General features: G+C 60.3%; 47 protein-coding genes (1 of these 47 running past the window's edge). 32 read left to right on the top strand and 15 right to left on the bottom strand.

Features of this window, described 5'->3' with window-relative positions; genetic code table 11:
• From CO671_RS20880 to glpK, 9 genes are all read left to right on the top strand, one after another.
• Positions 1-440, top strand: the 3' portion of a protein-coding gene (locus tag CO671_RS20880) for a DeoR/GlpR family DNA-binding transcription regulator (protein ID WP_097607530.1). The gene continues 334 nt to the left of window position 1, outside the view; 440 of the gene's 774 nt are visible here — the last part of the coding sequence; the start codon falls outside the window, past its left edge; the stop codon is at positions 438-440.
• A gap of 121 nt (positions 441-561) precedes the next feature.
• Positions 562-2076, top strand: coding sequence for a glycerol-3-phosphate dehydrogenase (gene glpD / locus CO671_RS20875; protein ID WP_097607529.1), 1515 nt, complete (start codon positions 562-564; stop codon positions 2074-2076).
• A gap of 42 nt (positions 2077-2118) precedes the next feature.
• A complete protein-coding gene (locus CO671_RS20870; RefSeq protein ID WP_097607528.1) occupies positions 2119-3216 on the top strand; it encodes an ABC transporter ATP-binding protein in 1098 nt (365 codons plus the stop codon).
• Positions 3217-3225: 9 nt separating this feature from the next.
• Positions 3226-4296: an ABC transporter ATP-binding protein gene (locus CO671_RS20865; protein ID WP_097607527.1), complete on the top strand. Its 1071-nt coding sequence runs from the start codon at positions 3226-3228 to the stop codon at positions 4294-4296.
• 3 nt (positions 4297-4299) lie between these two features.
• Complete coding sequence (locus tag CO671_RS20860; protein WP_088678084.1) at positions 4300-5163, top strand: sugar ABC transporter permease; 864 nt, start codon at positions 4300-4302, stop codon at positions 5161-5163.
• Between the two features lie 13 nt (positions 5164-5176).
• Positions 5177-5998 (top strand): carbohydrate ABC transporter permease, encoded by an 822-nt coding sequence (locus CO671_RS20855; protein WP_010027958.1) that lies wholly within the window; start codon positions 5177-5179, stop codon positions 5996-5998.
• Between the two features lie 13 nt (positions 5999-6011).
• Entirely contained in the window at positions 6012-6293 is a 282-nt protein-coding gene (locus CO671_RS20850; protein ID WP_097607526.1) for a DUF2160 domain-containing protein, read from the top strand.
• A 79-nt stretch (positions 6294-6372) separates the two neighbouring features.
• Positions 6373-8097: an ABC transporter substrate-binding protein gene (locus CO671_RS20845; RefSeq protein WP_097607525.1), complete on the top strand. Its 1725-nt coding sequence runs from the start codon at positions 6373-6375 to the stop codon at positions 8095-8097.
• A 151-nt stretch (positions 8098-8248) separates the two neighbouring features.
• A complete protein-coding gene (gene glpK, locus CO671_RS20840; RefSeq protein ID WP_097607524.1) occupies positions 8249-9751 on the top strand; it encodes a glycerol kinase GlpK in 1503 nt (500 codons plus the stop codon).
• Between the two features lie 1234 nt (positions 9752-10985).
• On the opposite strand, the gene pdxA is transcribed toward glpK, so the two are convergent.
• The 4 genes from pdxA to CO671_RS20815 form a co-directional block, all read right to left on the bottom strand.
• Positions 10986-11972, bottom strand: a complete 987-nt coding sequence (gene pdxA / locus CO671_RS20830; RefSeq protein WP_097607646.1) for a 4-hydroxythreonine-4-phosphate dehydrogenase PdxA — start codon at positions 11970-11972, stop codon at positions 10986-10988.
• Between the two features lie 30 nt (positions 11973-12002).
• Positions 12003-13136, bottom strand: a complete 1134-nt coding sequence (locus CO671_RS20825) for an iron-containing alcohol dehydrogenase (protein WP_097607522.1) — start codon at positions 13134-13136, stop codon at positions 12003-12005.
• Between the two features lie 347 nt (positions 13137-13483).
• Complete coding sequence (locus CO671_RS20820) at positions 13484-14671, bottom strand: exo-alpha-sialidase (protein WP_097607521.1); 1188 nt, start codon at positions 14669-14671, stop codon at positions 13484-13486.
• A gap of 11 nt (positions 14672-14682) precedes the next feature.
• Complete coding sequence (locus CO671_RS20815; RefSeq protein WP_097607520.1) at positions 14683-15588, bottom strand: dihydrodipicolinate synthase family protein; 906 nt, start codon at positions 15586-15588, stop codon at positions 14683-14685.
• A gap of 323 nt (positions 15589-15911) precedes the next feature.
• On the opposite strand from CO671_RS20815, the gene CO671_RS20810 reads away from it, so the two are divergent.
• The 7 genes from CO671_RS20810 to CO671_RS20780 all read left to right on the top strand — a co-directional run bounded on the left by CO671_RS20810 (position 15912) and on the right by CO671_RS20780 (position 23548).
• A complete protein-coding gene (locus CO671_RS20810; RefSeq protein WP_097607519.1) occupies positions 15912-17549 on the top strand; it encodes an ABC transporter substrate-binding protein in 1638 nt (545 codons plus the stop codon).
• Between the two features lie 128 nt (positions 17550-17677).
• A complete protein-coding gene (locus tag CO671_RS20805) occupies positions 17678-18634 on the top strand; it encodes an ABC transporter permease (RefSeq protein ID WP_097607518.1) in 957 nt (318 codons plus the stop codon).
• A 2-nt stretch (positions 18635-18636) separates the two neighbouring features.
• The gene (locus CO671_RS20800) at positions 18637-19596 is read left to right on the top strand and encodes an ABC transporter permease (RefSeq protein WP_097607517.1); all 960 of its coding nucleotides are present in this window, start codon (positions 18637-18639) and stop codon (positions 19594-19596) included.
• Complete coding sequence (locus CO671_RS20795) at positions 19593-20600, top strand: ABC transporter ATP-binding protein (RefSeq protein ID WP_097607516.1); 1008 nt, start codon at positions 19593-19595, stop codon at positions 20598-20600. Before CO671_RS20800 ends, CO671_RS20795 begins: the two co-directional genes overlap by 4 nt.
• Entirely contained in the window at positions 20600-21592 is a 993-nt protein-coding gene (locus CO671_RS20790) for an oligopeptide/dipeptide ABC transporter ATP-binding protein (protein WP_097607515.1), read from the top strand. The genes CO671_RS20795 and CO671_RS20790 overlap by 1 nt, the downstream gene beginning before the upstream one ends.
• Complete coding sequence (locus CO671_RS20785) at positions 21589-22653, top strand: four-carbon acid sugar kinase family protein (RefSeq protein WP_097607514.1); 1065 nt, start codon at positions 21589-21591, stop codon at positions 22651-22653. Before CO671_RS20790 ends, CO671_RS20785 begins: the two co-directional genes overlap by 4 nt.
• A 130-nt stretch (positions 22654-22783) precedes the next feature.
• Positions 22784-23548, top strand: a complete 765-nt coding sequence (locus CO671_RS20780; RefSeq protein WP_064696735.1) for a FadR/GntR family transcriptional regulator — start codon at positions 22784-22786, stop codon at positions 23546-23548.
• Between the two features lie 133 nt (positions 23549-23681).
• Here CO671_RS20780 and CO671_RS20775 read toward each other — a convergent pair whose 3' ends face one another.
• Positions 23682-23951, bottom strand: coding sequence for a hypothetical protein (locus CO671_RS20775; protein WP_097607513.1), 270 nt, complete (start codon positions 23949-23951; stop codon positions 23682-23684).
• Positions 23952-24126: 175 nt separating this feature from the next.
• Positions 24127-26109, bottom strand: coding sequence for a protein-L-isoaspartate(D-aspartate) O-methyltransferase (locus tag CO671_RS20770; RefSeq protein ID WP_097607512.1), 1983 nt, complete (start codon positions 26107-26109; stop codon positions 24127-24129).
• Between the two features lie 273 nt (positions 26110-26382).
• On the opposite strand from CO671_RS20770, the gene CO671_RS20765 reads away from it, so the two are divergent.
• A complete protein-coding gene (locus CO671_RS20765; protein ID WP_064685191.1) occupies positions 26383-26631 on the top strand; it encodes a hypothetical protein in 249 nt (82 codons plus the stop codon).
• A 48-nt stretch (positions 26632-26679) separates the two neighbouring features.
• A complete protein-coding gene (locus CO671_RS20760) occupies positions 26680-26943 on the top strand; it encodes a hypothetical protein (RefSeq protein WP_097607511.1) in 264 nt (87 codons plus the stop codon).
• Between the two features lie 85 nt (positions 26944-27028).
• On the opposite strand, the gene gmd is transcribed toward CO671_RS20760, so the two are convergent.
• From gmd to CO671_RS20735, 5 genes are all read right to left on the bottom strand, one after another.
• Positions 27029-28132 (bottom strand): GDP-mannose 4,6-dehydratase, encoded by a 1104-nt coding sequence (gene gmd, locus CO671_RS20755; RefSeq protein ID WP_097607510.1) that lies wholly within the window; start codon positions 28130-28132, stop codon positions 27029-27031.
• Between the two features lie 99 nt (positions 28133-28231).
• Complete coding sequence (locus CO671_RS20750; RefSeq protein ID WP_097607509.1) at positions 28232-30436, bottom strand: polysaccharide biosynthesis tyrosine autokinase; 2205 nt, start codon at positions 30434-30436, stop codon at positions 28232-28234.
• The gene (locus CO671_RS20745) at positions 30433-31575 is read right to left on the bottom strand and encodes a glycosyltransferase family 4 protein (protein ID WP_097607508.1); all 1143 of its coding nucleotides are present in this window, start codon (positions 31573-31575) and stop codon (positions 30433-30435) included. Before CO671_RS20745 ends, CO671_RS20750 begins: the two co-directional genes overlap by 4 nt.
• Complete coding sequence (locus CO671_RS20740) at positions 31569-32669, bottom strand: glycosyltransferase family 4 protein (protein WP_097607507.1); 1101 nt, start codon at positions 32667-32669, stop codon at positions 31569-31571. Before CO671_RS20740 ends, CO671_RS20745 begins: the two co-directional genes overlap by 7 nt.
• The gene (locus CO671_RS20735) at positions 32666-33616 is read right to left on the bottom strand and encodes a glycosyltransferase (protein ID WP_097607506.1); all 951 of its coding nucleotides are present in this window, start codon (positions 33614-33616) and stop codon (positions 32666-32668) included. The genes CO671_RS20740 and CO671_RS20735 overlap by 4 nt, the downstream gene beginning before the upstream one ends.
• 518 nt (positions 33617-34134) lie before the next feature.
• Here CO671_RS20735 and CO671_RS20730 point away from each other — a divergent pair.
• From CO671_RS20730 to CO671_RS20700, 7 genes are all read left to right on the top strand, one after another.
• Positions 34135-35454: an O-antigen ligase family protein gene (locus tag CO671_RS20730; protein ID WP_097607505.1), complete on the top strand. Its 1320-nt coding sequence runs from the start codon at positions 34135-34137 to the stop codon at positions 35452-35454.
• Positions 35451-37574, top strand: coding sequence for a right-handed parallel beta-helix repeat-containing protein (locus CO671_RS20725; protein ID WP_097607504.1), 2124 nt, complete (start codon positions 35451-35453; stop codon positions 37572-37574). The genes CO671_RS20730 and CO671_RS20725 overlap by 4 nt, the downstream gene beginning before the upstream one ends.
• Before the next feature lie 467 nt (positions 37575-38041).
• Positions 38042-38908, top strand: coding sequence for a WecB/TagA/CpsF family glycosyltransferase (locus CO671_RS20720; protein WP_097607645.1), 867 nt, complete (start codon positions 38042-38044; stop codon positions 38906-38908).
• Positions 38909-38915: 7 nt separating this feature from the next.
• On the top strand, positions 38916-40406 hold the full coding sequence (locus CO671_RS20715) for a sugar transferase (protein ID WP_170965021.1): 1491 nt from the start codon (positions 38916-38918) through the stop codon (positions 40404-40406).
• A 45-nt stretch (positions 40407-40451) separates the two neighbouring features.
• The gene (locus CO671_RS20710) at positions 40452-41504 is read left to right on the top strand and encodes a UDP-glucuronic acid decarboxylase family protein (protein WP_097607502.1); all 1053 of its coding nucleotides are present in this window, start codon (positions 40452-40454) and stop codon (positions 41502-41504) included.
• A 57-nt stretch (positions 41505-41561) separates the two neighbouring features.
• Entirely contained in the window at positions 41562-42551 is a 990-nt protein-coding gene (locus CO671_RS20705; protein ID WP_097607644.1) for a glycosyltransferase family 8 protein, read from the top strand.
• A gap of 30 nt (positions 42552-42581) precedes the next feature.
• Positions 42582-43574, top strand: a complete 993-nt coding sequence (locus CO671_RS20700) for a glycosyltransferase (RefSeq protein WP_097607501.1) — start codon at positions 42582-42584, stop codon at positions 43572-43574.
• Positions 43575-43684: 110 nt separating this feature from the next.
• Here the strand turns inward: CO671_RS20700 and CO671_RS20695 are convergent, their stop codons facing one another.
• Positions 43685-44461 carry a response regulator transcription factor gene (locus tag CO671_RS20695; protein WP_097607500.1) on the bottom strand — a complete coding sequence of 259 codons (777 nt, stop codon included), beginning with the start codon at positions 44459-44461 and terminating at the stop codon, positions 43685-43687.
• 556 nt (positions 44462-45017) lie between these two features.
• On the opposite strand from CO671_RS20695, the gene CO671_RS20690 reads away from it, so the two are divergent.
• The 6 genes from CO671_RS20690 to CO671_RS20665 are packed head-to-tail and all read left to right on the top strand — an operon-like array spanning position 45018 to position 50552.
• Positions 45018-45524, top strand: coding sequence for an acyltransferase (locus tag CO671_RS20690; RefSeq protein WP_010028549.1), 507 nt, complete (start codon positions 45018-45020; stop codon positions 45522-45524).
• Positions 45521-46558 (top strand): Gfo/Idh/MocA family oxidoreductase, encoded by a 1038-nt coding sequence (locus tag CO671_RS20685; protein WP_064685173.1) that lies wholly within the window; start codon positions 45521-45523, stop codon positions 46556-46558. The genes CO671_RS20690 and CO671_RS20685 overlap by 4 nt, the downstream gene beginning before the upstream one ends.
• Positions 46555-47658 (top strand): DegT/DnrJ/EryC1/StrS family aminotransferase, encoded by a 1104-nt coding sequence (locus CO671_RS20680; protein WP_010029995.1) that lies wholly within the window; start codon positions 46555-46557, stop codon positions 47656-47658. Before CO671_RS20685 ends, CO671_RS20680 begins: the two co-directional genes overlap by 4 nt.
• The gene (locus tag CO671_RS20675) at positions 47648-48367 is read left to right on the top strand and encodes an acyltransferase (protein WP_097607499.1); all 720 of its coding nucleotides are present in this window, start codon (positions 47648-47650) and stop codon (positions 48365-48367) included. Before CO671_RS20680 ends, CO671_RS20675 begins: the two co-directional genes overlap by 11 nt.
• Entirely contained in the window at positions 48364-49338 is a 975-nt protein-coding gene (locus tag CO671_RS20670) for an NAD-dependent epimerase/dehydratase family protein (protein WP_064685170.1), read from the top strand. Before CO671_RS20675 ends, CO671_RS20670 begins: the two co-directional genes overlap by 4 nt.
• A complete protein-coding gene (locus CO671_RS20665) occupies positions 49335-50552 on the top strand; it encodes a DegT/DnrJ/EryC1/StrS family aminotransferase (protein WP_097607498.1) in 1218 nt (405 codons plus the stop codon). Before CO671_RS20670 ends, CO671_RS20665 begins: the two co-directional genes overlap by 4 nt.
• A gap of 72 nt (positions 50553-50624) precedes the next feature.
• Here CO671_RS20665 and CO671_RS20660 read toward each other — a convergent pair whose 3' ends face one another.
• The 3 genes from CO671_RS20660 to CO671_RS34270 all read right to left on the bottom strand — a co-directional run bounded on the left by CO671_RS20660 (position 50625) and on the right by CO671_RS34270 (position 54376).
• The gene (locus tag CO671_RS20660) at positions 50625-52133 is read right to left on the bottom strand and encodes an O-antigen translocase (protein WP_097607497.1); all 1509 of its coding nucleotides are present in this window, start codon (positions 52131-52133) and stop codon (positions 50625-50627) included.
• A gap of 79 nt (positions 52134-52212) precedes the next feature.
• Positions 52213-53529, bottom strand: a complete 1317-nt coding sequence (locus CO671_RS20655; protein WP_097607496.1) for an exopolysaccharide biosynthesis protein — start codon at positions 53527-53529, stop codon at positions 52213-52215.
• A 601-nt stretch (positions 53530-54130) separates the two neighbouring features.
• On the bottom strand, positions 54131-54376 hold the full coding sequence (locus CO671_RS34270) for a hypothetical protein (protein WP_245425012.1): 246 nt from the start codon (positions 54374-54376) through the stop codon (positions 54131-54133).
• Positions 54377-54634: 258 nt separating this feature from the next.
• On the opposite strand from CO671_RS34270, the gene CO671_RS20650 reads away from it, so the two are divergent.
• A partial coding sequence (locus tag CO671_RS20650) for a N,N-dimethylformamidase beta subunit family domain-containing protein (protein WP_245425011.1) occupies positions 54635-57671 on the top strand: 3037 nt, incomplete at its 3' end.

Raw genomic sequence — 57671 nt, 5'->3', positions numbered from 1 at the left:
ATCATCATGAACTGATGGTGATCACCAATAATATCAACGTCGCCAACAGGTTGCGTCTCTTTCCGGCAATCGAGGTGGTGATCGCCGGCGGGGTCGTGCGCGGTTCGGACGGCGGCATCGTCGGTGAAGCGGCGGTCGATTTCATCCGCCAGTTCAAGGTCGATTATGCTGTGATCGGCGCCTCGGCGATCGATGTCGACGGCGCGCTTCTCGACTATGATTTTCGCGAGGTGAAGGTCGCGCAGGCGATCATCGCCAATGCCCGCCACGTCATTCTCGTTGCCGATTCGACGAAGTTCGAACGCACCGCGCCGGTTCGAATCGGCCAGTTGACCCAGGTTCATACCTTCATCACCGACCACTGTCCGGTGCCATCGATCCGAAATCTCTGCCTGGAAAACAATGTGAAGCTGATCGAAACGAGCAGCAGATCACGTTAGGCCGACCGGCCCACGCAAACATTCGTTTGACATTCGTATTTCTTTCGTTTTAACTGATGTCACTTTCGCAATCGCGCAAGTTTTGTGCGATGCGAAATCAGCAGCAGGCTCGGAGGGGCAATTGGGCCGGGAGATATACGACATTTTCGTCATTGGCGGCGGCATCAACGGCTGCGGCATCGCACGCGATGCCGTCGGGCGCGGCTATTCCGTGGCGCTGGCGGAAATGAACGATTTCGCTTCCGGCACCTCATCCGGCGCCACCAAGCTGATCCATGGCGGCCTGCGTTATCTCGAGCACTACGAATTCCGCCTGGTGCGTGAATCGCTGATGGAGCGCGAGATCCTCTGGGCGATGGCGCCGCACATCATCTGGCCCCTGCGCTTCGTATTGCCTTATCACAAGGGCGGTATTCGCCCGGCCTGGCTGATCCGGCTCGGCCTCTTCCTCTACGACCATCTCGGCGGCCGCAAGCTGCTGCCGGCGACGTCGGTGCTCGATATGCGCCGCGATCCGGCCGGCAAGCCGCTGAAGGCGCTGTTCACCAAGGCTTTCGAATATTCCGACGGCTGGGTCGACGATGCCCGCATGGTCGTGCTGAATGCCCGCGACGCCGCCGACAAGGGTGCGACCATCCTGCCGCGCACCAAAGTGGTCTCGGCAACGCGTGAGAACGGCCTGTGGCATATCGAGACGACCGATACCGTCACCGGCAGCAGCGACAGCCATCAGGCCCGCATGCTGGTCAATGCCGCCGGCCCATGGGTCGATCACGTCATCCGTTCCGCGTTCGGCCAGAACGAAGCCCACAATGTCCGCCTGGTCCAAGGCAGCCATATCGTCGTCAAGAAGAAGTTCGACGACCCCCGCGCCTATTTCTTCCAGAACCCGGACAATCGCATCATCTTCGCCATTCCCTATGAGGGCGACTACACCCTGATCGGCACAACCGACCGCGATTTCACCGCCGATCCCAGGGATATCAGGATCTCCGAGGAGGAGACGGTCTATCTCTGCAATGCGGCCTCGGAATATTTCAAGGAGCCGGTCAAGCCGGATGATATCGTCTGGACCTATTCGGCGGTGCGGCCGCTTTATGACGACGGCGCCTCGAAGGCGCAGGAGGCGACGCGCGATTATGTGCTGAAGCTGGATGGCGAAGGGGCTGCCGCGCCGCTGCTCAACGTCTTCGGCGGCAAGCTCACCACCTATCGCCGGCTGTCCGAACATGCGTTGGAAAAGATCGGTGCGGCGATCGGCGTCAAAGGCGCCCCCTGGACGGCCAAGAGCCATCTGCCGGGCGGCAATTTCGCCGTCAAGGGCTATGAGACCGAGGTCGCCAAGCTGAAACGCCGTTACCCCTTCCTTGCCGATCCGCATGCGCGCCGGCTGGTGCGCCGCTACGGCACCCGGGCCGAGACGCTTCTCGGCGACGCCCGCGGCATCGAGGATCTCGGGCGGCTGTTCGGCGGCGATCTTTACGAGGCCGAAGTCAGATATCTCGTCGAACATGAATGGGCCCGGCGCGCCGAAGACGTGCTGTGGAGGAGAACAAAGGATGGTCTGCGCCTTTCGAAGGAGCAGGCTCAGTCACTGGAGGAGTACATGGCTGCCATACCGGCGATGGCCGGATAAGGCGGCGTGTGATCCCCGCTGCGTGGAGGCACGGGAACAGGAATGCTGGAACTGCGGAACGCCGCCAAAATGGTGGGCGCGGACTATCACATCTATCCGACCGATCTGGTCCTCGAGCGCGGCACGCTGAACGTCCTGCTCGGGCCGACGCTGTCGGGCAAGACCTCGCTGATGCGGCTGATGGCCGGGCTCGACCGCCCGACCGCAGGCTCCGTCCATTTCGACGGCACTGATGTCACCGGCATGCCGGTGCAGAAGCGCAACGTCGCCATGGTCTACCAGCAGTTCATCAACTACCCGGCGCTGACCGTCTACGAGAACATCGCCTCACCGATGCGCATCTCGGGCAAGGATGCCGCCACGATCGACCGCGACGTGCGCAAGGCCGCCGAGCTTCTGAAGCTCACGCCCTATCTCGACCGCACGCCGCTCCACCTCTCCGGCGGCCAGCAGCAGCGCACCGCACTTGCCCGCGCCCTCGTCAAGAATGCCAGCCTGGTGCTGATGGACGAGCCGCTCGCCAATCTCGATTACAAGCTGCGCGAGGAACTGCGCGAGGAACTGCCGAAGATCTTTGCCCAGTCGGGCGCGATCTTCGTTTATGCCACCACCGAACCGTCCGAGGCGCTGCTGCTTGGCGGCAACACGGCAACGCTGAACGAAGGTCGGGTCACCCAGTTCGGGCCGACCATCGACGTCTATCGCCGCCCCGTCGATCTCGATAGCGCCGGCATCTTCGCCGATCCGCCGCTGAACACGCTCGACGTGATGAAATCGGGCGATATCTTCACGCGCCCGAGCGGGGCCACGCTTGCCGTCCCCTCGCATCTGGCCGCTGTGCCGGACGGTCCTGTCACCATCGCCTTTCACCCGCATCATCTCGGCCTCCAAGCCCAGACCGGCAATGCGGCCCGCCTGCAGGCGCGCACGCTGGTTTCCGAGATCACCGGTTCGGAGAGCTTCGTTCACCTGGAATATGACGGTGTGCGCTGGGTGATGTTGGCGCACGGCATTCACGACATCGATCCCGACATGGAGATCGAGGCCTTTCTGGACACGCGCCACCTTTTGGCCTTCGGCGCCGATGGCCGCGCCATCGCCACGGTCGGCCACGCTGCCGCTGCAGCGGCAAAGGCATAGGAGAGCACAATGGCACGCATTACGCTCGACCATATCCGCCACGCCTACGGAGCCAATCCGCAGACGGAGAAGGATTATTCGCTGAAAGAAGTCGACCACGAATGGAACGACGGCGGCGCCTATGCGCTGCTCGGTCCTTCCGGCTGCGGCAAGACCACGCTGCTCAACATCATCTCGGGTCTGCTGCAGCCGTCGCACGGCCGCATCCTCTTCGACGGCAAGGATGTGACGAATCTCTCGACGCAGAGCCGCAACATTGCCCAGGTCTTCCAGTTTCCCGTCATCTACGACACGATGACCGTCTACGACAATCTCGCCTTCCCGTTGCGCAATCGCGGTGTGGCCGAGCCCGATGTCGACCGGCGCGTACGCGACATTCTCGAAATGATCGACCTTGCCGGCTGGGCCAAGCGCAAGGCGCAGGGGCTGACCGCCGACCAGAAGCAGAAGATCTCGCTCGGCCGCGGGCTGGTGCGCAACGACGTCAACGCCATCCTGTTCGACGAGCCGCTGACCGTCATCGATCCGCACATGAAATGGGTGCTGCGCTCGCAGCTGAAACGGCTGCACAAGCAGTTCGGCTTCACCATGGTCTATGTCACCCACGACCAGACCGAGGCGCTGACTTTCGCCGAGAAGGTCGTCGTCATGTATGACGGCCAGATCGTCCAGATCGGCACGCCGGCCGAACTCTTCGAGCGGCCGAGCCACACTTTCGTCGGTTATTTCATCGGTTCGCCGGGCATGAACGTCATGCCGGCAAAGATCGACGGGAGCGCCGTCAAGGTCGGAGACGAGGTGCTGACGCTGGATTATGCGCCGAATACCAATGGCGCGGTGAAGACCGAACTTGGCATTCGCCCCGAATTCATCCGCCTCGGGCGGGAGGGCATGCCTGTTACAATCAATAAGATCGAGGATATCGGCCGGCAGAAGATCGTGCGCGCCCGTTTCGCCGGCCAGCCGATCGCGATCGTTGTCTCTGAAGACGACGATATTCCCGCGGATGCCCGCGTCACCTTCGATCCGTCCGCCATCAGCATCTACGCCGACAGCTGGCGTGTCGGCAGGGAGGCCTGAGCCATGCAGAAGACTTGGAATAACAAAGCCTGGTTTCTGGTGCTGCCGGTGCTGCTGCTCGTGGCGTTTTCGGCCGTCATCCCGCTGATGACCGTCGTCAACTACTCGGTCCAGGATACGTTCGGCAACAACGAATTCTTCTGGGCCGGCACCGACTGGTTCATCCAGACGCTGCATTCCGACCGCTTCTGGGAAGCGCTGCAGCGCAATCTGCTGTTCTCCTTCATCATCCTGGCGCTGGAAATTCCGCTCGGGATCTTCATTGCGCTCAACATGCCGAAATCAGGGCCGGGCGTTCCCGTCTGCCTGGTGCTGATGGCGCTGCCGCTGCTCATTCCGTGGAATGTCGTCGGTACCATCTGGCAAGTTTTCGGGCGCGTCGATATCGGCCTGCTCGGCCATACCCTCGAAGCGATCGGCCTCGACTACAACTATGTCCGCGATCCGATCGATGCCTGGGTCACCGTCATCGTCATGGACGTCTGGCACTGGACGAGCCTCGTCGTGCTGCTCTGCTATGCCGGCCTCGTCTCGATTCCCGATGCCTATTATCAGGCGGCCAAGATCGACGGCGCCTCGCGCTGGTCCGTCTTCCGCTATATCCAGCTGCCGAAGATGAAGCGCGTGCTGCTGATCGCCGTGCTGCTGCGTTTCATGGACAGCTTCATGATCTATACCGAGCCCTTCGTCGTCACCGGCGGCGGCCCCGGCAACTCGACCACCTTCCTCTCCATCGACCTCGTGAAGATGGCGGTCGGCCAGTTCGATCTCGGCCCGGCAGCGGCAATGTCGATCATCTATTTCCTCATCATCCTGCTGCTTTCATGGGTGTTCTACACCGTGATGACCAGCAGCGACGCGAGCTAAGGGGAGGGCAATCATGACCAATAAATTCAAACCTGCAGGCAGCCTCTCCTGGCTCGTCCCGACGATCTACATCATCTTCTTGATCCTGCCGATCTACTGGCTCGTCAATATGAGCTTCAAGGAGAACGCCGAGATCACCGGCGCCTTCTCGCTCTGGCCGACGAACCCGACACTGCGCAACTACACGGTGATCTTCACCGATCCATCCTGGTATAACGGTTACATCAACTCGATCATCTACGTGGTGATGAACACGGTGATCTCGGTGGCTGCGGCGCTGCCGGCGGCTTACGCCTTCTCGCGCTACCGCTTCCTCGGCGACAAGCATCTGTTCTTCTGGCTGCTGACCAACCGCATGGCGCCGCCGGCGGTCTTCGCGCTGCCGTTCTTCCAGCTCTATTCGGCCTTTGGCCTGATCGATACGCATATCGCCGTGGCGCTTGCCCACTGCCTGTTCAACGTGCCGCTCGCCGTCTGGATCCTCGAAGGTTTCATGTCCGGCGTGCCGAAGGAGATCGACGAGACCGCCTATATCGACGGATATTCCTTCCCGCGCTTCTTCATCAGGATCTTCATTCCGCTGATCGCAAGCGGCGTCGGCGTGGCGGCATTCTTCTGCTTCATGTTTTCCTGGGTCGAACTGCTGCTTGCCCGCACGCTGACGACGACGGCGGCAAAGCCGATCTCGGCGATCATGACGCGAACGGTTTCCGCCTCCGGCATGGACTGGGGCGTGCTGGCGGCGGCCGGCGTGCTCACCATCATTCCGGGCGCGCTCGTCATCTATTTCGTCCGCAACTACATCGCCAAGGGCTTCGCGCTCGGGCGCGTTTGAGGAGGAGACGGTCATGAATTTTTCCTGGATGGCCTGGACGCTGCCGACGGCGCTGTTCTTCCTGACGATCCTGGCGCTTCTGATCGCCATGAGCGTCTGGGAATATTTTTCGCCGGGCGGGTCGCCGCGCACAGGCGTGCTGCGGTTCGAGACGACGCGCGGCGACCGGCTCTTCGTTTCGCTGCTGGGCAGCGCTTTCATTCATCTTGCATGGCTTGGGCTCGCTGGGCCCAACCTGTGGTGGGCTCTTGCCATCTCCGTGGTCTACGCCATCGGCGTGTTCCGTTACGTGTGACGGCAAAGTGAAGACAGATGGCCGGGGGTTCTTGGCCGCCTGAGTATGTGACTGCAATCGCAAACCCTGGGAGGATATTATGCGACGGCACTTATTGACGACGACAGCAGGCTTGCTGCTGGCGATGACCGCATCGGCCTATGCCGGCATGGACGAGGCGAAGACCTTCCTCGACAAGGAAGTCGGCGATCTCTCGACGCTTCCCCGCGCTGACCAGGAAAAGGAAATGCAGTGGTTCGTCGATGCAGCGAAACCCTTCGCCGGCATGGACATCAAGGTCGTTTCCGAAACGATCGCGACACACGAATATGAATCCAAGGTGCTGGCCCCGGCCTTCACCGCCATCACCGGCATCAAGATCACCCACGACCTGATCGGCGAAGGCGACGTCGTCGAAAAGCTGCAGACGCAGATGCAGTCGGGCGAAAACATCTATGACGCCTATATCAACGATAGCGACCTGATCGGCACCCATTGGCGCTATCAGCAGGCCCGCTCGCTGACCGACTGGATGGCCAACGAAGGCAAGGATGTCACCAACCCGGGCATCGACATCGACGACTTCATCGGCAAGTCCTTCACCACGGCGCCTGACGGCAAGCTCTACCAGCTGCCCGACCAGCAGTTCGCGAACCTCTACTGGTTCCGTTACGACTGGTTCAACGACGAGAAGAACAAGGCCGACTTCAAGGCGAAGTACGGCTACGATCTCGGCGTGCCGGTCAACTGGTCGGCCTATGAGGACATCGCCGAGTTCTTCACCGGCCGCGAAGTCGACGGTAAGAAGGTCTATGGCCACATGGACTACGGCAAGAAGGATCCGTCGCTCGGCTGGCGCTTCACCGACGCCTGGCTGTCGATGGCCGGTAACGGCGACAAGGGCATCCCGAACGGCAAGCCCGTCGATGAATGGGGTATCAAGGTCGACGAGAACTCACGTCCCGTCGGTTCGTGCGTCGCGCGCGGCGGCGATACCAACGGCCCTGCAGCAGTCTATTCCATCCAGAAATATCTGGACTGGATGAAGGCCTATGCACCGGCTGCCGCCCAGGGCATGACCTTCTCCGAATCCGGCCCGGTCCCCTCGCAGGGCGAAGTCGCCCAGCAGATGTTCACCTACACGGCCTTCACCGCCGACTTCGTCAAGGAAGGCCTGCCGGTCGTCAATGCGGACGGCACGCCGAAATGGCGTTTCGCGCCGAGCCCGCATGGCGTCTACTGGAAGGACGGCATGAAGCTCGGCTATCAGGACGCCGGCTCGTGGACGCTGATGAAGTCCACGCCCGACGATCGCGCCAAGGCGGCCTGGCTCTATGCCCAGTTCGTGACGTCGAAGACCGTCGACGTGAAGAAGAGCCATGTCGGCTTGACCTTCATCCGCCAGTCGACGCTTGATCATAAGTCCTTCACCGACCGCGCGCCGAAGCTCGGCGGCCTCGTCGAATTCTACCGTTCGCCGGCCCGCCTGCAGTGGTCGCCGACCGGTACGAACGTTCCCGACTATCCGAAGCTCGCACAGCTTTGGTGGCAGGCGATCGGCGACGCCTCTTCCGGCGCCAAGACGGCGCAGGAGGCGATGGACTCGCTGTGCTCAGAGCAGGAAAAGGTGCTCCAGCGCCTCGAACGCGCCAAGGTCCAGGGCGACATCGGCCCGAAGCTCGCCGAAGAGCATGATCTCGCTTATTGGAACGCCGATGCGGTGAAGAAGGGCAACCTCGCTCCGCAGCTGAAGATCGAGAACGAGAAGGACAAGCCGCTCACCGTCAACTACGACGAACTCGTCAAGAGCTGGCAGAAGAAGTAGGGCGGACCAGGCCGGAGGCAACGAGGCCTCCGGCCATCCCTTCCTGCCACCGGCGACAAGCCGGTGGCACCCACAATCTATCTCTCATGAAACATCCGCGTCCTGCCGATCGCCGGCAGGCGGAGCGATCTCGTGCGAGCCGGAGACGGATATGAGCGGCTATATTCTTTCGATCGATCAGGGCACGACGTCCTCGCGTGCGATCATCTTCGACGGCGACATGAAAATGGCAGGCTCCGCTCAGGCGGAGATCACGCAATATTATCCGCAGCCTGGTTGGGTGGAGCACGATGCCGCGGAAATCTGGCGCTCCGTCGTCGACACAGCGCGCAAGGCGATCGCCGATGCCGGTCTTAAGGCTGTCGACATAGCCGCGATCGGTATCACCAATCAGCGCGAGACGGTGGTTGTCTGGGATCGACGGTCGGGCGCTCCACTTCACCGCGCGATCGTCTGGCAGGACCGGCGCACCGCCGAAATGTGCGAGAGCCTGAAAGCCGATGGGTATGAGAAGCTGTTTTCCGCCAAAACCGGCCTGTTGCTCGACCCCTATTTCTCCGGCACCAAGCTGCGCTGGCTGCTCGACAATGTCGGCGGCTTGCGGGAGAAGGCGGAAGCGGGCGATGTCTGCTTCGGCACGATCGACAGCTGGCTGATCTACAATCTGACGGGCGGCCGTGTGCACGCCACCGATGCGACCAACGCGTCGCGAACGCTGCTCTACAATATCGATGACGGCGCATGGGACGAGGAGCTTCTCGGCATTCTCCGTATTCCCACAGCGATGCTGCCGGAGGTCAGGGAATGCGCCGATGATTTCGGCCGTGTCGACAAGGCTCTGTTCGGCGCCGAGCTTCCGATCCTCGGGGTCGCCGGCGACCAGCAGGCGGCGGCCGTGGGCAATGCCTGCTTCGAGCCCGGCATGATGAAATCCACATATGGCACCGGCTGTTTCGCTCTGCTCAACACCGGCCGGGACCGCGTTTCCTCCTCCAACCGGATGCTGACGACCATCGCCTGCCGGCTCGACGGCGAGACGTCCTATGCGCTCGAGGGCTCGATTTTTATCGCCGGTGCGGCCGTGCAATGGCTGCGTGACGGCCTCGGCATCATCGAGCAGGCGTCAGAGGCGGGGGTGCTTGCCGCCAAGGCCGATCCCGGACAGCAGGTCTATATCGTTCCGGCCTTCACCGGTCTCGGCGCCCCCTATTGGGATCCGGCCGCGCGCGGCGCGATTTTCGGCCTGACGCGAAACAGCGGACCGGCGGAATTTGCCCGCGCCGTGCTCGAATCCGTCGCCTATCAGACGCTCGACCTGCTGGTGGCGATGAAGAAGGACTGGGGTGTCAACCAGCTGGAAACCGTGCTGCGCGTCGACGGCGGCATGGCGGCTTCGGACTGGACGATGCAGTGCCTGGCCGACATGACCGGAAATCCGGTCGACCGTTCGGCAATACGCGAGACGACGGCACTTGGTGCCGCCTGGCTTGCCGGCTCGAAGGCCGGCATCTGGCCCGGCCGGCGGGAGTTTGCGCAAGCCTGGGCCTGCGACCGCCGCTTCAGCCCTTCGATGGAGGAGGGCGAGCGTCAGGCCAAGATCATCGGCTGGAAGAATGCCGTATCGCGGATGATTTCGGATACCGCTGCGGGGTAACGACGGAGCGATCTGGCGGGTCGTTAGGCAATCCTGCGCCTCGAAATGCTGAACCGCTTCCACTGTTCCCCGACATGCTTTTAGGATCTTTCGGGCGGCCCTTCTGAGCGGATTGGACGATGTTGCCGAGCTCGACGTCATCCTTGTACTCGGTACAGCATCCACTGACGCTGCCATTGCTCCAGCTGCATTGCAGATCGGCAATGACGGGCACGCACCCGCCATAGAGAGAGTGGCGTCTATTTGATCAGGTGATCGGGATGGATCGTCACCCGAACTTCCCATCGATTACGGCAAGCCTTCACCAGCCGATTTTCTGAGATCGCCGATTGTTTGGCATGTGATGGGATGGGGCCTTTAATCATCCTGCATTCCCGCTCGGGATCACGCACTGGAGGCTGGCCTTCGAGCTGCTGTGCATCCGGCTCCGGAATCGCGCCGGACACGACCCCGGCAATCTTACCGTTGAGGATGCCAGGTACTTAATAAATGGGGGATTGAGACACTGACTCTGGCTTACCTTCCCGAATCTGAAATGCCAAATCTCACCCAGTTAGATAAAAACGAAATCTACTTCGATAAAATAATCGCCGCACACGGAATCAGGAATATTGCGACTAAAGAAATCATGAATGGGGTTCCGTAGCAAACCCTGGATTTGTTGGTTATAAGATCTCTCTCATCCGTTGAGTCACCCTTATACATCTTCCATCCGGTGCTGCTGTCCAAATCAAAATTCCAATTATTTTTCTTGTAAAATATAATTTCTCGTACTTCCTGAAGAATTAAATATACTAACAACAATGATAATATTATCGTGCCTCCAACGATGCCGCTGCCATCAAGGTATTTCTCTGCCGGAAGCATATCTTCCCTCGTGCCGTCAACTCGCAATGATGTATCGCGGCTCGCGCCACGCATGTCGAAGAATACCTTTCCACATGGAAGGGGCGGATAGCAAGTCTCGGGCTAGGATCATCCTACAAAGCCCCGCCTCAGCCCTAGCCCGAAAACGCCGCGACGCCATGACTTCCCTCCGAGACACACGTCGCTGGAACGCAGTAATCGCTCCGCTTGGTTGATCGCCGTTGGGACATGCTCGGTCAGCTCGAGGCGGCCGGCTATGGTCGTGCTCTATTCTTGTCGCGTTAAGATTCACCGTCACGAATGCCAAATAATCATGCAGTCGCATCGTGGGCTGTTTCTGCATCCGCGCCCTTCCGGATTGCTATCGTCACCCGCCGCGCCGCGGTGAGCGCGCCATCAGCCGGGCATAGGCGATGGCCGAGAGCATGTTGACGTGATTGGCCTTGCCGGTGCCGGCGATGTCGAAAGCGGTGCCGTGATCGACCGAGACGCGGTCGATCGGCAGGCCGAGCGAGACGTTGACCGCCGTTTCGAAGGCAACGAGCTTGATCGGGATGTGGCCCTGATCGTGATATTGGGCGATGACGAGGTCGAAGGCGCCATTATAGGCGCGGGCGAAGACCGTATCGGCGGAGATCGGGCCGACGACGTCGATGCCCTTGGCCTGGGCCTGCTCGACCGCCGGCGCCAGGAATTCCATGTCCTCGGTGCCGAACAGGCCGTTTTCGCCGCAATGCGGATTGAGGCCGGCAACCGCGATGCGCGCCTTTTTGCCGAGACGCAGGAAATGATTGTGGCCGGCTTCGATGGTGGCGAGTACCCGCTCGGTCTTGGCGCGCTCGATCGCGCCCTTCAGCGAGATATGGGTCGAGACATGGATGGTGTTCAGCCGCTCGGAAGCAAGCAACATGAAGGAGCTTTTCGAACCGGTGAGATGGGCGAGAAGCCCGGTATGGCCGTCATGGTGATGGCCGGCAAGGTTCATCGCCTCCTTGTTGATCGGCGCGGTGACAATGACATCGGCTTGTCCTGATATGGCGAGATCGACGGCACGGGTGATGTAGCGCACCGAGGCATCGCCGGCGATGGGGCTGACCTTGCCGATCTCGGGCAGGGCCGCGCCGAGCGGAACTTCATCGACGGCGATCCTGTCATCGCCGGGGGCATCGGCAGGCCCGAATTTCAGGCCGGTGCCGCTGACGCGGTCGGCGCGTTCCAGCGCTTCGACATTGCCGATGATGACGAAATCGCGGCGCTCTTCGCTCGGAAGAGCCGCCAGGGCCTTGACGATCACCTCGGGGCCGACGCCGGCGGGATCACCGAGCGTGACGGCGACTTTCGCATTCCTGTCCATCATCAAAGTCCCTTCTGAAAACCGTGCCGCCTAAAAGGCGGCTGCGTAAATCGAGCGAATGTCGGCGCGGGTGAGGTCGCGCGGATTGTTGTCGAGCAGGCGCCGGATGGCAAAAGCGTCGTCGGCCATGGCGTCGAGATCGCTTTCCGGCACGCCGAGCCCTGACAGTTTCATCTCGATGCCGAGCTCGGCGCAGAAAGCATAGGCCGCATCGAACACGGATGTCGTGTTGTCCGAGGTTTGACGCCCAAGCGCTGCCATCACCGCTTTCGTCTTCTCCGGTGCGGCCGGCGTGTTGAAGGCGAGAACATGCGGGAAGATCAGTGCATTGGCCGCGCCATGCGCGACATGCCAGCGCGTGCCGAGCGGATAGGCGAGCGCGTGGCCGCCTGCGGTGTTGACCGGACCGAGGCAGAAGCCACCATAAAGCGAGGCGAGCGACAGGCCGGCGCGCGCCTCGGCGTCGTTGCCGTCCCTGACGGCGCGGGCGAGATATTTGCCGACCAGCCGCGTTCCCTCGATCGCGTAGATATCGATCATCGGATGAGCCTTGCGATTGGTGAAGGCCTCGACGCAATGGGCCATGGCGTCGACGCCGGTAGCGGCCGTGGTGCGGGCCGGCACGCTGAAGGTCAGGGCCGGATCGATGACGGCGATGTCGGCCAGCATATGCAGGCTCTCCACTGCGAGCTTGGCCATCGTCCTGGGGTCGGTGACGAGCGCGCGGATGCCGGCCTCGCTGCCGGTGCCCGATGTCGTCGGCACCTGGGCAAGCGCTGCCTTGCGCGGTCCATGTACCTTGTTCGGGCCGACGACGTCATGCAGCGTCTGCGCCGAGCCGGCAAGAACGGCGGCAAGCTTTGCCAGATCCATGGCGCTGCCGCCGCCGAAGCCGACGATCAGCTCGGCGTCGGCGCCGTTCGCCGCCGCCAGGACTTTTTCGAGGTTGGCCGTATCCGGCTCGGGCGTCACCTCGGCAAAGACCGTCACCTCGCCCTTTAATTCCAGCAGGTCGATGCGCGAGGCATTGAAAGCGTCGGAGATGACAAGCGTGCGCCTGTAGCCCTTTTCGGCGGCCCATTTGCCGAGCTTTGCCGCCGTGCCGATGCCGAATTCGATCAGATGCGGCCGAATGATCGTGATTGGCGAATCCAAGCTGGCCATGAACCAGTCCTCCTGCAAGATCTTGCGGCAATAGTGTTAACCCATTTATTGTAAAGTTGTAAGATCAATGTCAAGCCAGCATTCCCGGCTAGGGGATATTTTATTGCCGACCGTGCCGAAAAACAGATTTCAGCGGATCGAAATGTGCCAGTATAAGCTTAAAAATCAAATATTTATGATGTTGTTGGATGGGGTGGGCAGTGAAAGGGCCAGCCGCCATCATGTCGGTGGCGGAGAGCCCAAATCTGTTGTCAAATCCTCGGCGTGACCGGCCAATCTCTCTGTGTCCCGCATCCTCTCACGCCGGATCGGACAAGCAGATTTACAATTTCAGGCCGGCATCTTGCTTACGGCAGCGCTTGCGGGGCGAGCCGCACATATTTGATGGCGCGCCGGTAATAGGTGTAGGCGACATGGAGCGTGCCATCGCTGCCCTCAATGACCGAGGGGTAGGAGAATTCGCGGTTCAGCGAATCCTTGGAATTGTTGCTGAGGCAGAAGCCGTCGCCCGTATCGAGATCCATGCGATGCGGGAAGGTCCTGCCGCCATCCCTCGAGATCGCCAGGCTGAGCGGCGCGCGCGGAACACCCCAGACCGCCTTGCGGCCGGTATCGGCAACGATAGCAGCGCTCTCTCCAGCCTCGTCCCCCTCGATTTCGTCGTAGAGAGACTGGCGTCGCGCATCCGACATCGTCGCATTCGAATGGTTGTAAACCATTGCAATCCCTCCATCATCCAGAACGGTGGCCTGGATCGAGGAATTGTTGTTCGGCAGTTCGGTCGGCTCTGGCGGGCTCCACGTTTCGCCGCCATCCGCCGATCGGCTCGAAAGTATGGTTTCGGCGAAACGATTGCGGTAGAAGGCGATCATCTCGTCGCCGCCAAGCGACAGGATGTTCATGTGCACGGCGCCGATGCTGTCCGAAATATCGACCATTTGCCAGTTCGCGCCGCCGTCGCGCGAGATCAGCACCGCTGCCGTATCGGCATCGCCGCTCCAGCGTTGGCCCGCAAGGCCGACGCAGCGGAAGATCGGCAGCAGCCAGTCGCCCCGGTCGTTGACGACGATCTGTTGGCGAACGAAGGTACCGGGGCTGTCGCAGAGGATTCGGACCGGGCCGAATGTCTTGCCGCCGTCATCGGATATCCGGCATTTGACAATCGAGCCATCCTGGTTGCCGGAGGTCTGCGATGTGTAGAGCAGCCATATCTTTCCGTCCGGAGCGTTGAAAATCAATGGGTTCTGCTCGGATTTCTCAGGATCGTCGCTCATCTTTTCCGCTTCCGACCAGCGATCGGAGCCCGGCGCCAGCCGCGACATGTAAATCGAGATGTCGCCCATGCCCTCCATCGTGCCGCCGAACCAGACGCAGGTCAGCGTCCCGTCGGGCAGAAAGGCGAGATTTGCTGCATGGTTCTGAATGCAGGGCGAGGGCAGGTAGGCATCGGCGCGGCCTGCGACAGAGGGGTGAGGGGTGACGGTCCCGGTCATCAGAGCGGGCACGGCTTCCGGAGGCAGGCCGGTAAATGTCATGGCGGATCTCCTCAAGGCAGTTTGGCGTAGCTGTCGGCGAGTGCGGCATAATCCGCCTCGGCGAGCGGCATCAGCGGCGCGCGCGTGCGCTTCCAGGCGGGATTGCCGGTCTTCAGCCCGACCATTGCCTTGATGGTCGGGATCTGGACGTAGGAGTTGGAAAGCGTGCGATAGGCGTTGATGCGCGCCTGCGCCGCCTCGACATCGGCGGCGCGCGCCTCGTCATGAAAATGGTCGTAAACGGTGCGGAGCGAATCCGCCACCAGATTGGAGGTGGCGGTGATGCAGCCGGCGCCGCCGGCCTTCATCAGCGGCAGCAGCAGCGGATCGGCGCCGGCCAGGACAGAAAAGCCGGGATGCGCGGCGATGATGGCCTGCATGTTGTTGAAATCGCCGGCCGATTCCTTGATGCCGACGACGGTTTCCGGGAATGCCGCAATCAGCCGGCCGATCAGCGGAATGGACAGCGGAATGCCCGAAACCTGCGGGATATGATAAAGGATGACCCGCAGGCGGGTGTCGGCGACCTTTTCCAGCACTTGCGAATAGGCAGCGAAGAGGCCGTCGTCGGAGACGCCCTTGTAATAAAAGGGCGGCAGCATCACCACCTTGGTGACACCGAGCGACAACGCGTGCCGTGTCAGTTCCACGGTCTCCGGAATGGCGACGACGCCGGTGCCCGGCAAAAGCCTGTCGGCCGGAATGCCGGCCTTCACAGCCGCTTCCAGAATGGCGCGCCGCTCGCTACCGGAGAAGGAATTGGCCTCACCGGTCGTGCCGAGCAGGGCCACGCCATGACATCCCTCGGCCAGGAGCCGCCGGCAATGGTCGGTGAAAAGCGCGAAATCCGGCGTGTCGTCAGCCGTCAGCGGCGTTGCGGCCGCGCTGAAGACGCCGGTGATCCTGTGATGGCTCATTTCTCCTCCTTCGGTGCGTCCTGGCTTGGCGATCCGTGTCCGAACCGCGCGACTGCGCCCGATTGTCATGCATCTGTCTGCGATGGAGTGCTAAGAACTTTTCCATTGCGGCGCTTTTGTCAAGAAGACAAAATGGCTTGACGTGAAGCCGAAAATTTATCTTGTTGTAATTATTGTTCTTTTTTTAGAGATAAATTTTGTTCTAATGAAAATCATGATTTTTTGTTGACATATTTACAATAACGAGAGAACGATAGGCGACGGATTGTGCTGCGCCTGGCAGCGCAGGGAGAGCGCTGCCGATTTCACCTGGGAGGAATGCCATGTCTTTTGATCAATCGGATAAAACCAATCTATCGCGCCGCAACGCGCTGAAGCTCGGCCTTGCCGCCGGCGTCGGGCTGACCGTATTCGGGATGAATGCCCGCATCGTGCTCGCCGACGAAGGCCAGGTCCTGAAGGTCGCCCATCCGGCCTTCGACCAGGACTGGTCGCCGCTGCGCGGCGGCGGCAGAACGTTCCGCTGGAACTCGATCTGGTGGGCTTCGCCGATGTATTTCGACAGTCAGGGCAATATCAAGCCCTACGTCTTCACCAGCTGGGAATCGGCCGACAACACAGTCTGGACCTTCAAGATCGACCCGAAGGCCGTCTTCTCCGACGGCAGCAAGATCACCTCGGCCGACGTCAAGGGATCGTGGGAAGTCGCCTCGATGCCGAACACCAAGAGCCAGCGCGCCGACCAGGTGCTGAGCAAGGTCAAAGGCTACGCCGAAATCGCCGCCGGCTCGGGCAACGAGCTCACCGGTGTCGCGACACCAGACGAGGGGACCGTCGTCGTGACGCTGGCCGCCGCCGATCCGATCTTCTTCATGCGCCTCGCCAACCACATCGCACCGATCACCAAGGCGTCGCAGTCGCGCGGCAGCGACGGCGAGGAGATCATCGACTGGTACAAGCCGGAGAACAATCCGGTCTTCTCCGGCCCCTTCAAGCTGACGAGCATCGATATCGATGCCGGCAAGATCACCTTCGAGCCGAATGAGAACTTCTTTGGGCAGAAGCCGAAGCTTGCCCGCATCGACATCACCTCGATCGAGGACAATGTCACCGCCACGTCGCTGATCAAGTCGGGCGAGTTCAACGCCCATACCGAGCTCGTCACCTCGACGATCATCCAGGATCTCGGCCCGGAATTCTCGGCCGGCCCGCTGATCCCGACCAGCCAGCACTTCTGGTTCAACATCTCCCGCGCGCCGATGGACGATCCGAAGGTCCGCCAGGCACTGATCATGGCGGTCGACCGCGACGGCCTGTTCAAGGCGTCCTATCCGGATGGGCCGCACAAGAAGGCCGACCAGATCCTCAACTCGGTTCCCGGCGCCGACAATTCCGGCTTCGAGGCCTTTCCCTATGATCCGGCAGCCGCAAAGAAGCTGCTTGCCGAATCGAGCTATGGCGGACCCGAGCGCCTGCCGAAGATCCTGTTCGTCGGCATTTCGGCGCCGGCCATTCAGGCCGCCGCCCAGTTCATCGCCGAGCAGTGGCGCCAGAACCTCGGCATCACTGCCGTCGACATGAAGCCGCAGCAGGACTCCTATGCCGGTCCGGATCAAAACTCGGTCCAGATCTTCCGCGACGACGTCGGCACCCGTGTCCCGGACGCCGTTTCCTATCTCACGGGCAGCATCGCCTCGACCTCGTCGAACGCGCAGAACAAGCTCGGCGGATACAAGAACGACAAGGTCGACAGCGCCCTTGCCGAAGCGGCGACCAAGGCTGCGGATGATCCACAGCGCGTTGCTCTCGCCCAGGAAGCCCAGAAGGCATTCCGCGAGGATTGGGCCTTCATTCCATGGTATTCTCAGGCGATGTCGCGCTGGGCCACCAAGGAGGTCACGGGACTCGAGAAGAACCTCGACTGGCAGATCGCCGAACCCTGGAACATCTCCATCGGCTGATTGGAAATTATCGTTCCTGGCAATAAGCGCGCGAAGGCTGCAAGGCCTTCGCGCAAGTTTCAAGACGAAGAGCTGCGATCTGCCTGGCTTTAGGACGGACCGCATCGAACAACAGGTGGGAGGTGGCCTTGCTGCGCTACGTGCTAACCCGGTTTGCCATCTGGATTCCGTCCGTTCTGGTGGTGATGCTGGCCGTTTACGCGCTGGCCTTCTATGGCGCCGGCGATCCGATCAAGCTGATCTTCCTGCGCGCGCCGGGCGACGTCGCCTATAATCCGCAGCGCATCGAAGCCATCCGTGAAAGTGCCGGCCTCAACAGGCCCTTCATCGAGCAGTTCGGCCTTTACATCTGGAACCTGCTGCACGGCCAGTTCGGCAATTCGCTGACCTCGGGCCGCGCCGTCTGGGCGATGGTCTCGGCCGCCGCACCCGTCTCCTTCCAGCTTGCCCTCTGTTCCATCATTCTGACGGCCCTCGTTGCAATCCCCCTCGGCATGATCGCCGCGCTGAACCAGAACTCCCGCCTCGACTACGCCATTCTCGGCTCGGCGCTCTTCCTCTGGGCGATCCCGGCCTATGTCGCCGGGCCGCTGCTGATGGTCGGCCTGATCGTGCTCTTGCCGGGTGCCAGCGTGCCCTATGGCTGGGGCGGCATCCTCGATGTCCGCATCCTGCTGCCGCTGCTCGTGCTGTCCTTCCAGCCGATCGCTTTGATCGTGCGTCAGACCCGGGCCGCCGTCATCGAGGTGCTGTCGGAGGATTTCGTCCGCACCGCCCGGGCCAAGGGCGTGCCGGAGATCATCGTGGCGCTGCGCCATATCCTGCGGCCGGTGCTGACCCCTGTCGTCACGCAGCTCGGCCTGATCATGATCACCATCGTCAACGGCGCGATCTTCGTCGAACTGGTCTTCGGCCTGCCGGGGCTCGGACGCCTGACGGTGCAGGCGCTGATCAATTCCGACTATCCCGTCATCCTGGCCATCACGCTGATCGGATCGTTCCTGGTGATGGTCTCGAACCTGCTGGTTGACGTGCTCTATCCGCTGCTCGACCCCCGCGCCAATGATTCAAGAAGGAGCCGCTGACCATGTCCGCAATCCCTCTTTCCCCCACCGAGACCATCGAGGAACCGCCGGTCAGCCTGTGGCGCGATGCCTGGCATCGGCTGCGGCGCAACAAGCTCGCGATCTTTGGCCTCATCGTCGTCCTGATCCTCGCCTTCACGGCGGTCTTCGGGCCCTATCTCACGCCTTACGACTATCTGAGCCAGGATCTCAATGCCCGCAACGCGCTGCCGTCGATGAGCCATCTCTTCGGCACCGACGACCTCGGCCGCGACGTCTTCAGCCGCGTGGTGTTCGGCACGCGGACCGCTTTCCTCGTTGCCGTCATCGTCACCTTCTTCGCGGTGCTGATCGGCCTGACGCTGGGCGCAGTGGCCGGCTTCTTCGGCAATCCCTTCGACCGCGCCATCATGTGGCTGACCGATGTGACGATGTCGGTTCCCAACCTGCTGCTCGTCGTCGTCATCAACGCCTCGCTGAAATCGCCGATCACCCGCTGGATGGAGGCGCGCTACCTCGAGACCCTCAATCCCTTCTACCGCCAGACGATATGGGTGGATTTCATCCTCGTCTTCGGGTCGATGGCGCTGATCTCCTGGCCGCCTTACGCGCGCCTGGTGCGCGCCCAGGTGCTGTCGATCCGCAGCCGGCCCTATATCACCGCCGCCCAGGCGCTCGGGCTTTCGAACTGGGTCATCATCAAGCGGTATGTCGTGCCGAATGCGCTCGGGCCGCTGATCGTCTCGGTCAGCGCCGGTCTCGGTACGGCGATGGTGCTGGAAAGCGCCTTCAGCTTCCTCGGCGTCGGGGTCAATCCGCCGACGCCGAGCTGGGGCAACATGATCTCGGACGGCCTTCGCGTCTGGCAGCATTATCCGCATCTTCTCGCCGCTCCGGCGGCCGTGCTCGGCCTTGCCTCGGTCGCCTTCAGCTTCCTCGGCGATGGCCTCAACGACGCGCTCAATCCGCGGGGCAGCAAATGATGGACACTCAAAACAGAGAACGCCTGCTCGATGTCAGGGGGCTTACCGTCGAGATCGATGGCCGCAACGGCCCGGCCGTCGTCGTCGACGGCATCGATCTCCATGTCGACAAAGGCGAAACCTTGGGCGTCGTCGGCGAATCCGGTTGCGGCAAGAGCCTCACCATGCTGAGCCTGATGCGGCTCCTGCCGAACAAGATCAAGGTCGCCAAGGGAACGGCCACCTTCGCCGGGCGCGATCTGCAGACGATGTCGAATCGCGAGCTGCGCAAGGTGCGCGGCGGCGATATCGGCTTCGTCTTTCAGGATCCGATGACCTCGCTCAATCCCGTCATGCGCGTCGGCGACCAGATTTGCGAGCCGCTGATCTATCACCGAAAAATGAAGAAGGCGGAGGCTCGCGCCCGCGCTGTCGAACTCCTGCGCCTCGTCGGCATTCCCGGCCCGGAAGAGCGGCTGCAAGCCTTTCCGCACGAGCTGTCCGGTGGCATGCGCCAGCGCGTGATGATCGCGATCGGCCTTGCCTGCAATCCCAAGCTTCTGATCGCCGATGAGCCGACGACGGCGCTCGACGTCACCATTCAGGCGCAGATCGTCGATCTGGTGAAGGATCTGCGCGCCAAGCTCGGCATGTCCGTCGTCTGGATCACCCACGATCTGGCATTGATCGCCGGCCTCGTCGATCGCGTCGCCGTGCTTTACGCCGGCACGGTCGTCGAGGACGCCCCGGTCGACGAGCTCTATGCCCGGCCGAGCCATCCCTATACGCGCGGCCTGCTCTCCTCGATCCCGAAACTGTCAGATCCGCCGGCAAGCCGGCTGAGCTCGATCGGCGGCACGCCGCCGGAACCTGGCCGCCGGCCGAAGGGATGCCCCTTTGCGCCGCGCTGCCCGCTCGTCGAGGCGATCTGTCACGAGAAGGTGCCGCGGCTCGAACCCTTGAGCGGCAGCAGCAATCATCGCGCCGCCTGTTTCGTCGTCCAGAGAATGCAGGAGGCCGCGTGATGGCTGCGCAACCGCTGCTCAAGGTCGAAAATCTGGTCAAGCATTTCCACGTCAAGCTCGGCGCCTTCGGCGAACGCTCGGCAACCGTCTATGCGCTCGACAATGTCGATCTCGACATCATGGAAGGCGAAACGCTGAGCCTCGTCGGCGAATCCGGCTGCGGCAAGTCGACGACCGGCTTCACCATCCTCAACCTCTACAAGGCGACCAGCGGCAAGGTGGTCTACAAAGGCCAGGATCTCGCCAAGCTTGATGAAAAGCAGATGCGGCCGTTCCGCCGCGACCTGCAGATCGTCTTCCAGGACCCCTATTCGACGCTCAATCCGCGCATGACGGTGGGCGAGGCGATCGGCGAGCCGATCCTCTTTCACAAGCTGTGCACCAAGGCCGAGCTCAAGGAGAGGGTGGCGACGCTGCTCACCGATGTCGGCCTGCCGACACGGTTTGCCCAGCGCTACCCGCATGAGCTTTCCGGCGGCCAGCGCCAGCGCGTCGTCATCGCCCGGGCGCTCGCCTGCCAGCCGAAATTCATCGTCTGCGACGAGGCGATCTCGGCGCTCGACGTGTCGATCCAGGCGCAGATCATCAACCTGCTGCTCGATCTGCAGGAGAAATACGGCCTGACCTATCTCTTCATAGCCCATGATCTCGCGGTGGTGCGTCATATCAGCACCCGTGTCGGCGTCATGTATCTCGGGCGGCTCGCCGAACTCGCGACCCGCGAGGAACTCTTCGACAACCCGCTGCATCCCTATACGAAGGCGCTGTTGTCGGCCGTTCCGGAGACCGATCCGGAGCATGAGCGCACCCGTCAACGCCAGATCCTGCAGGGCGACGTGCCGAGCCCGCTGAACCCGCCTTCCGGCTGCCGTTTCCACACGCGCTGCCCGATCGCCATGGATGTCTGCAGCAAGGTCATTCCTGTCTGGAAGGAAGCCAAGCCCGGCCATCTCGTCGCCTGCCACGCCGTCAATACAGGTGAGATCGCATGACGCTGAAGGCCGTGATCATCGCCGACGATCTGACGGGGGCGCTCGATACCGGTGCCCCCTTCGTTGCGGCCGGCCTCTCGGTCGCGGTTGCCGTCGATGTCGCAGCGGCGCAGGATGCGATCGCCACCGGCTGTGATGTCGTCGTCGTCAATACCGCCTCGCGCGCCCTTGGCGAGCGCGATGCCGCCGAAAAGGTCCGATCGGCGGCGAAGGTGTTTCGCGACGTGAAGCCTGACGTCGTCATGAAGAAGATCGACTCCCGGCTGAAGGGCAATGTTGCGGCCGAAAGCCTGGCGCTTGCGGATGCGCTCGGCCTGAAGAATATCCTCGTGGCGCCTGCCATTCCCGATCAGGAGCGCCTGACCTACCGGGGCTGCGTCGTCGGCCGCGGCGTCAACAAGCCGCTGCCGGTCGCCGATCTGTTCGAGAGCCGCGCGGACAATGTTGTCGTAGCCGATGCCGAGGACGATGCCGATCTCGATCAGATCGTCGCGGGTCATGTCTGGCTGACGACGCTCGGCGTCGGTGCGCGTGGCCTCGGTGCGGCATTCGCCCGCCGCCTCGGCGAAACCGGGCGGCGGCCGGTGACGGAATTTACGCCGACCCCCCGCACGCTGTTTGCCTTCGGTTCGCGCGATCCGATCACCGCCGCCCAGATGAACCGGCTCGAAGCCTCCGGCGCCTTGCGCGTGGTGGTGGACGCGCCGGTGGGGCAGATCGAATGCGGGGAGGGCCTGGCGCTGCCGGTGCTGCTGCGCTGCACCGGCGACATGACGGCCGATGCGGCGCTCGTCGCCCATGACTTTGCGGCCGGTGTCAAAAGGGTGATCGACGATACGAGGCCTGATATGCTGATGGTCGGCGGTGGCGATACGGCGCTGGCAATCCTCCACGCGCTTGACGTGAAGGTGCTCACGCCGAAGGGCGAAATCGAGGCCGGCATTCCCTGGTTCGATGTGACGGCCGCCGACGGGCGGCCTTTTCGGTGTGCCGTCAAGTCAGGGGGCTTCGGCAATTCCGATAGTTTGCTAAGACTGGTTCTTCGGAATCAGGCGGCCTAGAACAGGATGATTTCAGGCCGAGTCGGCCTGAAATCATCCTGTTCTCAATTCAAAGAGTTAGAGCATGATGTCGCCTGAAAACCGCTCACACTTTTCGGCATCATGCTAAGATACCGTCGGGGAGAATGACGTGACTGAAGCGAATGGCGAATCTTTGAACGCGGAAGCCGGCCCGCCGGGCAAGCCCGAACGCGGCAAGGCCGTCAAGCTGGTCGATCGCGTCTTCGACCAGCTGCTCGAGCGGATTCGCGGCGGAAACTATCCGCCGGATTCACGCCTTCCCGGCGAACACGAACTTGCCTCGATGCTCGGTGTTTCCCGGCCGATCGTCCGCGATGCGCTGGCGCGCCTGCGCGACCAGGGCATGGTCTATGCCCGCCAGGGAGCCGGCACCTTCGTCAGCGCCCATGGCTCGCCGACGACACAGCTTGCCTATTCGCCTGTTAAGACCATTGCCGATATTCAGCGCTGCTACGAATTCCGCCTGACCATCGAGCCGGCCGCCGCCTATTTCGCCGCCAAGCGCCGCAATGAGCAGGCGATCCAGAAGATCGCCAGCGCCCTTGCGGACCTGCGCGAGGCGACCAGCCATCAGCTTCACCGCACCGACGCCGATTTCATCTTCCATCGCGCCGTGACCGAGGCTGCCAACAACCATTATTACACTGCCTCGATCGATGCGCTGAAAGCCCATATCGCCGTCGGCATGCATCTCCACGGCCTTTCCCTGCTCGGCCCCCGCCAGGGGCTGGAACAGGTCTATGAAGAGCATAACGCCATCTACAAGGCGATCGCCGATGGCCGGGCCGACGATGCGCAACGGCTGATGAAAGCACATCTCGAAGGCTCCCGGGACCGTCTGTTCGAGGGCAGGGTGCTCGACTTGTCCTTCTGAAGGGGCATGGGGAGCGGGTTTGCCCCGAACGAAGCATGGCGCAGATCGTCGCTTGCCGCCGCGACGCGGGTTCGTCGTAGCGGGTCCGGCACAGAGCTTTGGTAGGCCGACGGGCTGATGATCGCTCGGTACGCTATGGCCTGAGGTGACCCCAGGACGGATCCCACACAACGTCTTCGACAAGATCGACGAAGATCGGGGCACCGTTGGTGTCGCGATGGGTTTCAGCCAGCCTGAAGGCTGCTTCAGGTTCCATTTCCTCGCCGGGAAAGATCGTATCGTCGTGGTCCGTGTCTGCGACCTCGCTGACGTATCCCCTGATCTGGCTTCCCGATCGATAGAGCTTGACGATCAGCGACCCGGCCGGGACGGGGCCCGGGGAATAGCTGACATATTCAGACATATCTGCCGCCTCCTCATTCGGCTTCGTACCAGTGCGCCGGGTCCTGATTTTCGCGGCGCCTCCGAGTGAGGCGATAACCAAATGCTTCACATGGATCTGCTGGGGCGATCAACCACTAAACTTGCGGATGCGCAGAGAGTTCCCGCTCTGTCGCGTCGATCGATCCCGCCTCGCTCTAGAAACCGAAGGGGAAGGTTTCCTGATCGCCCGTCCCGGACTGCCGAGCGATGAGTGGCGAAAGCGCGTGCGTTTCATCGAACCAGAGGAAGGCGTCGTATTGCCGCGACAGCGATGCCGACATGTAGTGGCTCAGCCGTTCGGTTTCCGGCCTGTAGATCACCCCTATGAAGCGCTGAAGCCGCTGTTCGACCAGGCTTGCGTGCAATTCCTCATCGGCCCTGAGGTCGAGAAGAAATCGCGGCTTTGCCGTGTCGTGACATAAACGCTCGCAGCTCTCCGGAAGCGACGGGTTCATCTGTTTCGCCTCCGCCTGCCCCTCCCAATCGTCAGCGGCGATCACCTCGCCGCAGTGTGTTCCCAGCCCTATGAGGCTTGTCATCTCGTTGAAGCGCTGCCGGCATAGCTGACCGAGGCTCAGTTCGTCGCGGGCGGTTGCCATATCCGTGTAGCGGGCGTCGCCGATGTGGGAGTTGTGAGCCCATATGATGATCTTTGCCGCCGGTCCGTGAAAGTCGAGAAGATGCTCGACGGTGTCGGCCATATAGGTGTCGCGCAGGTTCCAGGCCTGAGCACCGCCATAATACATAATGCGATAATATCGTTCGGCGGCGGCGAGCAGTCTTGCGGACTGGACGGCGTTTAGAAAATCATCGTCACCTGAGGCCGCATCATCCAGCGATCGCGTCAAAAGCTCCGTGCATTGCTTCAGCACCGCATCCTCGCATGATCGATAGGCTTCGGTCAGCACGGCCCGACCATAGGTCGCGGGATTGCTCTGCCAGGGACTGAGGCAGCCATAGCGCTCCTTGGCAATCTTGGCGGTTTCCGGGCTGACATTTTCGAGATAGTCGAGGACGGAACGGATCGACCCGGACATATTATAGAGATCCAGGCCGTAAAACCGCACCGGATCCTTGTGCGACGCTTTGCGCCGTTCGTTTTCCTCCTTCATCCAGCCGATGAACCGCGAAAACTCCCGGTTCCGCCACATCCACGTGGGAAAGCGGCCGAACGGCTGTCCGTCTCCCGGTGCCCGACCATTTATCCAGTGGTCAATGGCGGCCGCATCCGGCCAATCCGCTTCGACTGCAATGAGATTGAATCCGTGATGATCGATAAGATGCCGGCTGATGGCAGCCCGCGTCTCATAAAATTCGGCGGTGCCATGGGTGGATTCGCCAAGCAAAACGATGCGGCTGTCGGCAAAACGATCAAAAAGGGCGGCAAAGCCCTTGTCGTCGATCGAGGAAAATTCTTCAGCCGCGGCCGAGATGAATTTGCTGGATGTTTCCCCTGTGCGCAATGACGGGGCTGTCGCCGTATACATCGGATGGGCTGTAGTCCAGGCATCCTCGCCGATCAGCGGGACGAAAAGGACGCCGCCCAGATCTTCCTCGTCGAAGGTGGATGCCCCCGTGCGCGTGATGCGTTTCAGGCGCTGTTCGTCCCTGCGGCCGACCGGGATGATGAGCCGCCCACCGAGATCCAGCTGCTCCTTCAGGGCGGCCGGCACCTCGGGTGCGCCAGCGGAAACGATAATCGCATCGAAAGGAGCGGCGTTCGCCCAGCCCTTGCTGCCGTCGCCCACCCGGACGTCGACATTGCCGTATCCCAGCTTTTCAAACCGTTCTCTGGCTTGAAGCGCCAGCCGTTCATGGCGTTCGATGGTATAGACGTGCCTGGCGATCCGGCTGAGGAGGGCCGAGGCGTAGCCGGAACCGGTTCCGACCTCGAGCACTTTGTCGCCCGCACCCAGATGGGCCTTCTCGATCATCAGAGCGACGATGAAAGGCTGCGAGATCGTCTGACCCTCGCCGATCGACAAGGGCGCATCCTCATAGGCGAATTCCTCGAAGCCCGGATCGACGAATTTCTCGCGCGGCACTATGCGCATCGCCCTGACGACGCTTTGATCGCGAATGCCGCGACGCACGACATGGTGTTCCACCATGTGGTCTCGCATGCGGTTCATATCCATGGGATCACCTCCGCTCCAGGAGAAAACAGCCGAAAGCAGGTGGTTGTTCCGAAGCAGCGGCACCGATGGCCTGGGTTCGTTTGCCGCCACGGTTTTCTTACGCACCGCATCGCTGCGCCCGTCAGCACGGCATCGATTCTAACACGCGCCGGAGGCGGTATCGAACGTCTCCGCGCTGTCCGGCGGATCGCGGACCATTTGATAATCCGACGTGCAGCAGCGGAACTTAGTGTGAAGAGCGAAGTTGGACAGGCATCAGCAAGAGGCGCGCCCATGTCCAGCAATTCGCTTGTCAACGAACCGGTCGAAGATCTCGCCTCCCGCCTGGAGACAATGACGGATGACGAGCTGTTCGGGACCATGAACGATCTGGAAAAAGCGAGCAACGCTGCCGAGGAGGGCGACGCGGTAGAAGAGATTATCTCCCGCATTGCTTTGGCCGAAAGCGAGATCGAGCGGCGCTATCCCGGTCGACTGCTCGCACCGTATCGCGAATGGAAGCAAAGGCAACCGCTGCTGTGACTGTTGTCGGCCGGTTTGCGCCACAAAAGACAACCGATGGAGATTTCGATGAGCAGTTCCGAGACAACGACGGACCACAGAAAAATTCGCAAATGGGCGGAGGACAGGAAGGGCAGGCCGGCGGCCATCCGGACCGCCGGCAAAGGCGGCGTCCTGCGCATCGATTTCGGGGACAAGGAAGAAGAATTCGACGAGATCGGCTGGGACGAGTTCTTCAGAATCTTCGACGAAAACAAGCTTGCCTTTCTTTACCAGGATGAGACCAAGGATGGAAAGACAAGCCGCTTCAACAAATTCGTCGAGCGTGACTGAGCGCCTTGACGCGGCGATCGGATCGCCGCGTTCCTGCTGAGGATCCTTGTCGCCATGGACCGCTTTCAGCAAGCCTGTCGATCACTCAGGCATAGGCAAAACTTTTAGTCGCACCGACCGACGGAACATTTCGTGCCATGACTTTCAGATCCTCGCGAACCATCTCCGCAACCAGCTGATCAAGACTGGTTTCATGTTTCCAGCCAAGCTGCGTGTGCGCCTTCGTCGGATCGCCAATCAGAAGATCAACTTCAGTCGGGCGGAAGTAGGCTGGATCGATCTCCACGACACACTGACCGGATGTCTTATCGTATCCTTTTTCCTCGACACCGCTCCCACGCCAATCAATTGGCATGCCCACCTTGGCAAAGGCCTTGTCCACAAAGGAACGAACCGAGTGCGTTTCGCCGGTCGCAAGGACATAGTCCCCCGGTTCGTCCTGCTGAAGCATCAGCCACATGCCGCGGACATATTCTCGTGCATGTCCCCAGTCGCGCTTCGCATCCAGATTGCCGAGATAGAGCCGGTCCTGCAATCCAAGATGGATCGCAGCCGCCGCCCGGGTGATTTTACGGGTCACGAATGTTTCGCCGCGGATCGGGCTTTCATGATTGAACAAAATCCCGTTCGAGGCATGCATGCCATAGGCCTCGCGATAATTGACGACAATCCAATAGGCATAGAGCTTGGCCGCCGCGTAGGGTGATCGAGGGTAGAAGGGTGTCGTTTCGCTCTGCGGAACTTCCTGAACCTTGCCGTAGAGCTCCGAAGTGGACGCTTGATAGAAGCGGGTCTTCTTGGTCAACCCAAGGAGGCGAATTGCTTCCAGCAGCCGCAGGGTGCCGGTTCCATCCGCGTTCGCAGTATATTCCGGCGTCTCGAACGAAACTTGGACGTGGCTCTGTGCGGCGAGATTATAGATCTCGTCCGGCTGTGTTTCCTGTATGACGCGGATGAGATTGGTTGAATCGGTCATGTCCCCGAAGTGCAAAATGAAGCGAGGATTGTCGACATGGGGATCCTCGTACAGATGCTCGATGCGACTGGTGTTGAAGGACGACGAACGTCGTTTGAGGCCGTGGACGATATAGCCCTTGTCCAGCAGCATTTCGGCCAAATACGCACCGTCCTGGCCTGTTATACCCGTTATCAGCGCAACTTTTCGGTTCTTTTTCATTCCCGTATCCATGATTGCTCTCCAACTCGAATACAAATGCAGAAGCAGATGATGCTGTATTGTTGTGCAGCTTCAGAGAAAATCGGCGTTTGAATCGCACGTGCGGTGTATTTATACCTTGAAGTTATAGTACTTCATCAAGGATCTCGAAAACAGCTCTGAGTCGCTGAAATTATACAGCGCGTGCTGTTTAGGATTTACGCTGTTGATCGCGACAATGATTTCCGAATTTCGCGGGCTTTTCATTTGTTGCAGGCTGAACTCGACCGCGCGGCGGCTCGTCTTTCCCCATCTGACGACTGCCAGTGTTCTTTCCGCCAGCGCAGTCAAAAGCACCGTGTCCGTCGAGGCGAGCACAGGCGCGCTGTCGAAGATGACGATCCGGCCGGCCGCGCCCGCCATTTCGATGATTTCTGCCAGGCCATTCGAACGGACCCGCCGCTGAAGACTGAACTTGCCGGATGGAATGAAATCGATACCGCTTGGATGGTGGTCGACGATGTCGCGGATATCGGCGTGGCCATTCAGGAATTCGTTCAATCCCTGCTGTAGCCCCGACTTGAAATAGGACTCGAGTTCTCCCCGTCGAAGGTCGCCGTCGACCAACAGCACCGGAATTGCCGCGGCGGCGAGTTCCATAGCCAGCGATCTTGCGATAAGCGACTTGCCTTCTCCGCTGTGAGCCGACGTAACGACGATACTGTTCGGCAACTTGCCCCCGTTGGACTGTTTGAGTGTAAGGATCACGGTGCGGATTGCTTCGTCAAACATCGGGACCTGCACATGTCCGAAAATCGTCTTCGGATTTTCCTTCCGCGCCAGCCGCGGGATAAGCCCAGCCGGTATCGTGCGGGCCATTCCTGCTATTTGGTCGAAACTCCGGATGGACCGGTCCCACATTTCAACCACGAAAGCAGCCGTTACCGCTGCCGAGATTGCAGCCAGAAGGGCGCTCACCAGATAGAAAAGCCGTCCACGGCCCTGCGATGCGAGCGGCACCGAAGCCGGTGATAAGACTTCCAATTCGGCTGCGGGAAGCTTGGCTTTGCCGACGAGGTCACGGCGCTGGTCCTCAAACTTTTCGAGCGCCGTTTGTTCCTTGTCGGCGATCCGCTGCAGTCGCGTCAATTCCGTTTGCACGAGGGCGTCGCGTGCGCGTTTTTCATGAGCGACATCCAGGACGGATTGTACTGCGGCAGCCTCATGGTCAAGCGCGGCGAGCTTGGCGCGCATTGTTTGCAGATATTGCTTGGTCGCCAGGTTGAGATCGGCGCGGGATTTTTGGATTTTCCCGCGCAAATCCACGACGGCCTCGGCATTGCCGTCGTACAGTTCAAGCAGACGGGCAAGATCTGCCTCCTGTGCGTGAAGATCACGTTGCTTTGTGGCAATGTCGTCCGGGAGGGCGATGTTCTGCACAGCGACCGAAGCGCTATCCGCTGCCTCAAGCGTCGATATCACCGCCTTTACCTCAACCCGGCTTTCCTCAATTTTCCCTTCGCGGCCGGTGAGTTCTATAAGTGATTTGAGCCGTTCATCCTGAGCGTCCTCTTTCGAGACGACGTCCATCGATTCTTGATAGTTTCGGGCAGCCTCGCGCGCAATATCCGCGCGAGCCTTCTGTTCGGAGATGCGCTGCAGGATCCATTTTTCCGCTGAATCGAGTCGGCTGCGGACATTGCCCTTCCGCTCATCGAGGTAGATGCTGATGACACGGTTCGGAACCGCGGCTGCGAGTTGAGGGTCATTCGTGGTGAAGCTGATCTGGATAACGTTGCTCTTATCTTCGTGCCAGACGCCGAGCGCCCTAAAAAATTCCGGGATGACGGCGTCGATGCCGTCGCGCACCGGCTCGGCGGGTTTTCGCGGATCGAACAGGCCGCGCAATTTTGTCCGGATGCTCTCAAAGAATGAGGGCTCCCGCAGCGCTGGATTGAATTCCGGCCGCAGGTTAAGCCGCAACTCGCGAACGACCCGCTCTGCAATACTTCTGGATAGAAGCCGCTCAGTTTCCGCTTTCGCGTCAAGCATATCACCGCTGCTGGTATCCTCCTCACCAAGTGTCTTTGCGAGAGGCTGGTGGATAATCAACCGGGCCCAGGCCTGATAGGCGGGCTTCATCCCGGAGATCGTAATCGCCGCGGGCGCCACCAGCAGCACGGTTATCGCAATGATCATGACCATTCTTCGCCGGAGCAGACGAAAGGCGGATGCGAGGTCCAGGTTATCCGCCTTGGTCTCTACCTGAGCGCGAGGATCGTATCGCATCGACGAGATCGGAAGGTTGCGGTCCGGCGGAAGAGTGGAAATCGTCATCGTGCGTCAACCCATGCTTGAGGTTTCGCGGATACGGTTCCGTAAAGATTTTCGAGCGACCGCATATAGGCCATCATGCTGAAATGGTTGAGATAATGTGCGCGTCCCTGGACGGAGAGGCGGATGCATAATTCTGGATCAGACACCAGCTTTGCCAAAGCCGCCGCCAGGGCATTCTGGTCTCCTACCGGCACGAAGATACCGGTCTCGCCATCGGTAATGACTTCGTCATGCGCCCCGACGCGCGTGGTGACGACGGCGAGCCCATGGGACAGTCCTTCGAGCACGGCCATTGCCAGCCCTTCGGCGTGCGACGGCAAGACCAGAATATCTGCACGCCCACACAAGGCTCGCGCCTCACCGGCGTCAAGCCAGCCAGGCATTTCGACCCGATCGGATAGCGCCATGGCGTCAGCCACACGGCGATAATGCTCGACAGGGCCATCGCCGGCCAGTACGGCCCGCCACCGGAGTTCTTTCATAAGCGGGTGGCTCAGGGCTGACAGAAGCTCCGTGACACCCTTGCGTTCGCTCAACCGGCCGAGGAATACGATCAACGGTGTCCCGCCGCCGCGAATATTGTGCGTTCCGGGATCGGGGACGCAATTATGGGCAACGACCGCGCGGCGCTCGTCGACACCGAGAAGCGTTGTCAGCGTCGCGCGATCGCGCTGGCCCAGTGCCACGACGCGGTCGGCATTCTGAAACATCCGGCGGATGAGCCGTTGTTGACCCGGCGAGCGTTGCGCGAAATCGCCGGCGTAATCGTAGTCGTGAAGGTGCAATATGTGGCAGCACCCTAGCAAACGGGCAGCCGCGGTCAGGATCAGTTTGCGGGAGGTGCTCCCGCGGCCAGCGATATGGATATGGTGAATGCGGTCAGGCGCAACGATCCGGTCCTTTGCCATCGTCAGGATGGCACCGGCCAGTCGCGCCGGCGATGTCAATTTTGACCACCGAACCCCTCTCGTATCGGTGACGAAATGCTTGGTGCCGGTCTGTTTTGCCGTCTCTGTTATATAGCCGACGAGCCGGCCGATGCCGCCGCCGTTCTCGCAGCCGCCCGGAAGATAGTGGCGGACGCTCGCAGCGCTGCGTGCCGTCAGCCCGCTTCTGTCTGTGAGGGCTTCCATCAGCATGACCCGACCACCTCCCGATAAACTGCTGCGGCCTGGCCGCCGACCCGTTCAGGCGAATTCGGCCCTTTGGCCCATTCGAGCGCATTGGCGCCGAGCTTGTTTCTGAGCTCGCCGTCCTCTGCCAGTGCCCTGATCGCTGCCGCGAGCTCTTTGGCGTCTCCGGGAGGGACCACCATTCCCAGCCCGTTGGGCTGAACGGTCTCCCGCAACTCGCCGACGTCAGTAACGATGACCGGTTTGCCAAATGCGGCGGCAAGGTTGAGCACGCCGCTTTGGGATGCTTCCGTATAGGGAAGCACGACAATATCGGTGTCCAGGAAAAGCTGGGCGACCTCTGCATCTTCGATAAAACGATTGCGAATATCATAGCGGTCGGCATCCCCCATAAGCGGCAGGAATATCGCCGGATTGTCGCCACGGCCCGCGACCGTGACGCGCAGGTTGGGGAGCACGTCCTTGAGCATCGCCTCGGCCCGGACCAGATGTTCCAGGCCCTTATAGGCAAAAATCCGTCCGAACAGCAGGACGCGTATCGTTCCGTCCGCCTCGCGCGGCGCCATTTTCTGTCGCCGGGCGAGTTCCGCATAGCGAAGGATGGAGGGATGCGACAGAACATGGACGCAGTCCGGCGATTTTGCATATCGATCGAGGACCATCCGCTTCAGTCCCTGGCCATGCACGACAAGGTGTCCGGATTGCTTCACCATCAGTTCGGGGGCCCAGCCGGGCAATGTACGCGTATCGGAGTCACCCGGATGGATTTCGACGTCGTGGATGGTCGTCACAAGCGGGATCGGGCGCCAGAACGGCACGGCGAAGTTCAGCCAAAGCGTAGAATTGCTGAGGAGATGAATAAGGTTCGGCTGTTCGCGCCGGATCAGCCGCGTAAGCTGATACAGAAACCACGGATTGGAGAGAGAACGGTGTCTCGGCCAGTCCAGAAGGTGCAGGTCGACAGCCGGGTCGAAGGAAGAGGCGAGATGTGCATAGCGCCGGCGCGGCACGGCAAGCACGACATCGAGGTGCTGGGCGACGCCGCTGGCAAAGGAGATGGTATAGTCTTCCAGTTCGGAAACCAACAGCAGCGCCTTCATTTCGCTACCCCCGACAAGCCGACGTCCAGACCGAGCCGTGACAGGCCGCGCGCCGAGCGCAGGCTGTCGCGCGTCCGCCTGAGCAGGTTCGGTTCGCCGGCAAAGAACAGGCCTTCGACGGCAAGCTTGAACCGCGTGAGCGCATCGGCGCCCTGCAGCTTGGCCGACGCGATGCGATAGGGATAGTGGTCCCTCAGATGTAGTCTCGCCGGCAGGTCATGGGCTGAGAGAAACAGGTTCGTTGCTTCAACGGTATGCTGCCAGTGCGTCATCCGTCTCCTGAGCGTGGCGGCATCTTCGGCAGAGCGGTACCAGTTGTTATTGTGGATACGGTAGAAGCCCAGCGGATCCGGCATGGCAATCACGTCCCCCAGAAATGGATAGATCCCTACGAGCCAGGCGTCGGCCGATATGCGGAACTGTTCTGGAATGCTGCCCGCGGCATTCCAACTGCTTCGCCGTACCGCGATGGCCGACGTCATCGGAAAAGGCCACCAGCCCGCCGATCTTGTAAGCAGCGGCGACAAGGCACCCGAACACAGGGTTCGAGGGATCGGCTTGGACGTCGGGGTGCCATCGACAAGCGTCGGCTGCAGCCGGTGATAGACAAGCGATGCTCGAGGGTTTGTCCGGAAGGCTGCAACCGTCGCCGACAGCTTGTTCGGCGCCCACCAGTCGTCGGCGTCCAGGAAGCAGAGGATCTCGCCGGCGCTCGATCCTACCGCGGTATTGATCGCAGCGGCCTGTCCCGCGTTCTCCTGAAAGATCACCTTCACCCGGTTGTCATAGGCTTCCAGAACGGAGCGCGAGTCGTCGGTAGATCCGTCATCGACAACGATTATCTCGACGTTGCCCTCGGCCTGGCTCAGCACGCTGTCGATCGCCCGCCCGACAAAGCGTGCGTAGTTGTAATTATTGATGAGGACGCTGAGGGTCGGCCGCTCCATGACGCGCTCTCAGGCAGGTTGTCGCCATGCGCCGCTCTGCAGCGGCGCAAAGCTGCGCAGGGCCACGACAGGTGGAGCGCCCGTCGCATTGCATGGAGAACTAGGATCATGACGCAGGAACATAGCAATCCTAAACCTTCCAGGCTTCGACTGCAGAGACAGCCTCTGCCAGAATTGTTGCCTTGGTCCAATGGAGCGCGGCTTAATCACCACGCTTCACGAGACATTCATCGCCACGGTACCGGTGAACGGACATGCGCAACACCTGCTCTTAAGGGCAATCATACGGACACGAAGACCCGCCTTTGGGGTAGATGCCGGCTCGGAGATTAGCCGCACCATCGCCTTTGGGTGGAGAGAAGGTGCATTAGGCGTAGCCCGCCCCTCCCTAGGACAGGTTGACTGCGGATGTGGCCGGATGATTGCTTGAAAGCAGCGCAGCCACGCGGGCCGACACCTGTCGTTTGATCTGCCGCGATCAACAGTCGCTTATCTGTTCAACTCAGTCGGAACGGATGATGAGAGTAGATAGCCTCAGAACTGCCAGTGGACCCGCCATTAGTTGGCGGGCCATCGAATGCTGGGGCGCCGCCATATCCCTGTTTTTCCAGGCGGGCGCTTTTCTGCCGCTTATCCTGGCAGATCCGGACGGATCGCTCAGCGAATCTGCGAAATCTATACTGCGGCTTCCGTGCTTTCCCGTATACGTTTTTACACTCGTGGTCCTGGTGCGCAATTTTCCGCAATTTCTGACAGCGCTCAGGCGAAATCTGCTTGTTCCCCTCATCCTTATCCTGCCGTTCTTGTCCACCCTCTGGTCAATCGGACCTCCAACAAGCTTGAGGCGGGCAATCGGCCTTTTCTTTTGTGTGCTTCTTTCCTACGTCCTGGCGATACGTTTCACGCCAAGGCAACTGCTGTTCCTGTTATTTGTGACCCTTGGAGCCTGCAACGTCCTCAGTGTCGTTATTGCCGTGACGTCGCCAAGTCTCGCCTTGATGCCGGATGGTGCCATGCGGGGCGTCTTCATTCACAAGAACGTGCTGGGTTGGTACGCGTCCTTGATGACCTTGGTGGCGACGGCCGTGCTGCTTGACGGAACGCTCGGCCTTCGGCGAACCGCGCTGGTCATGCTGGCGGCGGGGATTATCTGCCTTGCAGGCTCCGGATCGATGACCGCGATCATTGCAACGTCAGTGTGCTATTGCCTGATCGGATTTTATACGCTGTTGCAAAGAAGCAGCAGCGTTGGCCGCGTCGTCATCGTCCTGTCTTTCGTTCAGCTGTCTCTCGGCATTCTGATTTCGCTGCACGAATTTCTGGTTCCGGCCCTCGAAGCGCTCGGAAAGGACGCGACTTTGACGGGTCGGGTGCCGTTGTGGGAACTGGTTGACCGCGAAATATCCGATCGTTGGATGCTCGGCTACGGATACCAGGCTTTCTGGACAACCGTGAACCCGCAAGCGACGCAAATGTGGCTAAAGATCGGCTGGGCGGCGCCCCATGCGCATAACGGATATCGCGATATCTTGTTGAGCTTTGGAGTTGTGGGAATGATCCCATTTGTTCTGATGCTTCTCCATGCGATCCGCCAAGGGGCGGTCCTTCAATGCCGCGATCCGCAGTACGGATGGCTTTGGCTCAACGTCCTGACGATCATGATTTTGGTGATGAATCTGACCGAGAGTTCCTTCTTCGTTCAGAATGACACCATGTTCATCCTGTTCACCGCAGCGATCATCATGTTTTCGCTGTACGCGCCTGTCGTGTCGGTCAGCCATGCGCCACCTTGGCAGGTGCCTTCGCGCGGCTTTACGACCGGGTTGCAGATATCGTGAGCCGGCCTTTCGGACTGATCCTGAGCATTTTGCCTGTGATGCTCTTTCCGAACTCCGGCAATCCCGCTCCAGGCGCGAGGGATTTGGATGCGCCCGAGCGCCTGCAGATCCTCATAAGGGAGGCGACCTGCGCGGAAGCTTCCGCGCCTTGGTCAGCCAAATTGAATGGGACTTCCTTAAGCGACGCATTGAGCAGCAGCACCGCGGCGCGGACGATATTTTACGTTTCTCCCGATGGAAAAGACACCTGGAGCGGCCTGCTCCCGACCGCAAACCAGCAGGGGGGCGACGGTCCATTCGCCAGCATTGAAAGAGCCCGTGATGCTGCCCGTGAGAAGGGCGGTCCCACCGCGATCGCACTGGGTAAAGGCGATTACTACCTCACTCAGCCGATCGTCTTCGACGCCCGCGATACGGGTTTGGTCCTCACAGCCAGATGCAATGAAGCGCCGGTTTTGCATGGCGGGCCACGCGTGGGCAGCTGGGCGCAGCAGTCCGATGGCCGCTGGACCGCGCTGCTGAAATTGCCGCCGGATGAAGGCGTCGGTGACCTGTTCCTCAATGGCGTACGGCAAACTCGCGCTCGATTCCCCGACGCACCCGCTGATGGCGATCCGCGCAAGGGGTGGTTATTCGCCGCAAAGTGCAAGCCCGCAATCGATATATGGGATGGAAACACGCGCTTTTGCTTCCATGCCGGCGATCTTCCGGATGTGGTTGATGCCGGTGGGCTGGTCGTGAACATTGTTGGAGGGTATCGACCTGGAACCCAGTGGGGTAACGATACGCTGCCGGTTGTATCGATCGATGGCGCAGGCCGTACAGTTTTCACCAAGGGCACAGGCTTTTTCTTTACCGCAGAAGGCAGCCGCTACTTCCTCACCGGAGCCAAGGCCCTGCTCGATGCTCCCGGAGAGTGGTGGTACGGCCTTGCCGCGGGCGAGCTTCACTATATCCCTGTCGATCAGTCGTTCCCCGATTCAGTTGTCGTTGCGGGCGTTCTGCCGACATTTCTAAAGTTGGATGGCGCCAATGGGATGGTTGTATCGGGGCTTGAGATTAGAGATGGAGCGCCTGAAGGCAGCGGCAAATTTTATACGGATACGAGAGGATTTGGCGCGATCCGGATCGAACACGCCGATGGTGTCAAAATCCTCGGCAACAATATCGAGAATGTCGGCGTCGGGATCCATGTGACGGAAAGCAAGGACGCGTTGATCGCCGGCAACGTGATCGCGGATGTGGCTGGCAACGGGATTTACGTCGGCACCAATTATGGCACCTTCGGCAAGTCGGACGGGTCCAGAATCCTTTCAAACCACATCCATGACATCGGAAAGGTTTACATCGAGACCGCCGGAATATGGTTCCAGGCGGCCGACAATGTCAGGATCGCCGACAACCGGATCGAAAACACGGCGCAGTTCGGGATCGCCGGCGGTTCGCTGTGGGGTTCCAATGACGCGGTCTATAACGCCGTCATCGAGCACAATGTGGTCCGTAACGCCAACCAACAGACTGCCGATGGCGGCGCCATCAAGATGATGGGCGAGCAGGCCGACCCGTTGAACAGCATCATCCGCTCCAATCTCGTGACCGGGACCGGTCACCTCATGAACAGGGCCGACGGCACGTTCTGGCCTCCCGGATATGAAAACACCAGCGAATGGCCGTCTCCGATCAGCTGGGCAATCTACACGGATGGGAAGGCGAGCGGGCTGCGCATCGAAGGAAATTCGCTCTCGGACAACGTATCGGCGATCGGCATCAACGGCGGCTGGAGCAACCTGGTGACGGGAAACGTCATCACAGGCGGATCGGGCGCGGCTTTTCGCGTTGATGACGGTACCGGCAGGGGCTGGCACCCGCCCTGGGCACGCCCAAATCGTATCGAGAGCAATGTCGTGTCGATCGACAGTAGCAATGGGCTTGCAGCATATGTCCATGCTCCGGACCACGGGGCCGGATATGTGCAATTCGCGCGTAACCGCTACATCGGCAATTTGAGCAGCCAGAGCTTCCGAGTAGATCCTGAAATCATGCGGTCCGGAGAGTTTGGCAGTCTGGAGGATCTTCAGAAGGCCGGGGCGGACACGGGAAGCGTAGTCGCGCCAGAGTAACAAGGGGCACCGCCACCAACGGTGTTCTGTGGCGATTAAGTCCGGCGCCGCGGCAACTTGTACTGCCGATCAAGGATAGTGGTGCCTGCTGCAGGCAAGAGCATCGACGAGTGGAGCGTGACGATCGAACCGAAGGCTCGCCAGCCGGCGCCGCCATCTCCCCTATCGGTTCACCATGTCTCTCTTCCCGGCTTGTTCGTGCTCAATCCTAACCATCTTCGCTCGCACGGAACGATATCTTCTGCGGCTCTGCTCGGGTCAAAGCGCAATTTCGGGGCGGCGTTCATCATAAGGAGCAACGTGGCAAGCTATGGGGTACGCAGACTTACTTCGAATATTGTACGTCATCTCGGCATAAGACGTAAACGAAAAGACTATTCTACGTCCAATAGCTGGAGCGGCAAGTATGGAGGCAATCGGTCTACCAGGATATTCTGATGACAGTTTCGGTCGCGAAAGCGCAGGTCATGAGAAAGCAATCAGCAGACAGCAGCCAAACTTCAGTTCTCCATCCGAAGGGCTCCTTGGGGTGGACGAATGTCCTTGGTGTTCGCATTTCGGCAGTCAATCTCAAAAGCGCGACCGGACTTATTCAAGACGCGATCGAAGACGGCAGGAAGGAATATGTGTGCGTTCGCGACGCGCACGGCATCGTCCGATGCCAGGACGATGCCGAGCTTCGGTCGATCCATAACCGGGCGTTCCTCGTGACCCCTGACGGCATGCCGTTGGTATGGGCATTGAAACGTGCCGGCCATTTGGAGAGCGACCGGGTCTACGGACCTGACCTGATGCTATCCGTTTTCGACGCCGGCAGATCCAAAGGCGTGCGCCACTTCCTCTATGGCGCGACGACCGAGACGCTGGAGCAGTTGCAAGCGCGCCTTCTCGCAAGATTCCCGGAAGCGCAGATCGTCGGCTGCTACGCACCGCCTTTTCATCAATTGTCGCTGCAGGAAGAGACGGATATTGCGGAGCGGATCAATCGGTCAGGCGCGGATATTATCTGGGTCGGTCTGAGCAGCCCCAAGCAGGAGCTCTGGATGGCTCGCATGCGCGATCGTCTTGATGCATCGATGCTCATCGGTGTCGGCGCTGCATTCGACTTCCACGCCGGCCTGAAGCGACAGGCTCCCAGGATCATTCAAAGAAGCGGCTTCGAATGGGTGTTTCGTCTTCTGTGCGAGCCGCGACGGCTGTGGCGGCGCTATGCGCTCGTCGTGCCGACCTTCATCTCACTGACAGCATTCCAGAGACTGGGACTTCGGAAATTTCCCATCGAAGACGAGGTTTTTGGATCGAGCGCGCCAAAAGCAGTAGCTGTAAAGGTGTAAAGCCATCATGTCCCTACTAGCGTCGATATCCGACCTGCCGAAGGCAATCACCCCAAATGATGTGGCCACGCGAACGGGTCCGGCAAATTCTGTCCCGCCGATGGCAAACGCCACGCCGGGCGCTGCGTTCGGCAAGGGGCTAAGGCTGAATATACCAGCTCCACTCGGACGCAGGGCACCTCGGCTTGCTACGTCGTCGATCTTGGTTGCCGGCGACATCGCGAGCTATCTCATCGCCTACTCTCTTCTTTTGCTGTTTCTTCCATACGGTTCGGAGAACATGCTGCTGGAGCGTGCTTGCGCACTCGCAGCACTGGCAGCGATCATCCTCTATGCGTCGAGCGCGCTCTATCCTGGCTATCGGATCCACGACCACGAACATCTGCGCCGCCGCACGATGGCGTCTGTCAAGGTGGCTGTCATTGCGGCGCTTGGGGCAATCCTGCTACCGGAAGGGACGCGACTGCTGCTTCCCCTTTTTGGGTTTCTTGGCCTCGGGTTGATTGTTCAGCCTGCCATGCATGGGGTTGCCCGTGGTCTGTCGCGCAGACTCGGTGTCTGGGGAGAGCGGGCGGTGATCATCGGGAGCCGCAACCGTATCCCCGCGCTCATCGCGCATTTCAAAGACCATTGGCAGTATGGCATTCGGCCGGAATCCTGCTCCCTCGACATTTCGGACCCATCACCCGATGACCGCCCATCGATTGCCTTGATCGCCGATGATACGGGCTCACACATCGCCGAGTTGGCGACGTTGCGTCAGACGTTCGCCGAAGTCATCCTTCTCTCCGACACGCCGAACGTCAAAGTGGCCGGATTGCGACCGGCGGAGATCGGCGGCGAGATCGGTGTTCGCTTGGCGAGCAGCGGGGGGGCGGCAAACTCGAACCTGGTGCGTCGCGCCCTCGATCTGGCGATCGCCATCCCCGCAGTGCTGGTGCTTATGCCCGTCATTCTCATTGCTGCTGCGGCGATCTATGCCATCGATCCGGGGCCGGTTTTCTTCAGGCACGCCAGGGAAGGTTTGTTTGGCAAGCCGGTTCACGTCCTGAAGCTCAGGACGATGTACCGAGATGCGGAACAACGCCTCGAAGCGTTGTTCCGAGACAATCCAGCCGCACAAGCCGAATGGTCCACTCACTTCAAGCTTCGGGAGGATCCGCGCGTCTTGCCGGTGATCGGACATCTCCTTCGCGCATCGAGCATCGATGAGCTCCCGCAGCTGGTGAATATCATTGCGGGGGAAATGGCCTTCGTGGGACCCCGTCCGTTTCCGGAGTATCACCTCTCGGCGATGGATAGCGATTTTCGTGACAAGCGCCGTTCGGTCATACCGGGCCTGACAGGCCTCTGGCAGATATCCGAACGAAGCGATGCGAACATCGAGCTGCAGCAGCAACTCGACGGGTTCTACATCGATAACCGGTCCTTGTGGTTCGACTGGCACATCCTTCTCAGCACAATTCCTGCGGTCTTGAAGGGCAAGGGAGCCTGCTGACCGGTTTCTCGTCCTGCGCGCAATCATCAACAATGGAGCACATCAATGCACGGACACAAGCGAGTTTTGGTTACCGGTGGCACCGGATTTCTGGGATCATTCCTGTGCGAAAGGCTTTTGCGAGAGGGCAATGACGTCCTCTGCGTGGACAACTACTACACCGGTTCGCGCGACAATGTGCTGCATCTCCTTGACGATCCTCGCTTTGAGGTGCTCCGTCATGACATTACCTTCCCGCTTTATGTGGAGGTCGACGAGATCTACAACCTCGCCTGTCCGGCATCTCCGGTCCACTATCAGCACGACCCCGTGCAGACGGTGAAGACCAATGTGCACGGTGCCATCAATATGCTCGGCCTGGCCAAACGCACCAAGGCGAAGATCTTCCAGGCATCGACGAGCGAAGTTTATGGCGATCCGGCCGTCCACCCCCAGCCCGAGGAGTATCGAGGCAGCGTTAATCCCATCGGTCCGCGGGCATGTTATGACGAAGGCAAGCGGTGCGCCGAGACGCTGTTCTTCGACTATCATCGTCAATACGGCGTCGAAATCAGGGTGGCGCGGATCTTCAATACCTATGGGCCGCGCATGCAGACCAATGACGGCCGCGTCGTCTCCAATTTCATCGTTCAGGCACTTCAAAACGAGCCGATCACCATCTTCGGCAACGGCACGCAGACGCGCTCGTTCTGCTATGTAGACGATCTGATCGAGGGCTTCATCCGCCTGATGGGTGCGCCCGCCGGTGTTACCGGTCCGATCAATCTCGGTAACCCGGGAGAATTCCAGGTCCGGGAACTGGCCGAAATGGTCATCGAGATGACGGGATCGAAATCAAGCATCGTCTACAATCCTTTGCCGATCGACGATCCGACGCAGCGAAAGCCCGACATTTCCCGCGCAACGCAGGACCTCGGCTGGCAGCCGACGGTGAATCTGCGTGAAGGTCTTGAGAAAACGATTGCATATTTCGAGTGGAAGCTTTCAGGCGGAGGCAAGAGCATGGCCGGCGCCCGGGCCCAGCGAACGGGTTACGCCCATCTGACTACCCCAGCCGTCGGCCTTCCTGTTCAGGAAGCCGCAGCAATCCGGCCATGAACGGCAACGTCGATCATTACAAGGCGAAGCTCTCTTTCGATGGGATATGCCGGAAACATGAATGTGCGTAGCGTACCAACAGGAGTCGCCCCTGCGGGCACAAAACAGCGGTTAGGCCCCATCGTCTTTGCGGTCGATGCGGCCTACGCCGTCCCCTTGGCGACCGCCCTTAGATCGGTCGCCGAGAATAACCAGAGCGCATGGCCCCTGGACATCCATGTCATTCATGAGGGCATAGGCGAAGAAACAAAGCGACGGATCTTTGAATCTCTACCGGCAAGTTCTGCCGTCATTCAGTGGCATCCCATCGCCACATTGTCCTTCGCAAGCGGATTTTCCACGCGCCCCGGCGTTTCCAGGATGACTTTTGCAAGGATCCTTCTGCCGCAGTTCCTTCCGCAGACCTGCGACCGGGCTCTGTATCTGGATGGCGACATCCTGGTGCTGACTGCGCTTGAACAGTTATGGAATACCGACCTCGGCGACGCGGTGATCGGCGCGGTACCCGATTACTGGCTGGATAGCGCTGCGCGCAACGGACCAGGTGCAACAGGGGGCGCTCGGGTCAAACGGTATTTCAACGCCGGCATTCTCCTTATCGACCTTGCAAAATGGCGAAACGAGCGAATATCGGAACGATCGCTGGATTATCTTGAGCGCTTTCCGACGACGGAATATTCCGACCAGGACGCTCTCAACGTTGCCTGCGACGGAAAGTGGAAGATCTTGGACCGGGCGTGGAATTTTCAATTCGAGCCGATGCGGGCGATCGCCGGCATCGCGCTCGAGCAGAAGCCCGCCATCGTTCATTTCGTGACCAATGTGAAGCCTTGGAAAACAGGAAGCTTGAGCCCGAACGTCGCCTTTTACGACACGTTTCGGTCCCGGACCCGTTTTGCCCTTACACGTTGGGGGCGCCTTCAGAGCAGTTTGAAGCGTGCAGGCTCCCGGCTGCTTGCCCGATCCGCTTTGTTGAGAGCTGCATGGTCCTACACGAAAGCGGCTGTGCGGGCGCACGCCTCAACGTCCGTGCATAAAGCAAAGTGAAGCCGAAAGACAGGCTGCGGAGGAACAAGCGTGCAACGCGTTGATGTCGTCATTCCCTGCTACAACTACGCTCATTTCCTAGAGGAATGTGTTGAAAGTGTTCTTACGCAAGCGGGCGTCGATGTGCGGGTACTTATTCTGGATGACTGCTCGCCAGACAATACGCCGGAAGTCGGAATGGCTCTGGCATCCCGGGACAGCCGGGTCACCTATCGGCGGCACGCGGCAAACAAGGGCCACATCGCCACCTACAATGAGGGAATCGAGTGGGCAGGCGGCGATTTATTCCTGCTTCTCTCCGCGGACGACTATCTCTTGCCCGGTGCGCTCGGCCGCGCTTCGGAACTGATGCGCGATCATCCGGATGTCGGGTTTACGTTCGGCAACGCCCTCATTGCCGAGCCGAGTGGCGCCATAACCAAGCGCGTCGATCCTCTCGGCTCCCACGGCGTGCCCGCGACGCAGGTCTTTTCCGGTCCGCAATTCATGCGGTTGAGCGGAGCCAACAACCTGGTGCCGACACCGACCGCCGTCGTAAGAACGACGCTGCAAAAACAGGTCGGCGGCTATAATAAGGAACTGCCGCATGCCGGTGACATGGAGATGTGGCTGCGGCTCGCATCACATGCCGGAGTGGGTTACATTAACAAAGTTCAAGCAGTGTACCGCAGACATGCTTCAAACATGTCGCTACAATACTATGGACAAACTATCCTTCCCGATCTCCGGCAAAGACAACAGGCTTTTGATATTCTGTTTCGCCAAGGCGCCGATAGCCTCAGGCAAGATGAGAAATTAAGACGTTTTCTTGCCAGAGATCTCGGAAAACAGGCGCTTCGGCAGGCTGGCCTGGCATTCAACAATTTCGATGTCGCCACAGCCGTGGCTATTCAACGCTTTGCTCTTGAGGTTTGCCCCGAAGTCAGAAATTCATTGCCCTGGGTCAAGTTGGTCTGCAAGCGGGCCATCGGGCCGAAGTATTGGTGCGCCTTGAATTCTATCGGGCGACGAGTCGCAGGATGAGCAGAGATCAACGGGTCCCTGAAACACAAAACCCGGTGACGCATGCGCGTCACCGGGTGAGTTGGGCAGTAACAGCTTGCAAGTTACGAAGATATTCCCTGCTGTTGGTATCAGCATAACGTCTTTGCGCTCATGCCAGACATACCATCCTGGAACAAGTCGTTGAGCTTGAATACAACTTCCGTTCTGTTGGTTGCCTTGACCTTTTTCATGATGTTGCGGACATGCACCTTGACGGTGCTTTCTCGCAGATTGAGCTCATAGGCAATGATCTTGTTCGCCTTGCCGCGCCGCAGGGCTGCGACGACTTCGGCCTGACGATCTGTGAAGATCCCAGCCAGCGGCTGGGCTGTCGAGCTGCTCGACTGCAGCAGGTGACGCATGGCGAACAGCGCGCTTGCGGGCACAAAAAGTCCACCTGCTACCGATAGCGCGATCAGTTCCATGCAAACGCTAATGCTGACGGAGGCCGGTATGTAGCCTTTGGCTCCGCAGTCGATCGCCCTGACGATCTGGGCGAAATCGTCACTATCAGACAGTATGATGACCGGCGTCGAGACAAATTCGGAGGAAAGGCTCTTGATCTGCTCCGAAACGGCAGGCTCGTCTACCATCTTTCCGCCGACATTCAAGAGGATTGCCGAAAGCGGAGGATATTCTTCGCGCTTCTGCTTCCACTCCTCAATCGATCCGAACGCCAGAATCTGGAAGTCTTCCGTGTGGGCGGCCATGCATTGCGCAAGGCAATGCCGATCAAGTTCCCTCCTGTCGAGAATGACAAGGGAGTGCTTCGGACTGCCCGGTCGGACAAGCACCGCCGAACCGTTTTCTATTTCTAGGGGAAGTGTTATATTTTCCTGCCTATGGTTTATGTTTATTGAATCCAACGCCTTATCCTCCTAGTCTTTTTCCACGCGTACACAAAGTCGAACATTTAACTCCCCTCGCAGAAAGGAGAGTTTGGTTAACAAAAGTGCTAATTTATTACCACAGTTCTGGGGTTGTCACACTAATTAATAGTGGTTACGCCTGCACCTTTGTTCCATGATTGGCTATCAATAGATCAACTTTTGAAACTGATCAATATATTTCTAAGCAATTTGCATGTCGGTTTGTGACATTACTATATATATTCAATGAAGCTCGCCAAACATAGCCAATCAATGCCCCGTGTTTGATGTAGGGGCAGGATCGGCCACTGGCGGACGGCCGCTGCTGTCGAGCGATGGCCATAGACGTTCGCGATCCTCGTCATCCGATTTTCGTAAGCATATACGCCTTTTGGTGAATAAGCTTCGACGTATTGTTTCTTTACTAAGAGGGCGAAAACAATTCTCTTTGGAGGCAGAGAAATATTTGCTCTGTTGAAATGAAATCTTGCGCATTCATACGATTGTGACCGGTTTCCAGATCAGGGCCTGTTTGAGTAGGGGACGAGCCGGGATGATTGCATCGAACGTCAAGCTGGATGACAGCTGCGTTATTCACCATCGAGATCTTGTGAATCTCTACGGCTGCACGATTGGCGCGGGAACGCGCATCGGCACCTTCGTTGAAATCCAGAAGAACGTCACCGTCGGAAAAGACTGCAAAATCTCCAGCCATTCCTTCCTCTGCGAAGGAGTGACGCTGGAGGACGGCGTTTTTATCGGCCACGGCGTGATGTTCACCAATGACACTTACCCGCGTGCCGTCAATGCGGACGGCAGCCTGCAGACCGAAGCCGACTGGGTCGTCATTCCCACGCTGGTCAAGCGCCACGCGTCGATCGGCAGCAACGCCACCATTCTGCCTGGCGTGACCATCGGAGAGGCCGCCCAAGTCGGCGCCGGCGCTGTTGTGACGAAGGACGTGCCTGACGGCGCAATAGTTGCCGGCGTTCCGGCCAGGATCACCGGTCACGTGCATGACCGGTCAGTAAACATGCAAGCGTTTGGAGGAATGCGATGATCGGCATTGCTGTTGTTGGATATGGCTATTGGGGCCCGAACCTGGTTCGCAATATTTCAGAGGCGGGCGGCGCACAGCTCATTTCAGTCTGCGATCTCAATGTCGAACGGCTGGCGGCGGTGAAGAGCCGCTATCCAGCAGTGACGATCACCGACAAATTCGAAGAAGTCCTGCGCGATCCGAGAGTGGATGCGATCGCCATCGCGACGCCGGTCTCCACCCATTTCAAGCTGGCAATGCAGGCTATGATGGCCGGAAAGCATGTCTTCGTCGAAAAGCCGATGGCATCGACGACGGAGGAAGCCTCGCGAATGGTCGAAGAAGCAGCGCGGCGACGCCTCGTGCTCGCCGTCGATCATACCTTCGTCCACACCGGCGCCGTCCGCAAAATGCGCGAACTGGTCGAAAGCGGCTTGGGCGACATGTATTACTATGACTCGGTTCGCGTTAATCTGGGGCTGTTCCAGCATGATGTGAGCGTCATCTGGGATCTCGCCGTGCACGACCTGTCCATCCTGGACCATGTCCTGCAGGAAAGGCCGGTCGCGGTTTCCGCGACGGGAATGAGCCATGTCCTCGGCGAACCGGAGAACATCGCCTATCTGACGCTCTTCTTCGAAAGCAAGCTCATCGCCCACATCCACGTCAATTGGCTGGCGCCCGTCAAGGTGCGCCGCACGCTGATCGGCGGCAGCAATAAGATGATCGTCTATGACGATCTGGAGCCCAGCGAGAAGATCAAGGTCTACGACAAGGGCATCACCATGTGCCCCAACTCTGATGCATATGGCGAGAAGGTCCATCAGATGCTGGTGGGATACCGCAGCGGCGACATGTGGGCGCCGAAGCTCGATATGACAGAGGCGTTGAAACGCGAACTGGATCAGTTCGTCGATTGCATCGAGCAGAATTCGCGGCCGATCACGGATGGCCAGGCAGGCCTGCGTGTCGTCCGCATCCTGGAAGCCGCAAGCCGGTCGCTCGCTCAGCGCGGTCGCATCATCGAGCTCGAAGAGGCGAGGCTTATTGCATGATCCCGTTCCTCGACATCAAGGCACAATATCAATCGATCAAGGGTGAGATCGACGCCGCCGTGCTTGGCGTTCTCGCCTCCGGGCAATACGTGCTGGGCGAAGAGGTTCTGCGCTTCGAGCAGGAATTCGCCGACTATTGCGACGTCAAGCATGCAATAGCCGTCAACACCGGGACGAGCGCGCTGCATCTCGCTCTGCTTGCCGCAGGCATCGGCCCCGGCGACGAAGTCATCACGGTGCCCTTCACCTTCGTCGCGACCGTGTCGGCAATCTGCTACGCAGGCGCACGGCCGGTGTTCGTCGATGTCGAGCCCGTGACGCTCACAATGGATCCGGCTGAGATCGAGGCGAAGATAACCTCGCGGACCAAGGCCATCATCCCCGTCCACCTCTACGGTCAGATGGCCGATATGGACGCGATCAAGGCGATTGCCGATCGCCACGGCATCCCCGTCATCGAAGACGCCTGCCAGGCCCATGGAGCGCTATATAAGGGCCGGCGTGCCGGCAGCATCGGCGTATCGGGATGTTTCAGCTTCTATCCGGGCAAGAACCTCGGCGCCTGCGGCGAGGGAGGCCTGGTGGTCACCGATAACGACGACCACGCCAAGACGATGCGTATGCTGCGCGACTGGGGTCAGGAACAGCGCTATCACCATCTTCTGAAGGGGTTCAACTATCGCATGGACGCCATTCAAGGAGCCATCCTGCGCGTGAAGCTCCGGCACCTGGAGGACTGGACGGAGGCGCGCCGCGCTCATGCGCGCCGTTATTCGTCGCTGCTGGCCGGATTGGCGCATTTGAAGCTACCCGCCGAAACCGCCGACCGGCGTCACGTCTACCACGTCTATGCCGTCAGGAGCGCCGATCGCGAGGGACTCCAGCGTATGCTCAGCGCCGAGGGCATACCCTCGGGATTACACTACCCCATTCCCGTTCATCTGCAGAAGGCTCATGCCGATCTTGGTTACCGGGCCGGCGATTTCCCCGTCTCGGAAGCCGCGGCACGCGAGGTGCTCTCCTTGCCGATCTATCCCGAGATGCCATCGCGGCATATCGACCAGGTCGCGGCCGCCCTGGAGTATGCCTATGTCAGCTAGTCATGCAGGCGGGGCCCGGATCGTGCAGGCGGTCCACGGTCGCCATGAGCGGCCGGCAGATCCGGCTTATCAAGCGGGGCTTGTCGAAGAGCTCAGGCAATCATATGGGCGCGCCGGCCTGATCGAACTCTACGGTCGTTTTGCGACCGGGGACGGCCCTGTCGACACCCTAATGCGAAAGGCAATCTGGCAGGCGATCGCGCGGAGCTGCGGCACCGGATTGCAGGTTGCTGGCGGCGCCGGTTTCAAACATCCGGAAACATTCGAAATCGGTGATGGCGTATTCATCGGCGCCCAGGCCTATATCCAGGGACGCTTCGACGGAACCTGCAGGATCGGCAACAATGTCTGGATCGGCCCGATGGCCTATTTCGACGCCCGCGATCTGGTGATCGAGGATTCCGTCGGATGGGGACCTGGCGCCAAGGTGCTGGGATCGACCCACACGGCACTGCCGGTCGATGTCCCGATCATTCGCACGGATCTTGAAATCAGGCCGGTCCGCATCGGCGCGGAGGCCGATATCGGAACGAATGCGACCATCCTTCCCGGCGTGACGATCGGGAAGGGGGCGATCGTTGGAGCGGGAGCAGTCGTCGTCTCGGACGTCGAGCCCTTCTCGGTTGTCGCGGGAGTGCCTGCAAAATTTATTCGTTGGCGTTCGGAGAATGATCCGATGACGAACATGTCGCGTGAGGAAAGATCATGAGAAATAAACGGGTGCTCATTACCGGCGGTGCCGGTCTGATCGGTTCGCATATTGCCGATCTTGTCGCATTGGAAAAACCTCGCGAGATCATCATCCTCGACAATTTCGTGCGCGGGCGCCGGGACAATCTCAGCTCGGCAATAGGCAGCGCGCCCCTTAACATCATCGACGGAGATATCCGCGACAGGGCACTGCTGGCGAAAGCCTTCGACGGCGTCGATATCGTCTTTCATCAGGCGGCCATCCGCATAACCCAATGCGCCGAAGAGCCACGACTGGCTTTCGAAGTCCTGGCCGAAGGAACGTTCAATGTTCTCGAAGCTGCCGTCAAGGCGGGTGTTTCGAAGGTCGTCGCGGCCTCTTCCGCCTCCGTGCTGGGGCTTGCCGAAAGCTTTCCGACGACCGAAGAACATCATCCCTACAATAACCGGACGATCTACGGCGCGGCAAAGACCTTCAACGAGGGATTGCTGCGCAGCTTCGCGGACATGTATGGCCTACGCTATGTCGCGCTGCGCTATTTCAACGTCTACGGGCCACGAATGGACGTTTACGGCGCCTACACCGAAGTGCTGATCCGCTGGATGGAACGCCTAGCAGCCGGAATGCCGCCGCTTGTCTATGGCGACGGCAGCCAAACGATGGACTTCGTCGATGCACGCGACATCGCCCGGGCAAACCTGCTGGCGGCAAAGAGTGACGTTACCGACGAGGTGTTCAACGTCGCGAGCGGTCGGGAAATAAGCCTGCTGCAACTCGCGCAGATGTTGAGCGACATCATGGGATCCTCACTCGAGCCGCAACACAAAGAGGCGCGCGCGGTCAATGGCGTAACCCGTCGTCTTGCTGATATCAGCAAGGCCGAAAGGCTTCTGGGCTTCAAGGCGGAAATCTCGATGGAGCAGGGGCTTCGTGACCTTGTCGCGTGGTGGCAGTCGAAGACTGCTGCGGCCGGAGGTCAAGCTGCATGAGCCCGTCATTATCCACAATCCCCGTCGCCAAACCCGTGCTCGGAGAGGAAGAGGCTGAGGCTGCGCGCCGCGTTATTCTATCGGGATGGGTGACCCAGGGGCCGGAAGTCGCCGCTTTCGAGCGTGAATTCTCAGCCTTTGTCGGCGCGGCACACGCCTGTGCCGTATCCAACTGCACGACTGCGCTGCATTTGGCCCTGATGGCGGTCGGCGTAAGCGCCGGCGACGAGGTCATCACGGTCAGCCATTCGTTTATCGCAACCGCGAACGCCATTCGATATTGCAATGCGGTGCCTGTATTTGTCGACATCGAGGCCGATGGCTACAACATCGATCCCAGCCTGATCGAAACGGCCATCACGCCCCGCACCAAGGCAATCCTGTGTGTGCATCAGCTTGGGATGCCTTGTGATCTGCGGCCTGTCGTCGAGATCGGCAAGCGCCACGGGGTCCCGGTCATCGAAGATGCGGCCTGCGCGACGGGAAGCGAAATCCTTTGGGACGGCCGCTGGGAAAAGATCGGCAAGCCGCATGGCGACATTGCCTGCTTCTCCTTCCACCCGAGAAAGGTCGTCACGACGGGCGATGGCGGCATGTTGACCACGGCCAATGCCGAATATGACCGGAAATTCCGGCTGTGGCGCCAGCATGGCATGAGCGTCACCGATGCCGTCCGCCACGGCTCGAAGCAGGTGATTTTCGAGGATTATGACGAGCTGGGCTACAATTACCGGATGACCGACCTTCAGGCCGCCGTCGGACGCGAGCAGCTGCGGCGGCTGCCGGAGTTGGTTGCCCAGCGCCGGCTGCTTGCTGAGCAATATTGCGAACGTCTGTCGACGATTTCAGGGCTTTCTCTGCCGGCCGAGCCGGGCTGGGCGCGGAGCAACTGGCAGAGCTTCTGCGTGAGGTTGTCCGACACGGTCGACCAGCGGGCCGTCATGCAGAGTCTGCTCGACCAGGGCATCTCGACCCGGCGTGGTGTGATGAACATTCACCTGGAGGGAGCCTATTCCGGTGAGCGCACCCACCGCGCTGCCACGAGCCTGACGCGAAGCACATCTGCGCAGCAGCAAACGATTATCCTGCCGCTTTACGCCCAGATGACGGCGTCTGACATGGACCGGGTTGTTGAGGCACTTCGCGCAGCCCTTGCGGAAGCGACCGTCGGAGCCGCCGGCGATCAACGTGCCATGGATGTCGCAGTCGCCTGAACCGGCATTTGCCCGACACGATAAATCTGCATAACCAACAATGCGCGTATCTGCGGATGCGCGCATTGCTCGTTATGCGGATTTCGTGATCCAGCCGCGGATGATTGCCGGCACGGACTCCGGCGGGAGCAGGTCGATCAGCATACGCAGCGAATAGAGCCCGCAGATAATGACGGCGACGAAGCCGATCATCGTCGCCGGCCAGAGCGGCACGATCGAGAACATCAGGAACACCAGTCCCGATGCGGGCAGGAAAAGCAGCGCGTGTCTGCGATTGGCGGCGGACCAGCGAAAACCGGTCAGTGTCCGCACGATCACGTAGATCAGGATGCTGTGCCAGACATAAAGGCCGAAAAACGCCATGCCGGCCCCTTGGGTGCCGAGCAGCGATACCAAGAGCCAGGCAAGCCCGACATGCACGACCGCCGCTGCAACTTCCGTCCAGAAGAAAATCGCCTGGGTATGCTTGGCAACGACGATGAAACCCATCGGCCAGGAAATAATCCGCAGCATCATGCCAAGGCAGATCCAGCGCAGAAGATCGACTGCGCCATGAAAATCTGCCGAATAGAACAGGTTCATCATGAGCGGCGCGAGCGTCAGCGTTCCGAGCAGGCCGGGGCCAGCGAGCAGCATGCTGATTTCCGCCTGTTCATTGACCAGCCGATTGCATTCGGCATTGTTGTCGGCTGCCGCGGTCAGGCGCGGATAAAAATCCGTTCCCATCGCCTGCAGGATGAAGCCGGCATAGAGACCGCCGAGGCCCCACGCCGCCTGGTACAATCCAGCCGCCATGACGCCGCCCTCCTTCAGCACGATGAGGCGGACGGCATAAGCCGCACCGAAGGTCAGGAGCCCGCTCGCCATGAAGACGAATCCGAGCCTTAGCAGTGCAGACACTTCCCGGCCGAACTGGCGCGTGGGCATTGGCGAGGGATGCGGTGAGATCCGCCGGCTGTACCACCAGGTCGGAAGGATTGAAGCCGCCGCAATCACCACGAGGGACGGGGCGATCGCCTGCAGGCCGAACAGATAGATCAGCGGGATGCTGACGGCCGTGCCGAAAAACCCGGCGAGCACGTTGATGCGGGCAAGATCGGCAATGCCCCGCAGGCCCTGGATCAGTGCTGTCTGCCCTGCAGAGACCAGCCGAAAGAAGATTGCCAATGACAGCAATGCAATGCCGCCGGCATGCTGGTAGTCGCCGAAAGTGAAATTCGAGACGGGAAATGCCAGGGCGGCGAGAAGGAGCGCACCGAGCAGTCCGAGCACCATCGATATGCGCCTCAGCACTGTTGCCGATCGTGCGATCCTTTCCGCGTCATCGGTGCCTGCAGCTTCGGCAATCTGGCGCACGCCGCTGCTGCCCACGCCGAGCCCGGCAATCGCCTGGGCGATGTCGAGGATCGACCCGTAAAGGCCCATCAGTCCCACGCCTTCCGGCCCAAGCATGACAGCCATGGCTTTGTTTCTGATAATGCCGAGCGCAACGTTGACGAGGGAAGAGCCACCCATCAGCATCGTCGATTTGAGGATCTGGGTGTAGGTCGGGCTGCTGGGCGGGATCATCCTCAACGTCATCGAAAGCCCCAGCCGTTTACCCCGGGCCGACGTTCAATCGCCCGCCGCGGGCTCGATTGCAGCACATGCTTTTCGCTGATCACCGGCTTGCCTGACTGACATGCGCCTCTGTCTGAACAGGCAGCGCAGCGTCGTCTTTGGATGGTGCATCGGCGAAGCGGGCCCGGGTGACCCTGACCACGTCGCCCGGCGCCAGTTCCGTCGTTTCGGAGGCCGGGAACTGATTGACCTCACCCTTGTGGCGCCGGCTGACACTGAACGTCAGCGGCAGTTCGTCGCTGCGGTTCATTACGCTCGCGCCGTTCGACACTTCTTCGAGAAGCAGTTGTTGCGTGGTGTCGCGCTTCAGTTTGAGCTGATCGAGATTGGCCTTCTCCGCCTGCACCTCGGAAGCGTTGTCGCTGCGGCGATTGTCGGAAAGTCCCTCGAGATTGCGCGTCGTCTCATTGATCGCCTGGCGACCCCGCATGATGGCGGTGACGAGGTCGAGCCGGTCGGAGCGATAGGTGGTCAGCAATCGTTCCAGATCCATCTGGCGTGAGGTGATCGTCAGGCCCTTCTGGACCAGCGTCCTCACGCTCGTCAGCTGGTCCTCGACCGACTGGATGTTGTCGTCCGAGCCTTTCAGCTTTTCTTCCAGCGTCTCGATTTCCGCGTTCAAGAGATTGCGCAATTCGACGAGGGCCACCGACTGTTTGTCCAGCGCGCTTGCACGGGCCTGAAAAATGACCCGCTCCTCCTGGTAGATACTCTCGGCATATTGCCGGTCGGCAGCGGGCGGTTGATCGAAGACGATCTCCTTGGCGCCGGTCATCTCCGCTTGCAGCCGCGCGAGCTTTGCCGCACTGCGCAGCAGCGCGTGGTCGATTTCGCGCAGATCGCCGGCAAGCTTGATCGTCTCCGATTGCTGCTGCGCCGCAGCCCGCAACGGGCCGCCGCTCATGGCGAGCGATTGCAGGACGCTCAAGCCGGAGTGAAACTTGTATTCTCCCGGCGCCATCACGTCTCCGACGACGTAAATGGAGGGATAGTTGAGGATATCGATAGTCACGGCAGGTGCCTGGGCCAGACCCATCTTCGCCTGAAGGCGCTTGCCGATCTCGTTGGTGAGGCCCTCATTGTCCAGATTTCCAACCGCCAGCGACCCTAGAAAGGGCAGGGAGACTATGCCTGCATCCGAAACCGTATATTCGCCGCCAATCCCATCCCATCGTTCAAACTGGCCCTTGGACGGTATCCATTGCACGACCGTCAGGCGGATCTTCGTTTGTGGAGTCAAGGGGGAGCTGTCGGCGAGAGCTGGCGGTACAGCTCCGGCAAGAAAGACGAGTGCACTGATGACGAACGTCGCGCGAAAGAACGCGCGCGGGGTGCGGTGCGAAAGATTGATATACATGGCTCGCCTGCAAAACATTCTTACACGGACGCTGATACGATGCCTGAACGCTGTTCGAACGCCGGACGCGAAGTCCGACGCTGCATCGCCAGTGTGCAGTCTGGCGAAGCCTTGAGGAAGGTGGAGGTCGTTTGCTTTGCCACATCAATATTGATGAGGTGGGGAGGTGCTTCAGGCTAAATTGGGTAGAAACATATATCCTCGGCGCGACGCGAAGCTATAGACCGGGGAAAATCAACAGGTTCTGCACGCAGGAATAGGCGGGCTCGCTTTGAGGAGCCGCAACCTTGCCGGCAGCGCCTTTCTGCTCGGATCGTCGTTTTTGCCGGATGATGACCGGCGGCGTCGCCACTGCCGCGGCTTCGAGCCTGCACAGGGCGCGCTGAACTTCGCCCTGGTGCCTCTGATCCAGCGCCTCAGCGGGAAGCGAGGCCGTTTGCCCAAAGGATGCCGCCAGTAGAGCGAAAGGCGTAGGACATACCCGGGTGTTTTTCGACTACAATTCAGGGCCGCATGCCGAACGATTCTTATAGATTCGGTCCCGTTAATCACGCGAGAGGTGCCGGCCATGTATCGCAACGCTCGTCGGTGGACGTCGCGCTCACTCCTGGTGGATTCGTTGATTCCTCGGTGGTTGGCCGCCGGCGAAAAGGGAAAGCCACGCAAGCCTGCCGAAAGGCGCGCGGATAGTGCGCAACTTGCGGCATCCTCGCAAACAGCGGATGGAAACAAGTATGATGGCACGCTCGTCGACGATCCCAACAATAAGCCGGCGCTCAACGAGCACGACGCTGAACATCGGACGGGCGTGATCGCCGATCCGGACGGTCAGGACAGTATCGCTCACCCACTGCCGGCCTTGTCCAACGCTTTCGCAGCAAATGGCGAGACGGGGGACCGGCAAGGCGACACGGTTGCGTCGCGGTTGTTCGCCCATGCGCCGGGTTTTGCAGGCTTCAACGTGAAGGCGAACGGGGTTGCATTCGGATATCAATCGCCGCCTTATCGCGCCTACGCTGGAATGAACCTCATCGGCGACGATCCTCTGGCTCCGTATCTGCCGCAAAGCCCCGCACCGACAGGTTCGGGGCACGAGTCTGCTTCGGTGGCGGGCGAGCGTGCGCAGTCGGGCAACGTCGTCATTCTCGAATCGAGCCCGTCAGCGCAGGCGAGCGCCCAGCATGCTGGAGCGAATTCACTGGCGTTCGGCATGCCCTTTGGTGTGTGCGGGTGCGGCTACTTTACGTCCCCCACGCGAATTCTCGATTGGGCGCATGGCGGCGCCATGCTCCAACAGGACGGGCAATTGCCGGGAACCAAGCTGACCGAAGGGCCGGACTTTGTGTCGACGGCCAAGCGGGCCATTGCCGCCTCGATCAGCGACCCGCTTCTCGATCGAAACCTGTCGCCCCTCTCGGGCTGGCGCGGAACGGCAAGTTGGACGGAAACAACGGCCTTGAACGGATCCTTGCCGGGCGGCGGTGAGACCGGAAAGGGCACCACCACGAAGGGTGTCGGCATCCTTTCCGGCTCGGTGACGACGTCACCGACGACACAGCGGTCGCTGACGACACAAAATCAGGCAGCCGCGGCCGCTGCGGCCAGCAACGCGATCGTCCTGGAAAATCAGAAGCCGGGTAATCCGGAAAGCGAGTGGGGCATCGTCGGTGCCGGTAGCTCCAACATCGAAGGGTTCGCGACCGATATCAGCGTCGACAACGGCAAGACGATCAGCTTCAAGATCAACACGAATTCCACCAACTACCGGATCGATATCTACCGGCTCGGCTATTATGGCGGCATGGGGGCCCGCAAGGTCGCGACCATGCAGCACACCGGTTTGCAGACCCAGCCCAATCCGTTGCGCAATGCCACCACGGGCACGGTGGACGCGGGGAACTGGGCTGTTTCGGCGTCGTGGACCGTACCTGAGGATGCCGTCTCGGGCGTCTATATCGCCAAGCTCGTGCGTCAGGATGGCACCTCCGGCTCAAATCATATCCCGTTCATCGTGCGTGACGACAGCAGCCAAAGCGACATCGTCTTCCAGACCGCCGACCAAACCTGGCAGGCCTACAACGGTTGGGGCGGCGCAAACTTCTATGGCGGCAACGGGCCGGCGACGGGGCAGGGTGCTGGTCGCGCTTATGCGGTCAGCTACAACAGACCGATTGCCACCCGCGGCGGGGTCGGCACTTTTGCCGGTCCGCAGGACTATCTGTTCGGCGCCGAATATGCGGGCATCTACTGGCTGGAGCAGAACGGCTACGATGTTTCGTACATGTCCGGTGTCGACGCCGACCGTTATGGCAGCCTGTTGCTCAATCACAAGACCTATATCGATGCCGGGCACGACGAATATTGGTCCGGCCAGCAACGCGCCAATGTCGAGGCCGCACGCGACGCGGGCGTCAACCTGCAGTTCTGGAGTGGCAACGAGGTCTATTGGCGCACCCGCTGGGGCAATGCCTATAGCGCCGACGCCACGCCCTATCGCACGCTGATCTCCTACAAGGAGACATGGTCGCCCAGCGCCAGCATCGACCCTTCCAACGAATGGACAGGCACCTTCCGCGATCCGCGTCTCAGCCCACCTGCGATCGGCGGCGGAAACCCGGAAAACTCACTGACCGGGCAGTTGTTCAAGGTCGACGATGTCGGCAACAATCTTCAGGCGATTACTATTCCCTATGACGACGCCAATCTGCGTTTCTGGCGCAATACGAGCGTCGCCAACCTTCAGCCCGGCCAGACGGCGACGCTCACCAAGAACTATCTTGGTTACGAGTGGGACGAAGCGGTCGATAACGGCTTCGATCCAGCCGGCCTCGTAAAGCTGTCATCGACGACGGTTCCGGTCAGCACCTATTTGCTCGATTACGGAAACACGACCGGCAATGGCGTCTCGACCCATAATCTGACACTCTATCGCGCTCCGAGCGGCGCGCTGGTGTTCGGCGCCGGCACCGTCTACTGGGCCTGGGGCCTGAGCGACAATCACGACCTCCAGGCGACGCCGACGGACCCGCGCGTGCAGCAGGCAATGGTCAATCTGCTCGCCGATATGGGCATTCAGCCGGGAACACTGCAATCCGGGCTCGTCGCCTCAACCGGTTCCACGGATAATGTTGCGCCGACCTCCGTCATTACGGTGCCCGCCACGGCGGCTGTTGGAACCACCGTCACGATTTCGGGTACCGCGGCTGACACGGGCGGCGGTGTCATCGCCGGTGTCGAGGTTTCGACCGACAACGGAGCGAGCTGGCATCCGGCGACAGGCGATGAGAACTGGACTTATAGTTGGTCGCCACAAGTGGCAGGCAGCTATACGATCCGTTCGCGGGCCGTCGACGACAGCATCAATCTCGAAACGCCTTCGGCGGGACGCACGGTCACCGTCAGCGGGCCGAATTACACGTCGCTCTTCGGTTCGGCGACGCCGGCGGTCGTCAACACCAACGATAGCTCAGCCGTCGAACTCGGCGTCAAATTCCAGACCTCCGTGGCAGGCACCGTCACCGGCATTCGCTTCTACAAGGGCGACCAGGATACCGGCACGCATACCGGTTCACTATGGTCGAGCACCGGCACGCGGCTTGCGACTCTCACCTTCACGAACGAGACCACCAGCGGCTGGCAGACTGCCTATTTCACCAGTCCGGTGTCACTGACGGCCGGACAAACCTACACTGCATCTTACCACACGAATACCGGTCACTATTCGACGACCACCAACTACTTCACCTCAAATGTGACCAGCGGTCCGTTGACGGCGCCGGCCAGCGGCAACGGCGTCTACCGCTATGGCAACAACAGCCTGTTCCCCTCGAGCACCTTCCAGTCGACAAACTATTGGGTCGATGTGATGTTCACGACGCCGAGCTCGAACAGGGCGCCGACGGCGGTTGCCGATGCGGGGAACGCGACGGAGAAGGGCGGGGTGGCCAATGGTTCGGGCGGTGTGGTTGCGAGCGGCAACGTGCTGACCAACGACACCGATCCGGATTCCGGTGATACCAAGACCGTTACGGCGGTGGTCTTCGGTGCGACGTCGGGCACGCTCGGTTCGGCGCTGAACGGCACCTATGGCAGTCTCGTGCTCAATGCATCGGGCGCCTACAGCTATGCGATCAACGAGAGCA

The sequence above is a fragment of the Rhizobium sp. M10 genome (assembly GCF_002531955.1).
In the GTDB taxonomy this organism is placed as follows: Bacteria; Pseudomonadota; Alphaproteobacteria; order Rhizobiales; family Rhizobiaceae; genus Rhizobium; species Rhizobium etli_C.
Note: the sequence above shows the minus strand (reverse complement) of the source record. Positions and strands in the feature narration are given on the sequence as shown.

Excerpts from the sequence above, each read along its gene's own strand:
- CO671_RS20735 (WP_097607506.1), bottom strand. The coding sequence starts at position 33,616 with ATGGAGCGGCCGACCCTCAGCGTCCTCATCAATAATTACAACTACGCA.
- CO671_RS20765 (WP_064685191.1), top strand. The coding sequence starts at position 26,383 with ATGTCCAGCAATTCGCTTGTCAACGAACCGGTCGAAGATCTCGCCTCC.
- CO671_RS20660 (WP_097607497.1), bottom strand. The coding sequence starts at position 52,133 with ATGACGTTGAGGATGATCCCGCCCAGCAGCCCGACCTACACCCAGATC.
- CO671_RS20825 (WP_097607522.1), bottom strand. The coding sequence starts at position 13,136 with ATGGCCAGCTTGGATTCGCCAATCACGATCATTCGGCCGCATCTGATC.
- CO671_RS20675 (WP_097607499.1), top strand. The coding sequence starts at position 47,648 with ATGTCAGCTAGTCATGCAGGCGGGGCCCGGATCGTGCAGGCGGTCCAC.
- CO671_RS20710 (WP_097607502.1), top strand. The coding sequence starts at position 40,452 with ATGCACGGACACAAGCGAGTTTTGGTTACCGGTGGCACCGGATTTCTG.
- CO671_RS20815 (WP_097607520.1), bottom strand. The coding sequence starts at position 15,588 with ATGAGCCATCACAGGATCACCGGCGTCTTCAGCGCGGCCGCAACGCCG.
- CO671_RS20690 (WP_010028549.1), top strand. The coding sequence starts at position 45,018 with ATGATTGCATCGAACGTCAAGCTGGATGACAGCTGCGTTATTCACCAT.
- pdxA (WP_097607646.1), bottom strand. The coding sequence starts at position 11,972 with ATGGACAGGAATGCGAAAGTCGCCGTCACGCTCGGTGATCCCGCCGGC.
- CO671_RS20820 (WP_097607521.1), bottom strand. The coding sequence starts at position 14,671 with ATGACATTTACCGGCCTGCCTCCGGAAGCCGTGCCCGCTCTGATGACC.
- CO671_RS20665 (WP_097607498.1), top strand. The coding sequence starts at position 49,335 with ATGAGCCCGTCATTATCCACAATCCCCGTCGCCAAACCCGTGCTCGGA.
- CO671_RS20685 (WP_064685173.1), top strand. The coding sequence starts at position 45,521 with ATGATCGGCATTGCTGTTGTTGGATATGGCTATTGGGGCCCGAACCTG.
- CO671_RS20715 (WP_170965021.1), top strand. The coding sequence starts at position 38,916 with ATGTCCCTACTAGCGTCGATATCCGACCTGCCGAAGGCAATCACCCCA.
- CO671_RS20740 (WP_097607507.1), bottom strand. The coding sequence starts at position 32,669 with ATGAAGGCGCTGCTGTTGGTTTCCGAACTGGAAGACTATACCATCTCC.
- CO671_RS20770 (WP_097607512.1), bottom strand. The coding sequence starts at position 26,109 with ATGGATATGAACCGCATGCGAGACCACATGGTGGAACACCATGTCGTG.
- CO671_RS20860 (WP_088678084.1), top strand. The coding sequence starts at position 4,300 with ATGCAGAAGACTTGGAATAACAAAGCCTGGTTTCTGGTGCTGCCGGTG.
- CO671_RS20795 (WP_097607516.1), top strand. The coding sequence starts at position 19,593 with ATGATGGACACTCAAAACAGAGAACGCCTGCTCGATGTCAGGGGGCTT.
- glpK (WP_097607524.1), top strand. The coding sequence starts at position 8,249 with ATGAGCGGCTATATTCTTTCGATCGATCAGGGCACGACGTCCTCGCGT.
- CO671_RS20760 (WP_097607511.1), top strand. The coding sequence starts at position 26,680 with ATGAGCAGTTCCGAGACAACGACGGACCACAGAAAAATTCGCAAATGG.
- CO671_RS20730 (WP_097607505.1), top strand. The coding sequence starts at position 34,135 with ATGAGAGTAGATAGCCTCAGAACTGCCAGTGGACCCGCCATTAGTTGG.
- CO671_RS20800 (WP_097607517.1), top strand. The coding sequence starts at position 18,637 with ATGTCCGCAATCCCTCTTTCCCCCACCGAGACCATCGAGGAACCGCCG.
- CO671_RS20720 (WP_097607645.1), top strand. The coding sequence starts at position 38,042 with ATGAGAAAGCAATCAGCAGACAGCAGCCAAACTTCAGTTCTCCATCCG.
- CO671_RS20705 (WP_097607644.1), top strand. The coding sequence starts at position 41,562 with ATGAATGTGCGTAGCGTACCAACAGGAGTCGCCCCTGCGGGCACAAAA.
- CO671_RS20850 (WP_097607526.1), top strand. The coding sequence starts at position 6,012 with ATGAATTTTTCCTGGATGGCCTGGACGCTGCCGACGGCGCTGTTCTTC.
- CO671_RS20655 (WP_097607496.1), bottom strand. The coding sequence starts at position 53,529 with ATGTATATCAATCTTTCGCACCGCACCCCGCGCGCGTTCTTTCGCGCG.
- CO671_RS20855 (WP_010027958.1), top strand. The coding sequence starts at position 5,177 with ATGACCAATAAATTCAAACCTGCAGGCAGCCTCTCCTGGCTCGTCCCG.
- CO671_RS20865 (WP_097607527.1), top strand. The coding sequence starts at position 3,226 with ATGGCACGCATTACGCTCGACCATATCCGCCACGCCTACGGAGCCAAT.
- CO671_RS20790 (WP_097607515.1), top strand. The coding sequence starts at position 20,600 with ATGGCTGCGCAACCGCTGCTCAAGGTCGAAAATCTGGTCAAGCATTTC.
- CO671_RS20775 (WP_097607513.1), bottom strand. The coding sequence starts at position 23,951 with ATGTCTGAATATGTCAGCTATTCCCCGGGCCCCGTCCCGGCCGGGTCG.
- CO671_RS20670 (WP_064685170.1), top strand. The coding sequence starts at position 48,364 with ATGAGAAATAAACGGGTGCTCATTACCGGCGGTGCCGGTCTGATCGGT.
- CO671_RS20785 (WP_097607514.1), top strand. The coding sequence starts at position 21,589 with ATGACGCTGAAGGCCGTGATCATCGCCGACGATCTGACGGGGGCGCTC.
- CO671_RS20870 (WP_097607528.1), top strand. The coding sequence starts at position 2,119 with ATGCTGGAACTGCGGAACGCCGCCAAAATGGTGGGCGCGGACTATCAC.
- CO671_RS20680 (WP_010029995.1), top strand. The coding sequence starts at position 46,555 with ATGATCCCGTTCCTCGACATCAAGGCACAATATCAATCGATCAAGGGT.
- CO671_RS20750 (WP_097607509.1), bottom strand. The coding sequence starts at position 30,436 with ATGACGATTTCCACTCTTCCGCCGGACCGCAACCTTCCGATCTCGTCG.
- CO671_RS20745 (WP_097607508.1), bottom strand. The coding sequence starts at position 31,575 with ATGCTGATGGAAGCCCTCACAGACAGAAGCGGGCTGACGGCACGCAGC.
- CO671_RS20810 (WP_097607519.1), top strand. The coding sequence starts at position 15,912 with ATGTCTTTTGATCAATCGGATAAAACCAATCTATCGCGCCGCAACGCG.
- gmd (WP_097607510.1), bottom strand. The coding sequence starts at position 28,132 with ATGGATACGGGAATGAAAAAGAACCGAAAAGTTGCGCTGATAACGGGT.
- CO671_RS20845 (WP_097607525.1), top strand. The coding sequence starts at position 6,373 with ATGCGACGGCACTTATTGACGACGACAGCAGGCTTGCTGCTGGCGATG.